47 protein-coding genes and 1 pseudogene (1 of these 48 running past the window's edge) are annotated in these 57,671 nt (G+C 47.6%); 33 read left to right on the top strand and 15 right to left on the bottom strand.

Going from position 1 to position 57,671, the window contains the following annotated elements:
* Window positions 1–372 precede the first annotated feature (372 nt).
* Window positions 373–1,467: a hypothetical protein gene (locus OB236_RS30550; protein WP_262687348.1), complete on the bottom strand. Its 1,095-nt coding sequence runs from the start codon at window positions 1,465–1,467 to the stop codon at window positions 373–375.
* A 91-nt stretch (window positions 1,468–1,558) separates the two neighbouring features.
* Here OB236_RS30550 and OB236_RS30555 point away from each other — a divergent pair, with 91 nt between their 5' ends.
* Window positions 1,559–1,690 carry a hypothetical protein gene (locus tag OB236_RS30555; RefSeq protein ID WP_262687349.1) on the top strand — a complete coding sequence of 44 codons (132 nt, stop codon included), beginning with the start codon at window positions 1,559–1,561 and terminating at the stop codon, window positions 1,688–1,690.
* A 254-nt stretch (window positions 1,691–1,944) separates the two neighbouring features.
* Window positions 1,945–2,757, top strand: a complete 813-nt coding sequence (thiD, locus tag OB236_RS30560; protein ID WP_262687350.1) for a bifunctional hydroxymethylpyrimidine kinase/phosphomethylpyrimidine kinase — start codon at window positions 1,945–1,947, stop codon at window positions 2,755–2,757.
* Between the two features lie 235 nt (window positions 2,758–2,992).
* Here thiD and OB236_RS30565 read toward each other — a convergent pair whose 3' ends face one another.
* Window positions 2,993–3,367, bottom strand: coding sequence for a Gfo/Idh/MocA family protein (locus tag OB236_RS30565; RefSeq protein ID WP_262687351.1), 375 nt, complete (start codon window positions 3,365–3,367; stop codon window positions 2,993–2,995).
* Window positions 3,368–3,957: 590 nt separating this feature from the next.
* On the opposite strand from OB236_RS30565, the gene OB236_RS30570 reads away from it, so the two are divergent.
* From OB236_RS30570 to OB236_RS30590, 5 genes are all read left to right on the top strand, one after another.
* Complete coding sequence (locus OB236_RS30570) at window positions 3,958–5,151, top strand: glycine C-acetyltransferase (RefSeq protein ID WP_262687352.1); 1,194 nt, start codon at window positions 3,958–3,960, stop codon at window positions 5,149–5,151.
* Complete coding sequence (locus tag OB236_RS30575) at window positions 5,148–6,110, top strand: L-threonine 3-dehydrogenase (RefSeq protein ID WP_262687354.1); 963 nt, start codon at window positions 5,148–5,150, stop codon at window positions 6,108–6,110. Before OB236_RS30570 ends, OB236_RS30575 begins: the two co-directional genes overlap by 4 nt.
* Before the next feature lie 92 nt (window positions 6,111–6,202).
* Complete coding sequence (locus tag OB236_RS30580) at window positions 6,203–6,328, top strand: hypothetical protein (RefSeq protein WP_262687416.1); 126 nt, start codon at window positions 6,203–6,205, stop codon at window positions 6,326–6,328.
* 325 nt (window positions 6,329–6,653) lie between these two features.
* Window positions 6,654–6,782, top strand: a complete 129-nt coding sequence (locus OB236_RS30585; RefSeq protein WP_262687355.1) for a response regulator — start codon at window positions 6,654–6,656, stop codon at window positions 6,780–6,782.
* Between the two features lie 15 nt (window positions 6,783–6,797).
* Window positions 6,798–7,172 carry a response regulator gene (locus OB236_RS30590; RefSeq protein ID WP_262687357.1) on the top strand — a complete coding sequence of 125 codons (375 nt, stop codon included), beginning with the start codon at window positions 6,798–6,800 and terminating at the stop codon, window positions 7,170–7,172.
* On the opposite strand, the gene OB236_RS30595 is transcribed toward OB236_RS30590, so the two are convergent.
* Window positions 7,139–7,642, bottom strand: coding sequence for a hypothetical protein (locus tag OB236_RS30595; protein WP_262687358.1), 504 nt, complete (start codon window positions 7,640–7,642; stop codon window positions 7,139–7,141). The genes OB236_RS30590 and OB236_RS30595 overlap by 34 nt on opposite strands.
* A 186-nt stretch (window positions 7,643–7,828) precedes the next feature.
* Between OB236_RS30595 and OB236_RS30600 the strand changes: the two genes are divergently transcribed.
* From OB236_RS30600 to OB236_RS30625, 6 genes are all read left to right on the top strand, one after another.
* On the top strand, window positions 7,829–8,119 hold the full coding sequence (locus OB236_RS30600; RefSeq protein WP_262687360.1) for a hypothetical protein: 291 nt from the start codon (window positions 7,829–7,831) through the stop codon (window positions 8,117–8,119).
* A 170-nt stretch (window positions 8,120–8,289) separates the two neighbouring features.
* Entirely contained in the window at window positions 8,290–8,727 is a 438-nt protein-coding gene (locus OB236_RS30605) for an S-layer homology domain-containing protein (protein ID WP_262687361.1), read from the top strand.
* A gap of 610 nt (window positions 8,728–9,337) precedes the next feature.
* Complete coding sequence (locus OB236_RS30610) at window positions 9,338–10,315, top strand: AraC family transcriptional regulator (protein WP_262687362.1); 978 nt, start codon at window positions 9,338–9,340, stop codon at window positions 10,313–10,315.
* Window positions 10,316–10,505: 190 nt separating this feature from the next.
* Window positions 10,506–11,402, top strand: a complete 897-nt coding sequence (locus OB236_RS30615; protein ID WP_262687364.1) for an SDR family oxidoreductase — start codon at window positions 10,506–10,508, stop codon at window positions 11,400–11,402.
* 392 nt (window positions 11,403–11,794) lie between these two features.
* Window positions 11,795–12,367 carry a TetR/AcrR family transcriptional regulator gene (locus OB236_RS30620; protein WP_262687365.1) on the top strand — a complete coding sequence of 191 codons (573 nt, stop codon included), beginning with the start codon at window positions 11,795–11,797 and terminating at the stop codon, window positions 12,365–12,367.
* 220 nt (window positions 12,368–12,587) lie between these two features.
* Window positions 12,588–13,766, top strand: a complete 1,179-nt coding sequence (locus OB236_RS30625) for an MFS transporter (RefSeq protein WP_262687367.1) — start codon at window positions 12,588–12,590, stop codon at window positions 13,764–13,766.
* 345 nt (window positions 13,767–14,111) lie between these two features.
* On the opposite strand, the gene OB236_RS30630 is transcribed toward OB236_RS30625, so the two are convergent.
* From OB236_RS30630 to OB236_RS39860, 3 genes and pseudogenes are all read right to left on the bottom strand, one after another.
* Entirely contained in the window at window positions 14,112–14,309 is a 198-nt protein-coding gene (locus OB236_RS30630) for a sigma factor (protein ID WP_262687369.1), read from the bottom strand.
* Window positions 14,279–14,821 carry an SDR family oxidoreductase gene (locus OB236_RS30635; RefSeq protein ID WP_262687370.1) on the bottom strand — a complete coding sequence of 181 codons (543 nt, stop codon included), beginning with the start codon at window positions 14,819–14,821 and terminating at the stop codon, window positions 14,279–14,281. Before OB236_RS30635 ends, OB236_RS30630 begins: the two co-directional genes overlap by 31 nt.
* A gap of 35 nt (window positions 14,822–14,856) precedes the next feature.
* Window positions 14,857–15,126, bottom strand: a pseudogene (locus tag OB236_RS39860) (NmrA family NAD(P)-binding protein); the annotation flags it as partial.
* 34 nt (window positions 15,127–15,160) lie between these two features.
* Between OB236_RS39860 and OB236_RS30645 the strand changes: the two are divergent.
* From OB236_RS30645 to OB236_RS30680, 8 genes are all read left to right on the top strand, one after another.
* A complete protein-coding gene (locus OB236_RS30645; RefSeq protein ID WP_262687372.1) occupies window positions 15,161–15,433 on the top strand; it encodes a hypothetical protein in 273 nt (90 codons plus the stop codon).
* 662 nt (window positions 15,434–16,095) lie between these two features.
* Complete coding sequence (locus OB236_RS30650; RefSeq protein ID WP_262687373.1) at window positions 16,096–17,163, top strand: amidohydrolase family protein; 1,068 nt, start codon at window positions 16,096–16,098, stop codon at window positions 17,161–17,163.
* A gap of 13 nt (window positions 17,164–17,176) precedes the next feature.
* The gene (locus OB236_RS30655; RefSeq protein WP_262687375.1) at window positions 17,177–17,620 is read left to right on the top strand and encodes a Rieske (2Fe-2S) protein; all 444 of its coding nucleotides are present in this window, start codon (window positions 17,177–17,179) and stop codon (window positions 17,618–17,620) included.
* A gap of 54 nt (window positions 17,621–17,674) precedes the next feature.
* Window positions 17,675–18,634, top strand: a complete 960-nt coding sequence (locus tag OB236_RS30660) for an ABC transporter permease (RefSeq protein ID WP_262687377.1) — start codon at window positions 17,675–17,677, stop codon at window positions 18,632–18,634.
* Window positions 18,635–18,654: 20 nt separating this feature from the next.
* Window positions 18,655–19,533, top strand: a complete 879-nt coding sequence (locus OB236_RS30665; RefSeq protein WP_262687378.1) for a carbohydrate ABC transporter permease — start codon at window positions 18,655–18,657, stop codon at window positions 19,531–19,533.
* 51 nt (window positions 19,534–19,584) lie between these two features.
* Window positions 19,585–21,696: a beta-galactosidase gene (locus OB236_RS30670; RefSeq protein WP_262687380.1), complete on the top strand. Its 2,112-nt coding sequence runs from the start codon at window positions 19,585–19,587 to the stop codon at window positions 21,694–21,696.
* Window positions 21,697–21,760: 64 nt separating this feature from the next.
* Complete coding sequence (locus OB236_RS30675) at window positions 21,761–23,290, top strand: type 2 periplasmic-binding domain-containing protein (RefSeq protein WP_262687381.1); 1,530 nt, start codon at window positions 21,761–21,763, stop codon at window positions 23,288–23,290.
* 80 nt (window positions 23,291–23,370) lie between these two features.
* Window positions 23,371–25,704: a helix-turn-helix domain-containing protein gene (locus tag OB236_RS30680; protein ID WP_262687382.1), complete on the top strand. Its 2,334-nt coding sequence runs from the start codon at window positions 23,371–23,373 to the stop codon at window positions 25,702–25,704.
* Between the two features lie 121 nt (window positions 25,705–25,825).
* On the opposite strand, the gene OB236_RS30685 is transcribed toward OB236_RS30680, so the two are convergent.
* The 8 genes from OB236_RS30685 to OB236_RS30720 all read right to left on the bottom strand — a co-directional run bounded on the left by OB236_RS30685 (window position 25,826) and on the right by OB236_RS30720 (window position 36,623).
* Window positions 25,826–26,698, bottom strand: coding sequence for a carbohydrate ABC transporter permease (locus tag OB236_RS30685; protein ID WP_262687383.1), 873 nt, complete (start codon window positions 26,696–26,698; stop codon window positions 25,826–25,828).
* A 43-nt stretch (window positions 26,699–26,741) separates the two neighbouring features.
* Window positions 26,742–27,668, bottom strand: a complete 927-nt coding sequence (locus tag OB236_RS30690) for an ABC transporter permease (protein ID WP_262687385.1) — start codon at window positions 27,666–27,668, stop codon at window positions 26,742–26,744.
* 114 nt (window positions 27,669–27,782) lie between these two features.
* Window positions 27,783–29,324, bottom strand: a complete 1,542-nt coding sequence (locus OB236_RS30695) for a type 2 periplasmic-binding domain-containing protein (RefSeq protein WP_262687386.1) — start codon at window positions 29,322–29,324, stop codon at window positions 27,783–27,785.
* 38 nt (window positions 29,325–29,362) lie between these two features.
* The gene (locus tag OB236_RS30700) at window positions 29,363–31,375 is read right to left on the bottom strand and encodes an alpha-amylase family protein (RefSeq protein WP_262687387.1); all 2,013 of its coding nucleotides are present in this window, start codon (window positions 31,373–31,375) and stop codon (window positions 29,363–29,365) included.
* A 64-nt stretch (window positions 31,376–31,439) separates the two neighbouring features.
* A complete protein-coding gene (locus tag OB236_RS30705) occupies window positions 31,440–32,435 on the bottom strand; it encodes a D-2-hydroxyacid dehydrogenase (protein ID WP_262687388.1) in 996 nt (331 codons plus the stop codon).
* A 57-nt stretch (window positions 32,436–32,492) separates the two neighbouring features.
* Window positions 32,493–33,371, bottom strand: a complete 879-nt coding sequence (locus tag OB236_RS30710) for a carbohydrate ABC transporter permease (protein ID WP_262687389.1) — start codon at window positions 33,369–33,371, stop codon at window positions 32,493–32,495.
* Window positions 33,372–33,398: 27 nt separating this feature from the next.
* Window positions 33,399–34,367, bottom strand: a complete 969-nt coding sequence (locus OB236_RS30715) for an ABC transporter permease (RefSeq protein ID WP_262687390.1) — start codon at window positions 34,365–34,367, stop codon at window positions 33,399–33,401.
* Between the two features lie 30 nt (window positions 34,368–34,397).
* Complete coding sequence (locus OB236_RS30720) at window positions 34,398–36,623, bottom strand: helix-turn-helix domain-containing protein (RefSeq protein ID WP_262687391.1); 2,226 nt, start codon at window positions 36,621–36,623, stop codon at window positions 34,398–34,400.
* 196 nt (window positions 36,624–36,819) lie between these two features.
* Here OB236_RS30720 and OB236_RS30725 point away from each other — a divergent pair, with 196 nt between their 5' ends.
* From OB236_RS30725 to OB236_RS30750, 6 genes are all read left to right on the top strand, one after another.
* The gene (locus OB236_RS30725; RefSeq protein WP_262687392.1) at window positions 36,820–38,406 is read left to right on the top strand and encodes an extracellular solute-binding protein; all 1,587 of its coding nucleotides are present in this window, start codon (window positions 36,820–36,822) and stop codon (window positions 38,404–38,406) included.
* Between the two features lie 12 nt (window positions 38,407–38,418).
* Window positions 38,419–40,431, top strand: coding sequence for an alpha-amylase family protein (locus tag OB236_RS30730; protein WP_262687393.1), 2,013 nt, complete (start codon window positions 38,419–38,421; stop codon window positions 40,429–40,431).
* Window positions 40,432–40,725: 294 nt separating this feature from the next.
* On the top strand, window positions 40,726–41,637 hold the full coding sequence (locus OB236_RS30735) for a hypothetical protein (RefSeq protein WP_262687394.1): 912 nt from the start codon (window positions 40,726–40,728) through the stop codon (window positions 41,635–41,637).
* Window positions 41,638–41,692: 55 nt separating this feature from the next.
* A complete protein-coding gene (locus OB236_RS30740; protein ID WP_262687395.1) occupies window positions 41,693–43,063 on the top strand; it encodes an FAD-binding oxidoreductase in 1,371 nt (456 codons plus the stop codon).
* A 1-nt stretch (window position 43,064) separates the two neighbouring features.
* The gene (locus tag OB236_RS30745) at window positions 43,065–44,450 is read left to right on the top strand and encodes a (Fe-S)-binding protein (protein ID WP_262687396.1); all 1,386 of its coding nucleotides are present in this window, start codon (window positions 43,065–43,067) and stop codon (window positions 44,448–44,450) included.
* A 14-nt stretch (window positions 44,451–44,464) separates the two neighbouring features.
* Entirely contained in the window at window positions 44,465–45,904 is a 1,440-nt protein-coding gene (locus OB236_RS30750; RefSeq protein WP_262687397.1) for an FAD-linked oxidase C-terminal domain-containing protein, read from the top strand.
* An 855-nt stretch (window positions 45,905–46,759) separates the two neighbouring features.
* Here OB236_RS30750 and OB236_RS30755 read toward each other — a convergent pair.
* A complete protein-coding gene (locus tag OB236_RS30755) occupies window positions 46,760–46,957 on the bottom strand; it encodes a hypothetical protein (RefSeq protein WP_262687398.1) in 198 nt (65 codons plus the stop codon).
* A 769-nt stretch (window positions 46,958–47,726) separates the two neighbouring features.
* Here OB236_RS30755 and OB236_RS30760 point away from each other — a divergent pair.
* The 6 genes from OB236_RS30760 to OB236_RS30785 all read left to right on the top strand — a co-directional run.
* A complete protein-coding gene (locus OB236_RS30760) occupies window positions 47,727–50,618 on the top strand; it encodes a fibronectin type III domain-containing protein (RefSeq protein ID WP_262687399.1) in 2,892 nt (963 codons plus the stop codon).
* A 237-nt stretch (window positions 50,619–50,855) separates the two neighbouring features.
* Window positions 50,856–53,078, top strand: coding sequence for a helix-turn-helix domain-containing protein (locus OB236_RS30765; protein WP_262687400.1), 2,223 nt, complete (start codon window positions 50,856–50,858; stop codon window positions 53,076–53,078).
* A 217-nt stretch (window positions 53,079–53,295) separates the two neighbouring features.
* Entirely contained in the window at window positions 53,296–54,159 is an 864-nt protein-coding gene (locus tag OB236_RS30770) for an ABC transporter permease (protein WP_262687401.1), read from the top strand.
* Between the two features lie 17 nt (window positions 54,160–54,176).
* Window positions 54,177–55,052 (top strand): carbohydrate ABC transporter permease, encoded by an 876-nt coding sequence (locus OB236_RS30775; protein WP_262687402.1) that lies wholly within the window; start codon window positions 54,177–54,179, stop codon window positions 55,050–55,052.
* A gap of 49 nt (window positions 55,053–55,101) precedes the next feature.
* Window positions 55,102–56,691 carry a type 2 periplasmic-binding domain-containing protein gene (locus tag OB236_RS30780; RefSeq protein ID WP_262687403.1) on the top strand — a complete coding sequence of 530 codons (1,590 nt, stop codon included), beginning with the start codon at window positions 55,102–55,104 and terminating at the stop codon, window positions 56,689–56,691.
* Between the two features lie 12 nt (window positions 56,692–56,703).
* Window positions 56,704–57,671: the 5' portion of a sialidase family protein gene (locus OB236_RS30785; RefSeq protein WP_262687404.1), read on the top strand. It continues 154 nt past the right edge of the window; 968 of the gene's 1,122 nt are visible here — the first part of the coding sequence; it begins with the start codon at window positions 56,704–56,706; the stop codon falls past the right edge of the window.

Here is a 57,671-nt window from a genome sequence, read left to right on the forward strand (position 1 = left end):
CTCGATCCAGAGCTGTATGAAAGATGTATTCTTCACTTTGATGGCGTATTTTCAGCTTTACCATTTGGGGAGTAAACCCGAGAACAAAGCTACCGTACATGGATGGGTATCGAACGATTCGCCCTATGGTGAATCTGGAGACAGTGTTACCATTCTATGATCTTTACGATGCTTTCAGTGCAGTTGTTTGGTGCAAAACAGAGATGTCGAAAAAAATCAGCCTTTTCTTCAGGATAATATTTCCATCTTACGAAAATCAGTGGGGATTGATCAGACACGTTATTAGATGTCCGATAAGATGCAATTAGAAGAGGGTGCCCCTTGCCATTTTCATGGCTTTTGGGACACCCTCTAAAACGATTTCACCAGCTGCTATAGGCTTGGGTTCATTAATTCTGACTGCACCTGAAGTTGCAGTTTCTCAACAATTGAAAAATTCGTCGCAGCCGTATAAAAGGATTTAATCTGTGAATCGATGGCTTCAGCTGCCGCCAAATGTGAGGTGGCTTCCTTCATCTTTACCGAATATCGTTCTTTAATTGCAGCTATTTCAGCTGCATAGGTTTCATCCGTCCCTGGGGTCATGGTGCGTTCATACATATCCAAGATCTCATCCCCGTCCCGATCTGGAAAGTATTCATGAGGGGCGGTGCTGTCGAAAATGGCTGTGCTAAGTTTCGGGAAGATCAGCATATCTAGGCTGTTTGGATCAAAACCACAATGATACACTTGAACATCGATGCCTTTCTTCTCGGCCGCAGCAGCAAGCTTTTTCAGAAGCGTCGATTTACCGGATCCCGGTCTTCCTTTGATAAAAATCCGTCTGTTCAACGGAGCTGTCAAGCTTTGAATAAAATCAAACGCACCCTTCGGAGTAGCTGCCCCGAAAAACAAGTGACGTCCAATGGTTGGTGTCCAGTTTTCATGACCATCGTACAATTCCTGAATAAGTTCCTGCGTAATTTGGTCTGCCTTACCGAAGTCCATGCTTTCGAAATAAAATTTTTCCCATTCATCATGAATCCGTAAAGCGGTTGCAAAGGATTCATAGGCTTTGGAATAAGCATAGATAAGCTTTCCTTTGAGCTCTTCGATCATTCCAAGAGTCTCCGTGGAAATACCTCTGTTATCAAGCGCCACTCCGAAATCGAACTCAATGGTTGCAGCTGCGCCGCCCTCCATGCTCCACTCACTAGCTTGCCCATCGACAATACCAACTTTTAATTTGGTTGCAATAATGCCGTCCAGCTCATCCGGTCGAAGCGGGGAATGGAAGCATTGCACGTGCTGCCCTTTGTCCATCAGACTGTCCGCCAATTTGCGCAAGATTGTGGATTTACCTATACCAGGGGGACCTATTAGGACGAGAATCTTATCAAGCTCTTGGAAAGCCGATTTATACAAAAAATAAACTCCGTGTGCGGTATTACCGCGGGCAAAATAGTGGGATACATTTTCAATCAACATGAACACTCCTTTGCGCGCCCATCCTTTGACCAGCAAAATTCACATTTGTCATGAATCGGTAGGGGCAAAAGCACATATGGGATAGATGCCTATGCTTCAACTTATTCCGGTTGGCGCACAAAGGTGTTTAAAAGCTCTCGTTTTCGTAGGAGGCGTGGACCATTGGCTGGAAGCGAACTATATGTTTCTCTGGCATAAGCCGGATACGGCGTCCGTTATATAACCATATTGTCTGTTTTAAGCTGGAGATATCCAATAATCACTTTTTCGATGACTAAAACTTTTTGCATCTGGGCATCGGTCAATGTAAAAGTCTCCTGTCTCATAGTGACATTTTCACAGAAGAGTTACATGGTGACAATATCACAGCACAAAAACATGCACTTTACTTTTTCGAAGACGTGGATGCTGATTTTTGTTATAATCAATAAAATTCGTTTTTTATAAATTTAGATATAAGAGAAGGGGACATGCTCAATGTCAAGAATCATTAAAACCTTAACCATTGCCGGAAGCGACTCCAGTGGAGGCGCAGGCATTCAGGCGGACCTAAAAACCTTTGAAGAATATGGCACCTATGGATTCAGCGCATTGACAACAATAGTTACGATGGACCCTGACAACGGCTGGCATCACAATGTATATCCTATCGATGCCGCAATTGTTGCAGAGCAATTGAAGACTGTCTTTGCAGGCGGCCCGATGGATGCCATGAAGACCGGCATGCTGGGCAGTGTAGAAATTGTACGTGTAACAGAGCAAGCCATTAAGGGGAATCTCCAGACTAACGTGGTTATTGATCCGGTTATGGTTTGTAAGGGAGAAGACGAGGTGCTGAATCCCGAGAGCGCACAAGCGATTCGCGACCTGCTGTTGCCACTGGCTATAGTGGTCACACCTAATCTGTTCGAAGCTGGCGTACTGTCAGGACTTGGCAAGATTTCTTCAATTGAGGGCATGAAGGAAGCCGCCCGCCTGATTCACGGCCTCGGCGCACGTCATGTTGTCGTGAAAGGCGGCAAGGCGCTGGGCGGCGAACAAGCGGTTGATATCTTCTTCGATGGCACTGAATATACGATCCTCCAGACGGCCAAGATTGAGCCGGCTCACAACCACGGAGCGGGCTGCACCTTTGCCGCAGCAATTACTGGCGGCCTAGCTTGCGGCCTGTCCGTGAACGAAGCCGTGGCGAAGGCCAAGGATTTCGTCTCGGCAGCCATCCGGAATGGCTACACCTTTAACAAATATGTAGGACCTGTCTTCCACGGAGGCTACCGCCTGGAGAAGTAAGCCGCTCAGATAATGGCCCATAATTCATAGCCACCTGTTTGTATCTGACAGATCCTGAAAATGATTTGTACGGATTAAGTGGCTATTGAACAACCTCTCTGCCGGTTTCCGCAGATGTATAGATCGCTGATAAAATTTTAATCATATCAACCGGCAGATTGATAGGTTCTGCTCGCTGCTGGACGACTTCGATAAAATGTCTAAGATGCTCTCCGTGGCCTGGGGGCATCTTTTTTCAGGACAGGGTGACGTTCGTCAATTGGCCTGCTGCTTCGGAGTATAGCTGCAGCACACCAATCCGCAAATTGCTGCCCGCTTTGGTGCCGCGGAGTTTGACGAAGTTCGCATCCTCAAGGATATTGGAGGCCCGGCTGAACTCAATTTGCAGTGAAGCTCCGTTCTCTTTCTTTTCACCGAAACGGCTGTGGACAGAGTTGGATATTTCATTATTAGCGAATTTGGTGTAGGTAGCGCCAGTAACAGCCACCGGCTTGGGATTGCCCATCAGCCATACAGCCAAATCGATGAAATGGACACCTAAGTCAATTAACGAGCCGCCACCCGAAAGCTCCTTCGTTGTTGAATTAATTGAGATCGCTGACGAGACCATTGAAACCTTCAAGCCGAGATGAAACGGTTTGAAGGTTTTTCATTTTATGTCCGGTATGGGCGTCATCTTTAGGGTGGGAGTCTCGAGCAGGTACGAAAAGATCCGATCGGAACCTCTCGCATATCATTTCCTGCGGCAGCCTCATGGTGTGTGTTTTTAAACTCTCGTTCTCCGTTGTATTGATCTTCAGTACCATTTTCAATAATTTTAGTGTATACCCATCTAGTTGTTCATCAACTTCGTTAAGAGCTGATATTATCGTGATAACATTAATTATATGGATATTATATTTCCGGACAAGCGCACCGTTTTCTTTCAGAAAGACGGCGTAACCGTTAATCCTTGTGGAATTATTTGAGATAGAAACGCTGTATAACTGGGCAAAAAAATAATGATTTAGTGTCCTTTCCACATGGACAATTAAATGAAACGGTGTTATAGTAAATAATTATAAACTCTTATTTAAAGCCGCTTTATAGGTTATTTTTTGTATCTGTACAGTGTACATTTGTTTTTGGAGAAATGACCGTATAGGATGCAAGGAACTAGCAGAATGCGAAAATTGAACATCCATAAGGGAGGAAAGTACAGTGACAAGTAAATTGCTAGGGCATTTCTTGCAAGAAAATTTATCCGAGTTAAAAAGCAAGGGATTGTACAACGTCATTCACCCGTTACAAAGCGCAAACGGTCCGATCATTACGATTAAAGGTAAGGAGCTCATTAACTTATCATCCAATAATTATTTGGGTTTGGCTACGGATGCGCGATTGATTGCTGCAGCGGTGGAAGCCACGCATAAATTTGGAGTAGGCGCAGGCGCGGTTAGATCCATTAACGGGACGCTCGACTTGCACGTCAAGCTGGAACAAAAGCTTGCTGAGTTTAAGCACACAGAAGCTGCAATCGCTTACCAATCCGGTTTTAATTGCAATATGGCTGCGATTTCTGGCGTTATGGATAAAGATGATGCCATTCTTTCAGATCAATTGAACCATGCTTCCATCATTGATGGGTGTAGACTCTCAAGAGCCAAAATTATTGCGTTTAACCATTCCGACATCGACGATTTGCGGGCGAAAGCCAAACAAGCCAAAGAATCTAGGTTATATAAGAAAATCATGGTGATTACAGATGGCGTCTTCTCGATGGATGGCGATATTGCAAAGCTCCCCGAAATTGCAGAAGTGGCAGAGGAATTTGAGCTCATCACTTATGTTGACGATGCGCATGGCTCCGGAGTTTTAGGAAAAGGTGCGGGAACTGTCAAACATTTTGGACTGTCGGACAAGATTGATTTTCAAATCGGGACCCTCTCCAAGGCGATCGGGGTCGTCGGCGGCTATGTGGCAGGAAGACAGGATCTAATCGATTGGCTAAAGGTAAGAAGCAGACCTTTTCTGTTCTCGACAGCGTTGCCTCCTGGAGATGTGGCTGCTTCCATCAGAGCCATTGAAATTCTGATGAGCAGTACGGAATTGCACGACAAGCTATGGGATAATGCAAACTATTTCAAGAAAGGCCTGAGGAAGCTGGGTTTCGACATTGGCCATAGTGATACGCCGATCACTCCGTGCATCATCGGTGAAGAGCAGAAGGCCCAGGAATTCAGTAAAAGGCTATTTGAAGAAGGTGTATATGCCAAAGCGATCGTATTGCCAACCGTACCTAAAAACACAGGCCGGGTAAGGAATATGCCGATAGCGGCACATACAACGGAGATGCTCGATCGTGCAGTTGCCATTTATGAAAAAGTTGGGAAAGAGATGGGGATCTTACAATGAAAAAAATATTAATCACCGGTGCTTTAGGTCAAATCGGTTCCGAGCTTACAACGAAACTGCGAGACATTTACGGTGCGGACAATGTCGTCGCAACAGACATCAGGAAAAATGAAGAAACGCAGCTTGCCCAATCAGGTCCCTATGAAGTGCTTGATGTCACGGATGCCAAAAGCATGTTTGACATTGCCGAAACGTATCAGGTCGATACCATTATGCACCTGGCTGCTTTGTTGTCAGCGATTGCGGAAACGAAACCGCTTTTCGCCTGGAATTTGAATATGGGCGGACTGGTCAATGCGCTGGAAGTTGCCAGAGAATTGCAATGCCAGTTCTTTACACCGAGCTCCATCGGGGCATTCGGTCCGACAACACCTAAAAACAATACACCGCAGGACACCGTCCAGCGGCCGACGACGATGTACGGCGTGAATAAAGTCGCCGGCGAGCTGCTATGTGACTATTACTACCACAAATTTGGCGTTGATACCAGAGGGCTGCGTTTTCCCGGATTAATTTCCTATGTCACACCTCCAGGCGGCGGCACAACTGACTATGCAGTGGAAATTTACTATGAAGCGATGAAGAACGTCAAATATACTTCGAATATTGGTAAAGGAACCTATATGGACATGATGTATATGCCAGACGCGTTGAATGCGATCATTGCCTTGATGGAAGCGGATAGTTCTACACTCATCCATAGAAATGCATTTAACATTACGGCCATGAGCGTTGAACCGGAGGATTTTGCAGCAGAAATTAAAAAGCATATCCCTGAATTCAAACTGGAGTACGCCATCGATGCTGCCCGTCAGAGCATAGCAGACAGCTGGCCCAACTCCATCGATGCTACGGCAGCCAAGCAAGAATGGGGCTTTAAAGCGGAATACGATCTTACCAAAATGACGGAAGACATGCTTGCGCAGTTGCGCCCTAAATTTTTACTCAAAGCAAATTAAGAGAGAGGGGGGTTCACTTCTGCCTGATTCAGGCTCAAACCCAATAATCGCCGTCACCCGTAAAATTTCCGGGTGACGATTCTTTAGGTTTGGTGATCGCCAATGCACAAATATTAGCTACGGTATTGCTGGAGGAAAGAGCGCAGCTTGTATCCGGGAGTACGGATAATCATCTCATGCTGTTGGTTGTTCGGACATGGGATTTGACTGGCAAGTAAGCGGAAGCATTGCTTGAGAGCGCTGGCATTACAGTGAGTAAGAACACCAACAAAGTACATTATCTAGATCACAAACTAAAATCCGACTTTGGTTCGCTTCTCGTTTTTAAAGGCGATTGGAGCAGTGTAATAGCGATGGTTACTGCTTCCCGCTCCATGTCTGTATGTTTCCCATCTGCTAACGAACGACAAAAGAGAAGTATTCTGAAGGAGCTCGGTGGAATAATAAACGCTGCTCTATCTGAGATTGATTGTAAGTTTGTTGGAGATTTGATTCTGACGGATTGACTGGCACATTGACAATTGATAGCTGGAGAACATCCCGATGTACAACCATGAACAGATTACTTTATGCATCATCGATGATATTAAGAGTGTGGTGGATGGATTAACCGCGATTGAATGGGCTGATGAGCATGGCATTACGCTCGTTGGTTCTTCAGCTAATGGATAGGATGGACTTGAGCTTGTGAAGCGTGTCAAACCAGACCTGATTATTACGGATATCCGCATGCCCAAGATGGATGGTCTTAACATGCTGCGAGCGATTCTCGAGCTGAACCATTCGTGCAAGGTCATTCTCATCAGCGGCTACACCGATTTTGAGTATGCCAAGCAGGCTGTTCAGCTAGAAGCTTTCGACTTTGTCGTCAAACCCTTTACGGAAGAAGATATTACAGAAGTGATCCTGAAGGCTAAGCTGCAAATCATACAGGAAAGGTCAAGGCTTCTTAAAGTGCAAGATATGGAGATTAAGTTGCGGGAGAGCATGCCTGTGCTCAGGGAGGAATATTTTGCTCTTCTGGTGAATCATCCACCCGATTTACCAAGTGAAAAAGAATAATTAGAAACACTAGTAGATAATGGAGTAATAATAGACGATTTTGAAGAAGGTCCAGCCTTCGAAGATAAAGATTTTTCGTTTCTTGTCGACACACCTTCAATTAGCAATTTCCATTTTCCATTATCTTTTATTAAGTGTATAGAAACAACTTCGGTGGTTTGAGTATCATCTTTTCGATTTAATGCAATGTTCGCGATCCATTTTTCCCCGTCTTGCTTAAAATCAATTAACTTTGAATCAGAAAACGGGTTGTTGTTCAGTACCTGGTTATATAACAATTTTTGTTTGTCAGGCGAGACTCGGATATCTGTAACCCATTGAACCATTTCATTAACATCTTTCTTTTCGACCGCGCTAATATAGTTTTTAACAGATTGTTTTACTGCGGCTTCCTCTGATGATACAGCACTTGCACTTGTAGTACTAAATAGTGATACAGAAGAGATAAGAAAAAGAGCCATAGTTCCCAAAAACGACGTGTAATCTTTTTTTCCTTAAATGGAATAATTTAGGTGATTTGTCACCTTAACATATTTATTATAAAATACCTTTTTTGATATATTATGTATATATAATTTTCGTTTAACTATTATCTATGTTTAAATGAATAGTATGTAAAATGGTAGATTCCAATCTTTTAGATAGGAGTTTTAATTATGGCACCCCTTAGGGAAAGTGAGAGGAAAGAGGAAATAAGAGTCATTTACATGGAGATATGGGACAAAATGCAGAGTTTCGATGAATCATATGCGGAGTCTTATTATAAAATTTGTTTAAAAAATTTAGGGAGAGAGGAGAAAGAGTTTTTTGGCCCGTCCTTGAACATGAATTCGGTAGACACTGATTTTTTTAAATCAAAAGGTTTTTGGATTGCCGCTTTTGCTGGAGTACTAATAATTGTACTTCTTGTTTTTTTTATTCTGTGGTTTTCTTTACTCGTCGAATAAGAGATCTTGATTGTACGTTGCTTATATCAGCTGTGCTGAAACTACCCTTCACGCTCTTCACCTTCTACTCAACAACCGAAGTGTAGTAACTCGCTCCTGCCAAAAGATCAAAAATCAGACCACTGTTATCCACAGCGCCTATAAGGGTAATATCAGCGTCATCCGGATCGGTGAACCATTTTACGAAGTTTGCCGTTCTAGCATTGGATAAAGCGAAAACCGAGCAGCTGCAAACAAATGAAGCGGACTTTGACGATATCAAAGGGCAATGGTACGAATCGAACGTGCGGGAACTGGTGAAACTCGGCGCGATAAACGGTTATCCAGACAACACATTTAAGCCTGATGCGAACATCACAAGAGCGGAATTCGTAACTGTTATCGTCCAAGCGTTCCAGCTTGGGGAGCAAGAAGGCAAAACCTTTGCCGATACGGAAACACACTGGGCAGAATTCCAATACCAGGCGAAAAAATGGAGCTATGAGCGCCATGTCGTGGTAAAGATGGAAAAGACCGCAGGTGAACTACTGTCGCCGGGGATAAACTGGGAGTTTGCCGATGGAAACCATGCCAGCTTTGTACCGGGGGCATCCATTCGATCTGGATGATAAAAATACTGGAATTCAACACAAACGCCAAGGTTTCCAAAATATTCGATCTGTGATGGATACGGAGCCTTTGAAAACAGAAACTGGAATTTTTGGCTAAAATGAAGCCAGCGGATCAGATATCGTTATCGCAGAAGCACAAAAGCAGCTTAATGAATGGAACAGCTCCAAATAATCATCCCGGGTATACAGCAACACTTCGGAATGGGTTTTTGAACAAAGCAGCCATACGATACAACCTAAGTTGATCGAAGGGGCTCTAGTTCCTTATTGTTGATTTACATTGTAACAGGTCTTTGTTTTCAACTATACTGAAATTGAGAAATTCTTGTATATCTTGTGGGGTGTTGATCCAAACCCAGGAAACTTTCAATAAAATTGTGCTGTACCAGATGAAATACAATATTAAGTTAAATGAGATTGGTAAATTTCAAGATGATATCGTCATTCCCAACCCGGCAAAAGGATTAACAGCGCGGTAGTGGTCAATATTAAATCGCATTGGCTTTTTAATAATATTGAGCTCATAAACAGTGATTTTGGCAAGGATAAGCATTTAATTTTTGGTGTATGACCGAAAATAGCGTGGAAAGGAGCTGCTTTCGCAACGATGAAGATAATAGATAAACATGCGGTTTCACTAGCATCAATCAACGCCGAGGAGTCGCTTGATGCAGAAGCAGCCCAACTGGCACGCCTGATCTATAACCTTGCTCCACATGACGGTACCTTCAGCCAGCGCATCCCCGGTTTGAGCATCGGGCGCTATTCGCGAATAGAAACGGACTACGTGAAAACCTTCTATTTGCCCTCTTTGTTAATCGTTGCACAAGGGGCAAAGGCCATAACGTTGGGGCAGGAGGTCTATGGATTCAACAGGTCGAATATGCTTATGCTCCCCGTTGCCCTGCCGGTCGCTCTTCAGACCACACAGGCAAGTCCATCCGAGCCGTTCCTCGGGGTTAGGCTGGATCTCGACCCGCAGAGGATCGCGGAGCTGGTCCTGAAAGTGTACCCCCAGGGCCTGCCTCCAATTCGTCAGCGGAGTGCGGGTTACGTTATGGCCGCTGATTTGGGCATTGTTAATGCGGTGAGAAGGCTGTTGGAGTATCTGCCTAATCCTGGAGATGCTGAATTGCTTGCCCCACTCGTGATGGATGAGATTGTGCTGCGAGTCCTGCGTGGTCCCATCGGCGTTCACTTGGCTGAGATTGGTTTTGCGGATTCAGGTGTGCAGCGAGTTACAAAAGCCATTGCCTGGCTCCGCGACAACTTCGCCCAGCAGATGAAGGTTGCCGATTTGGCCGAGCTGGTACACATGAGTGTGTCTTCATTTCATGAGCATTTTAAGGGAGTCACTTCGATGAGCCCGCTGCAATACCAAAAAGCACTGCGCCTTCATGAAGCAAGACGGCTGATGGTCGTTAGCTCAATGGATGCCACATCTGCATGCCAGCTAGTGGGGTATGTTAGCACCCCCCAATTTAGCCGGGACTACAGCCGCTTTTTCGGAAGCCCGCCAAGCAGAGACATTGCTAGATGGCGTCAACAAACACAGATACTTTCCTCTCTTAACCCGCGGCCATAAGGCTTTGCGGGTTTTTAGTTCTTCTTGGAGGATCAGGCAAAAAGTGACGTGGAACAGGCAAACCTCTGGGCGAAACGAAGACTATAATGAGTTTAGAGTTTAGACTTGAGGCCAACGGTGCAGATCGTTTTTGTGCCCCCGCGGCGATTCAAGCAGCTCTACTACTAAACAGCTTAAGGAGGACTTCACTATGCGTGTTTTTGTTACTGGCGCGACAGGCTTCATCGGCTCTGCCATCGTACGCGAATTGATCGACGCAGGGCACGAGGTGCTTGGACTCGCTCGCTCGGATGAGGCCGCCGCATCGCTTGCCGCGGTTGGAGCCGCAGTACATCGCGGCGGTCTGGATGATCTCGACAGCCTGAGGCGCGGAGCGGATGCAGCGGATGGCGTCATTCACACCGCCTTCATTCACAACTTTTCGGCCATTGCGGCAGCAGGTAAGACGGACAGGCTTGCGATCGAGGCATTCGGCGCAGTGCTCGCCAACTCTGGCCGCCCCTTGGTTGTCACCTCCGCGATCGGGCTTCTTACGCCGGGTCGCCTCGGGACGGAAGAAGATGCGGCCGATTCTAATTCCGCCGGTTCGCACCGCGTAGCTTCGGAAGCGGCAGCGCTTTCGATGGTGTCGCAAGGCGTGCGCGTATCGGTGGTAAGGCTTCCCCCATCGGTACATGGCGATGGGGATCACGGCTTCGTCCCGGCCTTGATCAATGCCGCCCGAAGATCGGGTTTCTCCGCCTATGTGGGCGATGGCGCTAACCGTTGGTCCGCTGTGCATCGACTTGATGCTGCACGTCTCTATCGGTTGGCGCTTGAGACGGCACCTACAGGTACCGTACTGCACGCGATTGGCGAAGAGGGCGTGCCCATTCGTGACATCGCCAGCATAATCGGCCATCGTCTGAATGTGCCAGTTATCGGCCAATCTCCAGAGGAAGCAGCCGACCATTTTGGTTGGCTGGCGCACTTTGTTTCGATGGACGCTCCGGCGTCAAGTGTCCTGACACAGAAGCGGTTCGGGTGGTTTCCCGTACAGCCAGCACTCATTCCAGACCTCGACCGGGAGCAGTACTTTACAACTTGACTGCTGGAGAAGAAAAACAAAAAAACTTCAATCGAATGATTTACAGCGTCAGTCTAGGACTTTCTTTTCTCGTCTATAACTGGCGCTGTTTCGATTTCGTGGGCAGTCTAATACTTAATTTATAGAGTCTATCGGTTTAGGAGCACCTAAGATTTTGGCTGCAAGGGCTGTGAGCTGTGAACGTTCCGTTCAACGATTTGTCAAGGTTGAGTTGAAAGCGATTGTTAATAGTTACCAATTGGTGTCGAGCAAACTGATGTACATATATTGGAGAACCGAAGTGAACGTCATGCAATATGTATTCAAGGTCAAACTTTATATCAGTGACAATGCGAATGCAAAAGTCAAATAGTCTATTGACAATGATCGATCGTTCGATTATATTTTTGAGTATGAAAACTAAATCCGAAAGCAAAGTGAACCTTATTTATCAGGCTACGATCGAACTTCTCAATGAAAGTGGCCTTTCTGAAATATCCATCTCAAAAATTGCTAAAAGGGCGAATATCTCTTCTTCGATCATTTATTTTTATTTTGAAAGCAAAGAGGATATGCTGATCAAATTGTATTTTCTGCTCAAGGATCAAATGCACCAGCTCATGTTTCATGGTGTAACAGAGAGTACACCCGTAAAAGTGGGGTTTGAGAATATTTTGCGAAATTATTCAAATTATATATTAAATAATAAGGACAGCTTTTTGTTAATGGAACAGTTTATCGGCTCACCCTTTATACGTAAAAACTGTAAGGATCAAAATGGTGGTGTGTTTAAGCCGATGTACCCTTTGTTTGAAAGGGGAATTAAAGAAGGTTTTTTCAAGGATTTGGAAACGAATCTATTGGTTACATACTCCTGTTTACCTTTTGCTGAAATGGGAAAAGAGTATTTAAATGGGGCGTATGAGTTTAATTCAATAAACATTGAGAAAATGATTCAAATGAGCTGGGATGCTATTAAAGTATAATCAGCTCTTTTTTTAAATTAAATTGATCGATCGTTCGATATATTTTTTTAGATCATTCTGATCGATCGTTCGATAAATTTAAGGGGGTGATTTTCATTTTTGCAATCGAATGTTCAAGGCATGGATTCCCATAGGGTGAGAAGTAATCCAAAAGAAGAAACTGTATGATTTCAAACAATAAAAACAATAGATTTGACAAACAAAGGGGATCAATTATTTCATGAAGAACTACAAATGGATTATTTACTTGCTTGCATTAGGCGCAACTGTGGTCGGTACGGCCGAATCAATTATTACAGGTATTCTGGACATGATTGCCACTGATATAAATGTCTCTATTGGCTTAGCTGGACAATTGGTTGCCATGTATTCGATAGCCTACGCGATAGGAACGCCAATTGTAATCGCACTCACTTCAAAAACAGATCGAAAAAAGCTGCTGTTCATAGCACTTCTTACCTTCCTTATCGGTAATGTCATCGCTGTCCTGAGCCCTAACTTTACTATATTGATGATATCCCGTGCTATTTTGGGTGTGAGTGCGGGGGTATTCGCGGTAGTGGCTTTGGGGATTGCCGCACAAATTGCTCCTCCAGAGAAAAGAGGAGGTGCGATTGGCACGATCTTGATGGGTACGAGTCTTGCGCTCGTTGTCGGCCTTCCTTTAGGAACCTTAATTGGTGAATATATGGGGTGGCGCTGGATCTTCGCAATTCTTGGAATTATCACCATCATTCCTATTATTGCGATTGTAAAAGCAATACCTAAAATGTCTGGACAAGAAACGATTCCTTTATCCAAGCAATTGTCTGTTCTCAAAGATTTCAAAGTAATCAGCGGTTTATTAACTTCCCTGTTCTTTATTACCGGTTACTCTGTTGTTTCCACATACCTTGCGCCGTTACTACGCGAAAATGCTGGCCTCAATACCAATACGATTAGTCTCGTCTTGCTTGGCATGGGTTTAATGGCTGTTGTAGGAGCACGTGTTGGAGGCTACGGCGCTGATAAATGGGGAATTGCCCCTACACTGATTGTCAGTCTGTTGATTCATGTTATTGCCTTGTTCTTCCTCCCGTTCGCTGCGGTTACTTTTGTAGGTGCCCTGTTTATTCTTGCAATCTGGATGTTTGGAGCTTGGACAACTGCTCCTGCACAACAGTTCTATCTGGTAACTACGGCCCCTAAATCAACCGAAATTATACTGAGCTTGAACTCATCCGCCTTCCACCTTGGTGTTGCCTTGGGTGCAGCTTTGGGCGGAGTGGTTGTAGAGCGGTTAACCTTGTCGTCGATCGGCTGGGTCGGTGGTTTAGTCGTCATACTTGCAACTGTATTTGCAATGATTTCTATATTAATGGGAAAGAAAAAAGCATCAGATGTACTTGAGAGCGAGTAAGAAAAGATTAATTTAATACCAAAAAGCAAAGTCGAAGTCTTTAATACGGAAAGGGGATTCACCATGGAAAAAAGAGCATTAGGATCAAGAGGGTTGGAAGTACCCGCCCTTGGATTAGGGTGAATGAGCATGCCCGATTTTTATAGCGGCTGGGATGATCAGGAATCCATACATACGGTTCATCGCGCATTGTATCATTTAAGATTTGAATCTCTGTTGTAGTCTTATTCATTTGACGTAATGCTACCGCCGGGCACGGGCACTTCCCAACGCATCAAGCGCCAGCCGGCCGACGGTCGTCGTCAGATACGCCGCGAGGTCACCGATGTCAGCCGGATGATCCATTCACTGCACCCGCAGCCATGCTTCCTGAACGCAATCCTCGGCTTCGGCGATGGAGCCGACAATCACATAAGCCACCCTCAGCAGACGGGGGCGATGGGCTTCAAACGCCCGCGAAAGCGCGTCGCTGTTAATCGGGTTTAGAAAGCTCGCTTTTCCGTATTGCTCACTCATCGATAACGCTCCTTCTCTTTTGCACATTCGGAGAATCTCAGTTTTCCACGAATATCCGGCCGGTTCGCCGTTAGCGCTCCGGCACGCAGCTTCCTTTTGATATTTCCGAACAACGGGATCGGAAGAAGCAGCCCCCGCGTACCGGTGGTAACCGTACGCCAAATGCGAGCCAGCTCAAGAGCGTCTATGATCTCGGGTCCCGCGATTTCTATACGCCCTTTCCGTGGCGTAGCCTCTGCCGCGTTGGCGACCGTTTGAGCTACCTCGGAGACAGCGACAGTTTGCAACGGCATATGTGGCAGCGGCAGCATCTTCAAACGCCCGGCTTGCACAAGCATTGCTGCGATATATTCGTGAAACTGCGTCGCGCGCACAATCGTATAAGGCACTTTTCCATGTTCGATAACGCGCTCCTGCTCCATTTTGACGCGGTAATATTTGAACGGTACTTTTTCGCAGCCAATAATAGAAACGCATATATGGTGGCCGACTCCGACCTCTTCTTCAGCGGCGAGCAGCCGACGTGAGCCGTTGACCAAAATTTCTTCGGCTTGCTTCTGTGCGTGCTGGCATCGACGACAACGTCGCAGCATTTCAAAGCGGAAGTCAGTCCTTCCCCTGTGATCAGATCGATCCGATGTTCGCGCGCATTCCGGCTTAGCAGGCGAACTTCATGGCCCCTTAGGCGCAATTCCTTGACGACGTGGCGACCCAACATCCCGGTCTCTCCAACGACAGCGATTTTCATCTCCATTCCTCCTTCGCCAGTGTTCCTGTTACACTCTAAAGACGACGCAGCAATCCGGAATGTGACATGGCTGAACCCACGAAGTCCCATAAGCATAAAAACTAGTGTCGATCCGGGGGACTTCTTTGTTTTGGGCGGTCAACTTGTCTACGTGGCTGAGAAGGAGGATGAGTTTCAAGCACGAATGGCCATCCTGATCCCAGACTCAGAGTCATATATTCCAACGGTACTGAAAAGCAATCTCCTGCTCAGGTCTTTGCAGTGTGCGCTGTACAAAGACGAGGCTGGACGCCGCTTGACTGTGCCGCTTACCGGGCCATTGTTCAGCGAAACGTGGGATTGGGGATGTCGAAAATGGTACGATCTATGTCTTGCGGAGCTTGTCCAATCATCCCTTCGTTGAGGAGCATCGCAAATTGATTCACAAAATTGGCGTTACGGGCGGTAAAGTTGAAACCCGTATCGCGGGTGCGGCGCACGATGCCACATTATCAACATAGGAGCGTGCCAAATAGCATAAATTTAAAAACTATTAAATAAACACGCAGAATGAATTACAACTTCCTCTATGATCACCCGCACAAACAATGATATTACACATATTCCTTCTATGAGGATTATCGAACTATACTTTAAATAGACACACTAAAATCATTAAATGGATTAGGATTGAAATAAGACGTTAAAAGATTTTTTTAGTAGCATAGGAATCTAACAAAAAAAGCCCTCAAGATAAAATATCTTTACAGGCTCATAAAATTTTAATGGAAATATTGGAGACAGCAATTTAAAGAGTATACGGAAGAATTAAAGTTAGTTGAGATAAAAGCGAATTGTGCTTAATTAAAAGAATGGTTGAAAATTAAATGATAAAAGAAGGCTTCTGAGGTTGTACTTTTAATCAGGACATATTATGTCACAGGTGCAAATTATTTCGTTTTCTTTTCAAATACCCTTATTTCTTCGCCTTACTTTCAAGTGCAAAAAGTATCTATAGAATGCCGCTTCAGATGATGCTAACTTAAAGTTTGCAAGCAGAGATTATAAAGAAGGAGGAACAAATTGATGAGCCACACTGATGGAGGGCAACGTAAACAAGGGATTGTCGATTGCGATGTTCATGTATATCCCAAACATGCAGATGAACTGAAGCAATATATGCCGCAGCCTTGGAGAGACCGTTATAAGCCGGGTGGTAGAGGCTTTTACGAAAACCCGGGTCATGGATCCCGTTTGGACGCAATACCACCTGGAGGGGGTGGTACAGGAACAGATCCTGCCTTTTTGCGGAAACAACTTATAGATGAGTATGGGGTCGATCATGCGATCCTGCTGCCTCGAGCCTTCTGTAATATGCATCCTGATCCCGATTACGCTTCAGCTATAGCGTCGGCCTATAATGACTGGCTGGCTGATACATGGCTTGGCAAATACAACATGGATGGCGTATTCAAGGGTTCCATCACCATTGCCCATCAAGATCCTGCGGTCGCTGCCAAAGAAATCGACCGTTGGGCAGGACATCCCCACTTCGTGCAGGTTATGACCGATTCCGGAGCCCGTGCACCGTTCGGACAGCGTCAATATTATCCCATCTACGAAGCGTGCGAACGTAACGGGTTTCCTTTTGCCATTCATCCTGGGACGGACGGTATGGGTATCAATGAACAGCCATCACCCGGCTATCCGACCCATTACATCGAATGGCATACTTGTCTGTCATTAAGCTTTCAAGCGCATCTAGTCAGCTTCCTTACTGAAGGTGTGTTCGAGAAATTCCCCAAGTTCAAGGTTGTGCTTGTAGAAGGTGGCGTATCTTGGGTGCCAACACTTTTATGGCGCTTGGATGCGGAATATAAAGGATTACGATTCGAAGTACCATGGCTAACCAAAAGACCATCTGAATATTTACGGGACCACCTTCGAGTGACATCGCAGCCGATCGAACGTCCGGATAATGACCAGTACTTGCTGCAAATTTTGGAGATGATGGATGCCAAAAATATCCTGATGTTTTCCAGCGATTATCCGCATTGGGACTTCGATTCACCGACAAGGGCGTTTCCAAAACTACCAGCAGAACTTTACAACCGAATTTTTTCAGACAACGCCAGAGAGCTTTATGGACTGTGAGGAGGCGAAACGAATGACAAATCATATCGTGGGTACAACGAGCGAGATTCCTCCTGGCGCAAGAAAAATTGTTCAAGTGGAGAGTCGATCAATCGGTGTGTTCAATGTTAAAGGTACTTACTATGCAATCCGGAACAACTGCCCGCATCAAGGGGCTCCGCTTTGCCAAGGCCGATTAACAGGGTTGGCCATGAATTCCATGCCGGGAGAATACAACTATGGTCGCGAAGGTGAAATCATAACTTGTCCCTGGCATGGATGGGAGTTCGATCTTACAAATGGCAAGTCCATATACGACCCTCAAAAATGTTTGGTGAAAACCTATGAAGTCATTGTTGAGCATCAAGCAGCATCGCAACCCTGGACGAATGCTGCTACCATGCAGATCGAACAGGAAACGATGATCGAGACTTTTCCGGTAACTGTGGAGGATAACTGGGTCATTATTCACCTGTAAGACCTTAATGTCGTATTAAGAATGAAATTAGGAAGGTAAGGATGTGAGACGGGTATGCAAAAAGCATTGTCCCCTCAAGAAACAATAGCTCATAGCCGTTCGCCGGGGGGCTTCGGACTGTGGCAGCAATTAATGAAATACCGGTACATTTATTTGCTGACGCTGCCCGGTATGCTGTACTTTATCCTGTTCAAATTCGGCCCTATGTGGGGGCTGCTCATATCGTTTCAAGATTATAATCCGTTTCAAGGGTTTTGGGGCAGTGACTGGGTGGGCTTCAAGCATTTCCACGAGCTGTTTGCAAGCGAATATTTTTATATTATGGCTCGTAATACGTTTCTAATCAACATTTTCGGGCTGGTGTTTTCCTTTCCGCTGCCGGTCTTGCTCGCGCTCATGCTGAATGAAATCCGACACGAGACATTTAAACGAATCAATCAGACGATTATTTATTTGCCTCATTTTTTGTCTTGGGTGGTAGTAGCCAGTATGACCTTCTTTATGCTTTCGACCGATGTGGGCATTATCAATAAGATCATGATCGGTTTCGGATTGAAGCCGATTTCCTTCTTATCGAATCCAAGCTATTTCTGGGGATTAATTACCGCGCAGGGCATTTGGAAAGACGCGGGCTGGGGAACGATCATTTTTCTCGCGGCCATGGCGGGCGTCGATCCCCAACGTTATGAAGCGGCGGTTGTGGACGGCGCATCGCGAATGAGGCAGATCTGGCATATTACGTTGCCGGCGATCCGGCCGACCATTATCATCCTACTCATATTGCGGCTGGGCCATATAGCGGATGTTGGGTTTGAGCAGCTGCTGCTTATGCAAAACTCACTTGTTTTACCAGTAGCCGAAGTGTTCGACACCTACGCCTTTAATCAAGGCATCGTCCGCGGTCAAATCAGCGTCGGGGTAGCCGTAGGGATGTTTAAAGGTCTGGTTGGCTTGATTCTGGTGATGAGCTCCAATTATATCATTAAGAAAATGGGCCATGAAGGTATTTATTAGACAAGTGAGGGGGATAGAGCGTGAGTTTTGTTCAAAAGAAAGGATTAACGGTCGGCGATTATGTGAATTATTCCCTGCTGCTGTTGGTTTCGTTGATTTGCATCTTTCCCTTTTTCTATGTGTTCAGCGTGTCCTTTACCGATCCGAAGGTATATATTCCGCTTCAATTTTATGTATTTCCGGAAAAATGGTCGCTCGCGTCTTATAAATATATTTTATCTACAAACAGCTTTATTAACGCTATGAACAGCACGATATTCGTTACGGTAGTGGGAACGGCCCTGAATTTGGTCTTTACCTTTACCATGGCTTACGGATTGACCAAAACAGGGCTTCCTGGACGTTCTCTCATGTTGGGAGCGGTTGTGTTTACGCTTGTATTCAGCGCAGGTCTGGTTCCAAGCTATTTGCTAGTCAAGCAATTGGGATTGCTGAATTCATATTGGTCGCTCATTTGGCCGGGCTTAACGAATGCATGGAGCTTGATTGTAGTCAAAAGTTTTATGGATTCACTACCCAAGGAGCTGGAGGATGCAGCACGAATAGATGGCTGTACAGATTTGGGGGTGTTTCTGCGGATCGTCATTCCCCTGTCAATGCCCGCAATTGCCGCTTTTACATTATTTTTCGCAGTAGCTCATTGGAATACTTATTTTAACGCGTTGATTTATTTGTCCGATGCCAAAAAATGGACGCTGCAGGTTCTTGTAAAAACGCTTGTCATTGACTCCGACTCCAACGGCGTAGGGGCATCGGGAGCAAGCGAGCAGGGGATTGTACCGCAGGAAACGATCCGTATGGCGGCTATTATGCTGTCGATGGCACCGATTTTGATCGTGTATCCGTTTTTACAAAAATATTTCGCGCAGGGTGTTTTATTAGGCTCTGTAAAAGGATGAGAAGTGAAGTTGACAAGCACAGCAAACCGATAAAATGGAGGTTATACGACTATGGCTGGACAATCAAAACCGCAAGTGGCTTACGGAGCGGTATATTTCCGCAAATCAAATCCTCCCGGGCAGGACTGGGAACGCGATTACGCGCAAGCAGCCAAGGACGGGATGAACATCTTCCGTCATTGGTTCATGTGGGGTAATATTGAAGTTGCACCAGGCGTCTACGATTGGGAGGATTACGACCGGCACATGGATCTGGCCTCACAATACGGGATACGGACGATCATTGCAGAGATGATCTCGTTCATTCCTCAATGGATGTACCGTACGCACAGCCATCTGCTGGAGATTAATGCCGACGGCAGCAAGGTGCACGGAGAGATGAATGGCAGCAGTGCGACAGGCGGATCGTCGGGAGGCTCTGGTGGGGCCTTGTGTCTTGATTTTGCAGAGGCGAAGGAGCATGCCGGACGGTTTTTAAGAGAGCTGGTAACGCGGTATAAGGATCACCCCGGCATGTACGGGTATGATGTATGGAACGAATGCAATTACAGCCCCAACATCGGCTACTCTTCGGCGACGCAAGCCAAATTCAGAGAATGGCTGGAGCTGAAATACGGAAGCTTGAAGAAGCTGAATAAGGCATGGAATAGATATACCTACGCATCTTGGGAGGATGTTCAGGCGCCGAAGCAAATCGCACAATTTCCCGAATGCATGGATTGGCTGCAGTTCAAAAAAGAGAATTTTCATAACCATATGCAGTGGCGTATCGATTTGATCCGCAGTCTGGACAATGACAATCTGATCACCGCCCACGGAATTGCCGCGAGTCTCGAATCGATGGCTTCAGGCGGTTCGGACGATTGGCTCGCCGCCTCCAAGGTCGAGAGTTACGGCATGACCTGGGTAACGGCACGCAAAGGCAGCGAGCCGTGGAAGCAGGCACACGCTATCGATTTGCTGAGGGCATCGTCGAGACGCAAGCCCTTCTGGCATGCCGAGATGCAGGGAGGGCCGCTATGGCTGCAGCCTCAAGTAATTGGCCGTGCTAAGGAGGACGGACGGGTAGCGGCGCCGGAAGATGTTCGCCTGTGGAACTTGACATCATTGGCCGGAGGAGCGCGCGGTGTTTTATATTTGCGCTGGAGATCGCTGCTGGACGGACCGCTGTTCGGCGCTTTCGGCCTGTATGACATGAACGGGTTGCCGAATCCGCGCTCAGAGATGGCACGCACGATTGCTCAATGGTCCAATGCGCCGGAACAAGCAAGTCTGATGAGCACACAACCAATTCAAGCCGACATCGGCATCGTGGTCGTGCCTGAAACGCAGGTATTTAATCATTTGCTTCAACAGGCAGGAGAAGGTAAGTATTATACAAAATGTATGTATGGAGCTTACCGCGGATTTTTTGATAACCATATCCAGGCGGATTGGGTGCATATCGACCATATTGATGAATATTCGGCCTTATATCTGCCGTATCCGATTATGCTGACGGCTGAGCAAGCAGGGCAACTGGCCGATTGGGTGAAACGTGGCGGTACCTTGATCTCGGAGGGCTGCCCCGCCTACTTCGGGGACCGTGGAACTGTCGGTGTTATCCAGCCGAATCATGGCTTGGACCAGGTATTCGGCGCCGTTCAGCACGAAGTGGAATTTATGCCGGATATCACCCATACTTTGAGATTTAACTGGGGAGGAGGGGAGATAGGCGGCGGTTTATTCCGTCAATCATACAAACCGCTAACCGGAAAAGTGTGCGGTACCTATACGGACGGAAGTGCGGCGGTAATTGAGCATAGATATGGGGACGGCAAAGTTTTACTGATCGGCACCTTTCCTTCTGAAGCATATCAGCGTACCGAAGATCCAGGTACCCGCAGCTTTTTCAGGAATGTGCTGGCTTGGGCCGGAATAAAGCCGCAGGTTACGGTCTCCTCCGGACACCTTCAAGTAAGACTGCAAAGCGGTGATGCAGGTAAATATGCATGGATTATTAATCCGCATCATGAGCCGGTGAGTTCCTTTATTCAAATATCAGAAGCATTCGGTCCTGTAGCAGTTAAGAGCGTAATGTGGGGTGAATTTAGCGGCAGCGTGACAAACGGTCAGTTTGAGATTACGGTGCCAGCCAAGGATGCGGTTATTTTAGAGCTTTAGGTGAAAGGAAGGGGATTTAGCAGTGCGAAAAATATTTTTATACCGGAGAAGGGGAGAATTCCCAATGAAAAAACAATGGAAAACAAAAAAAACAATCGCTGTATGGGCAGTAGTGTCATTAATGGCTAGTACAACGGCCGGGTGCAGTGGAGGGGAACCGAAGACGGCAGAGCCTGCTGCTGGCGAAACCAAAGCGCCTCTCAGTATCAAAATGCTGGCCCCGCTCTATGAAGAAGTGCCCGATATGAAAAACCAATATTGGACCGAGCTGCAAAAAATGACCAATTCCAAACTCGATATTCAATGGGCGCCTTCCGGTGATTATGATACCAAATTTGATTTGGTGCTCGCCTCAGGTGACATCCCTGAGGTCATTGTCGGTAATAGCATTAGCCGTCCAACGCTTGCAACCGCTATCAAACAAGGGGCCTTCTGGGATTTGACTCCACTGTTGGGCGATTTCAAGGATTATCCGAATCTTAAAAAAAATGCGGATATTGGAGTATTTAAACTAGCGAGGATTGATGGGAAAGTATGGGGTATTCCCCGCATGCGTTCCGAGATTGATTTGAGTCTGAAATTTCGCAAGGATTGGGCTGATAAATTGGGTCTACCGCTCCCGAAAACATTGGATGAATATGCGGCCGTGATGAAGAAAATTATTGAAAGTGACCCTGATGGCAACGGTAAAAAAGATACACTTGGCCTCATCGGTCACGGCGGGATTGTGGATGACGCTACAGGTCCCTTTGAAGCTGCCTTTGGGGGGTTCACTCCCACATACGATGAGGATAAGGGCCTAATTTTCCACACGCTTACTCCCCAATACGCGGACATGATCGAGTGGTTCAGCAAGCTGTATAAGGACGGTGTTTTGGCCCAGGAATTTTCGGTTATGAAAAAGACGCAGGCTGAGGAATTATACAATACGGGTCGTGCAGTTTCTTATGGACGCAATACATGGCGCGACTGGAGTATGGAGCAGGAAATAAAAAAAACACAAAAGAATGCGGAAGTCGTCAGTCTGCAGCTGCAGGGACCTAAAGGCCCGAATATTCTATTGGGCGTACCCATTAACGCAGCATTCTATATTTCAAAAAAAGTACCTGAAGAGAAGGTCAAGCAGTTATTGAAGTATTTTGAAACTACGGCCTCAACCGAGGTTATGGCGTTCGCTTATCAGGGAATTAAGGACGTACACTATAAGATGGTTGACGGACAACCGATGCTGACTGAGCAGGGAACCAAAGAGGTCAATGTTACCAGCTTGCAGCCGTTGGCGTTAGCCTTTGATAAGTGGGTGAAGGTTAATAATCCGTCCGCTCCGAAAGCATATAACGATGCCAAGAAAAAGGAGGTTGAAGTCTACGAGAAAATTGGAGCAAAAAATCCATTCAACTGGCTTACTTCGGCTACATGGACATCCGTATGGCCTAAATATGACAGTGAGTTCAAAACGATGCAAACAAAAGCCATAGTAGGTCAAATTTCTGTGGACGAATTTAAAGCCTATGCAGAGAAGCTGCGTAAGACACCTGAGTTGAAGAAAGCGTTTCAAGAATTTGCCGAAGCCGAGAAGGAATTTAATAAGTAGGAATCGAACATGTTAGGCTAAGGGTGAGGCTTTGGGCCTCACCTGTTCACGTTGATCAAACTATGAACTGGAGGGCTTTCATGGTTAACGGGTGGCAACGTGTGTGGAAATCGATATTTACTCCGTCTAATGATTATAAAGGCGTGTTTCTACACCGAATGATCTGGCTCGGCTGTATTTCGGCATGTATTCCGGTGATTATAGGAGGAACTATTTACTACCAGACCTCCATGAGTCAAATGTACAAGCAAATTAGAGATGAAAGCCAGGTCTCGTTAACTTTGGTTAACGACCGGATGGAGCGCATCTTAGAGCGGGTCGAGCAAGAGTCGCTTAACCTGTCCATGGAGCCTATTGTGACAGAAACTTTTTTTGCTGCGGATGTTAAAAAGCAATACATTTACCAAAAACTAATATTGGACAGCATGCTGCGCAAAAAAAATGCCTCAGAGGCAGTCGGCGAAATCATTCTGTATAATGTCGGCTCCGAATTGATTTTGTCCAATGAATACGGTCATATTTCGTATCAGGATTATAAATTCCGCTCCGATCTCGATGCTGCTGTCGCATCCGCCAGACAATCGGAGTGGGTTATTTTGCCCGAATCTGGAAAAAACGGTTTTGTATCCTTTATCAGGCAGCTCCCTATCATTTCACTGGACAAAGTAAAAGGGGCTGTTATTTTTCAAGTAAAAGAAAATGAACTCAGCAGCAATTTGTTGGATTCCATATCGTTTATACCGGGCCAAGGAGTAATTGTGCTGGATACGCAAAACAAGATTATGCTCCATTCGAAAAAAAAGGAGCTGATGGGGTCAAAGATAAGCAATGACCAGGCGGTTCAAAGCATTTTTGCCTCGGGTGATAAATCAGGAAATTTCTTCTCCGGTAATCCTGCAGGAGAGCAAACTTTGTATACCTTTGTGAAGTCTTCAATGGGCCGGACATATATTTCGACCGTTCCTAAAAAAGAAATAGACAGCCGTATGAGCTGGGTGCGTTGGATCACTGTCTTCACAGTGCTGCTGCTGCTCGCAATCGGCGTATTAATCAGTTATGTGAATTCACGGAGAGTGTACAATCCGATCGAACATCTGATCAAACACGGAAAAAGCCTAAGCAGGGGCCGTATTGCAAGCAGCGACCATAATGAGCTCAATTATATTAAGGAGTGCCTTAACTTTTTAAGCAAGGAGTCGGAGCAATTGGTCGGCTATTTAAACAGCTTGGAGCCCGGACTGCGGGAACGTTTCTTTCAAAAGCTACTGGATAACGAATATAGGCAACTTAGCACGCTCAATGAGGATTGTCACCGCTTTGGCATTGCCTTGACGGGCAGCTACATTGTGATTGTTGCCGATGTAGAGCATTATTACCGCGAGACACGATTTATGCCGGAGGATAAGCCAATTGTCAGCTTTGCCATAGCTAATGTTATGGAGGAGCTATTGAACGAGTACAAGTCTTTGAACGGGTATGTCGTTAATTTCAATCAGAGCCGAGGCATCGCGATATTAAACGATTGCAGTAAAATGAACTATGATCAATTTGTTCAGGAAACCAAGCAATACGCGGCTACCGTGTGCGAGGCTTTGCAGCAATATTTGAAGCTTAAAGTATCGGTAGGTATTGGAAAAGTGTATTCCCATGCTGCGGATATTCCGGTGTCTTACAGGGAAGCGTTGACGGCGCTGCAATACCGGATGCACCGTGATACAAATCCTGTCCTTTATATTGAAGAATTGGAAGTACCAAGAACAAAAACAGCCGTCTACTACCCCCGTGCGGAAGAAAAGGCTATTTTGGCGTCATTATCCATGGGGGATTTTGAAGAAGCACAGCGGGCGCTTAAAAATTTTGCCGACGCGCTGAGCGATTCCGAGACATACAATTTTATTTATCAAGCCTACCACGTTCTGCTTTCATCTATTATTGAATCTATCGAGCAGCGTGGAGTCAGTATTCTTGACATTTTGGAAAACAACTTGTTCGATCAGCTGAAGGGAAGACAAACGCAATTGGAAATGTATGATTGGTTTGTCGACGGTTGCTTTCCTTTATATAGAAGACTCATTGATCAACATCCTGAGGATTCCGCGAAAATGGAAATAAGCCGCGTCTGCCTATATATCCAGGATCATATTCAAACGGATATTTCACTGACCTTATGCTCCGAGCTTATTGGACTGAGCCCTTCTTATGTAAGCCGGCTGTTTAAAAAGGAGATGGAAATGTCATTCGTCGAGTACGTTATGATCTGCAAGATGGAAGAAGCGAAGCGGCTGCTGCTGAACACCGAAAAAAATGTGAATGACATCGCCCTGTCAATCGGCTATTCAGAGCGCAATTTAAATCGTATTTTTCAGCGCTATCTGAAGCAGTCCCCCGGCCAATTCCGAACAAACAATCGTTAAATAAAAGATCTCAGATTATTCGTAAACAGATAAAGCCGCTAAAACCACAGTGATTTTGGTTTAACGGCTTTTTTTGTCTGCAATTATACTAGTACAGTTAGTTAAATTAGGTTTAAAGTGGCTATCCCTTTATTGAGCCCAGCATAACGCCTTTAGCAAAATACTTTTGCAGAAAGGGATATACAATAAGTATAGGCGCCATCGCAAATGTTACTGCGGCCATACGGACTGTTTCTAAGGGTGGAATTCCGTCTGCAGCCGTCCCGGAAGTACCGAGGGGCGTGGAATCTAGGACAAGCGCTTTGATCAGCACCTGTAATGTCCACTTGTTGGCATCGGATATATAGATCAAGGCATTAAAATAAATATTCCATTGCGAAACTGCAAAAAATAAAGTGAAGGCGGCAATGGCAGGCATCGAAAGGGGAATAACAATTTTAAAAAATATGCCAACGTCATTGCTTCCGTCAATTTGTGCAGATTCCTCCAGCTCAGGAGGCAGTGAATCCAGAAAGCTTTTTACAACAATTAGCGTCCACGCATTGGTCAAATTAGGCCAGATCAGTGACCAATACGAGTTAAGCAGTCCGAGACTTTTGACAACCAGATAGTTCGGAACGATGCCTGCATGAAACACCAGCGTAAAGATGACGAAGCCCAGGACGAGCTTTCTCCCATCCAGATCTTTTCTTGTAAGGCCGTAGGCCAAAGTAAACGTGACGATTACCTGTAGAATAGTACCCACTACTGTAATAAAAAAAGTGCTCTTAATGGAATTCAAAAAACTTTGTGTCGACAAAATATATTTATAAGCATCTAGGGACCATTTGGGTGGGAACAGATAAAATTGTAAAGGAACGTAAACCGCAGGGTCCGTGAATGAAACGCTGAAAATATAAATAAACGGGAAGATACAAATCAAGGATAACGAAATCAGGGCACTGTAGTTAATCCAATCCGCTGCCGTCAGTCTTTTTCTGTAAACGAAACTCATTCATTTCACCTTCTTCGTTATGAATAATCAATCAATGAAAAAGCTAGTAGATGCCCTCATATCCCAATTTTTTTACGATTTGATTAGCGGTAACTACCAGAATGAGTCCAACAATCCCTTTGAACATCCCTACAGCTACACCAACGCTGATTTTGCCGCCTACAATACCCTGAGTATACGAGTAGGTGTCAAATACATCCGCAACGGAAGTGACTAGGGGGTTCATCATTAATAACACCTGCTCGAACCCGACATCCGCCATATTTCCAAACCGGAGAATCAATAAAATGATAATGGTGGGACGAATAGCGGGCAGTGTAATATGGTAGATTTGGCGCCACCGGCTTGCTCCGTCAATTGTGGCAGCTTCGTAGCGGGCAGGATCGACTCCAGCGATTGCAGCCAGAAAAATAATCGTGCCCCAACCGGCATCCTTCCATATATTTTGCAATGTCAGCAATATCCAGAAAAACTTAGGCTCGGAGAGGAATAGAATGGGCTGATTCCCGGAAGCAACGACTAGTTTATTGATGACGCCGATATCCGAGGAGAATACGAAAAAAGTAAGACTGACCAGGATAACCCAAGATAAAAAATGGGGGAGATAGACGATCGACTGATTTATTTTTTTAAACCATTCATGTCTAACTTCATTAAGCATCAATGCCAGAACAATAGGCACAGGAAAATAAAAAACGAGGTTAAATATGCTGATAAGGAAGGTATTTCTGCCCATAATATAAAATTGTTCGCTTTGAAATAAATTAGAAAAGTGCTTGAATCCGACCCAGTTGCTCCCAAAGAAGCCTTTGAAGGGGCTGTAGTCTTGAAACGATAGCAGTAAACCCCATATAGGCATAAATTTAAAGAGAAAAAAATAGACGACTCCCGCCGACATCATCAGGTATATATATCGATTTCTTTTTATTCTGGCCCAGCGTTTGTTAGTTGGCATTATTATTCGCGCCATAGTACGTCTCCCTTCCAAACCATAAGAAGAAGGGTTGGGCAGCCAGGATAGCCTGAGGTTCCCAAATGCCCAGCCTTTACGTAGATTCAATTGATACTGCCTAAAATTCCGTGATTATTTATTCGTACGTGATTTATAATCCTTGGCGAATTCCTGATACGCTTTCTTTATTTTCGGATCGGCATTTACCTTATCCACAAATTGCTTGTATTGATCCATCGTAATCTGACCGACAACCGCTTTAATTCTCATACTTTTCAATTCAGCTTCATAGGTAGGCCATACATCAACCCATGCAGGGGAATATAAATACCCAAATACGTCGGTTTTGCCTATTTGCCCGTAAATTTCCATCTCTTTCTGTTTCGCTTCGTTAGCAGCCTTTGAGGCTCCGGCATAAGCTACTTTTCCCCATTTGGAAAAAGCGGGCGTCATGGCAGCGATACTGTCAACTGTAATTTCTTGTTTACCCAGATCGGTCAAAACCTTCTCGCCATTCACATTGTTGTAATGAACACCTTCCTTGCCATAATAGCCAAGATCGGTAATTTCCTGTGTGGCGGTTTTTTCAAAGAAATCCAATATTTTGGACACCTTATCCTGAGGTACCTTCTTGCTAATATACATGCCGCCACGGGTCCCAATGTCGAGCATGGCTCCATCGCCTCCAGGTCCTTTTAACGGCTGAAACGACACTACGTTACCATCAGGCTGGGTTTTCTTCACATTATCCGTATAAACGAAGCTGTAGTAAGCGCTGGCATCATAGGCGAATGCCCGACCCGAGCTGAACAAATCTTTTTGTTGCGTAACGGTCAGAGCGGAAAATTCTTTAGCTATCAACCCTTCTGCATAAAGTCCACGGAACCATTCGACCAGCTTAGTAAACTGCGGATTTAAATAGGAGTACATCAGACCACCATCCGCATCGTAAGTTGGATTAGGCACGCCAAAGGCAGCGTTCAGGGAAGGGGAGCCGGTGGCATCAGCGATGTCATAACCAATTGTACCGTTGCCGCCAGCTGGGTTGTTTTTCACAATAGCTTTCAGCGCATCTTTAAACTCATCTACAGTTTTAGGCACAGGAATATTTGCTTTTTCCAGCCAATCCCTTCGGAACATAATCGTATTATCGATCTGAGCTCTGCTTCGCGGAATACCCATAGTTTTTCCGTCATATTTAACGTAACTCCAAGAGCCAGGTATCATTTTATCTCGTAAATTCGGATATTTGGAGAAATCACCGAGAAAAGGAGTCAGGTCCCAAAAGGCTCCGTCTTTAATTGCATTGACCAATGTGGGGCGGGTGTAATCAGCCTTCAGAACTTCCGGAAGGTCTCCAGATGCAAGCACCAGGTCCAACTTGGCATTATAATCGTTTCCATCTAAGACGAAAGTAATATTCAGCTTAGTATTCGTAAGCCTTTGTAATTCGGTATAAAAAGCGTTATCCAACTTGGGTATGGTATTTGTAAAACTCGTCATCACATCAATAGATAAGGGACCTACTGCTTTATTGTCCGCTGCAACTGTTCCTTTCGTATCTACGGTTCCCGTGACAGGACCTGCGCTGTCGTTTGCTCCGCTGCTACAGCCGTTGAATACCAGAAGGCTAAGAAATAACGGCAGGCTGATTTTGCCCCATTTTTTGGTCATCGCCAACACCTCGATTGAGTTAATGTGGATGGTTTAGTTTAATATTCGATCACAATCGTTTCGAACAATTGCAGCTCTGGCAGCTTGAAAATGACAGATTGCTCGGATGATACCGCGAAATCTAACAACTGTTTTGATTTCAATGTATAAATGCTGCTTGGCTTCCGTTCAACAGCAAGTTCAATCTCTATAGATTGAATAGGCATCGGAGGGTGGAAGGCAGTGCCCAATTGTCCGCTTAAATTTACCAGATGAATCAGCGTGCTGCCGTCCTCTTTCTTAAGGTGAGAGGTTACCTCGACCGTTGGATAAGTATTTATAAGTAGTCTTCGTTCTACCTGAAGCAGATCAATCAAGGCGCTGAGCACCAGTTTGGAGTGAGCATGATTGCTCAGCTTTTCATAATGCTTGCCAATCGTCCAAGGGATGAGGGCGGTGCTGCCTTTACCATAGGAATGATGGATAAGCCCCGGTGTATCGGTAATGACGGTATAGTAGCATTTTTCCGGAGGACCGAACATGCAGGGAGGGATGTACCCCAGAAAACTTGTGCTTTGCGCCTTACAGTGAGCTTGAAAAAATTCATCATACAAGTACATAATGTCCAAATCTTCAAACCCTTGCAGCCGCTCTTTATCTTCCGGTTTAACGCGGAAGTAGGCACCCTGCTGACGCGGGTAGGTTTGCTCTATACGGTCCACGCCCAGCGATGCCAAACGGTATTCATGGAAAGGTGTTCCTTTCTCGTCGCAGATTGAGGAACCGCCGGTTGCCAGCAGCTTGCCTCCCGATTGCACATAGCTGTCCAGTACGCTGCATGCGGTCCCGCTCAAATTGCGGGCATCCGGCAGCAGTACGGCTTGATATGCGCTGAGCTTATCCAAGGTCGATGGATCTTCCAGAATGCTGTCGTGAATGACGTCAAATAAAATATGCTGCTCCGAAAGGATGCGGAATAGTCCCTGAAACTCTTTAATACTTCCGTAATAGCTGCTGTTTTGCGGGAAGATAAGGCATACATCGGAGAGTGATGCGATGTTGGTATAATGACGCTCGTTATCCCGGTGAAAGCCATACAATTCCTTAACGGATTCCATGCACAAACGGTCATCCTGATTATTTAATGTTCCAATTACATAAAAGTCCAACCATCCGCCATGGATTAAATCTTGTGCTAATCTGGCGCATGTATGATGTGCAGAGACGGCGGAATGGCGCATGGCAAAATCGACAAAATGAACTGCAGAATTACTGACCGCCATGTGCTCCCAGGAGTTCATCACCATATTGACATGATGAGAGGCAGAGTAATTAAATTCAGGAAGCTGACGGTCGATGCCGGTGTTGGATTCCATCCTGAAAATATCCGTACCCTCGGGAGTATAATTGCAAATAGCAACGTTGGGATTTACGGCTTTCACCGCTTGGGCGCGTCTCCTGAATAATTCGGCTACCGTTTGCTGCTTGAACTTTTCATAATCTCGATAAACGGGATCAAGGCTATCCGCTGTCAGAGGCAGTTGAGGATGACCAAATAATTGTTGAAAACGGGCCTGATCGCTGTCGGATTGACAAATCCCGTAATGATTGTAGCTGTAATCATGAGTAACATAACCATGCATATTGATGAATACACCATCAATCGGATATTTCTTGACGGCCTCCGTCATGATCTGGATCGAACCTTCCTGCTGGTACCATCCGTTAAATGCAGTATGTACCTGACCGTTATAATTGATGGTTTCGCCTTTGACGCTTTTATACAACCATTCGGGATGCTTCAAAGCAATGGCTTCGTTCAATCTGCTGAAGTCAAACCGGGCAATCAACCTCATGCCATTGGCATGAACACGTTCGAGGATTTCCCCGACAAAGTCGTTGACGAGAAGGGGATTGCGGTATTGGAAATCGAGCTCCGTAGGATAATTGGCCACAATACCGCCAACATTTAATAAAAGCACATTGGCCGAAAATGGCTTCAGGCTGCTGACAAACTCATCGGGATCCGACAGCACATCAATTTCCCGAAGATTGGTTTGAATTAAACGCATCGGTTATTCAAGCCACCACTTGTTTATTTTCATTTCATCCTGTCTCCTTTCTATTATTTAAAGACTAGCCCTTCGTGTAAATATCTCTTTCCGACAATTGATTAACCATAACTCCTCCCGTACGATAGGCGTGTATATTGTGACGGATGAATTCAAGCGAGCGCCCGTTTCTGTCAGGAACTGCAGGCGTACAGTGCGGAGTAATCAGCGTATTGGGAGCATCCCATAATGGGCTGTCTGCTGAAAGCGGTTCCGATGAAAACGTATCAAGCCCCGCTCCGGCAATAGTTCCCTCACGAAGAGCCAATAGCAATGCATTCTCATCTACAACAGCACCTCGGGCAAGATTAACCAAGAAAGCGGAGGGTTTCATTAATTCCAGCTCTCTTTTACCAATCAAATGGTGAGTTTCGTTCGAAAGAGGCAGCACTAGAGCAACGATATCGCTTTCACGCAAAAGCTCATCCAGTGTATCACCGCGGTCCGCGCAGAAGAGCTTGTCAACATGTTCCGGGATTTCGCTTAAGCTGCGACGGTAGCCCAGAACCCGCATATTGAACGCTTTCGCCCGCAAAGCGAGCTCTTTACCTGTATTTCCCAATCCGAGAATTCCCATCGTCTTTCCATACAATCCGCGCAGATTGTTTTGGCCGGGAATTCCCCACTGATGGGCTTGCTGGGCAGCATAGAAAGAAGTGAATCTATAAGTAAGTGCCAGCGAAAAATACATGACGTGTTCTGCGAGCACAGGTCCCGAGCGACCGGCGGAGCTGGTTACGATAATACCCTTCTCGAATACCTCTGGACGAGCTGACTTGTTAAGACCGGCATGGTCGCAATGAATCCAACGAAGGTTGGGGGCATTCAGAAAGCGATCATCCAAATCTCCATGAAGCAGTGCAACATCGGCTATCTTGAGGGCCTCTTCGATGCCGGAAGCATCCTTTGTGCTGAGATGAATGATATTGGCCGGAGATAAAGCTTCCTTAAGCCGGGCCATGTGATTCTCTGCGTATTCGACTGTTACCAGAACGTTCTTAATTTCTCTTGTACTTGTCATATTCCCACTCCTTAATTGGTTTATTAGCTATCCATATGATAAAGCCCGGCTGCATGACTAGCCTTTAACAGATCCGAGCATGACGCCTTTGGCAAAATATTTTTGCAGGAATGGATACACGACCAGAATAGGTAGCATCGCTAGTACAATTGAAGCCATACGGATTGTTTCCTGTGGGACGAGAACCTCATCAGAGCTCCCTTGCTGACCTACTCCAGAAGCATCAGCTTCAATAACCAACTGTTTGATTAATACCTGAAGCGTCCATTTCTTAGTATCCGATATATAAATGAGAGCATTGAAGTACGTATTCCAATGCTGGACTGCGAAAAATAGTGTAAATGCGGCGATTGCGGGAAGGGAAAGGGGGATGATAATTCTTAGGAATACATCTATATCTGTACAGCCATCAATTTTGGCCGAATCCTCCAATTCCGGGTGAATCGACTCCATAAAGCTCTTAACAACAATTAGACTCCAAGCGCTGGTAAGGCTGGGCCAAATTAATGACCAATAGGAGTTCAGCAGGCCCATTTCTTTAACCAAAATATAATTAGGAATGATCCCGGCGTTGAAAAAGAGTGTAAAGATCACGGCGCCCAGGAAAAAATTACGGCCCATCACCCATTTTTTGGTTAAACCGTATGCCATCGTGAACGTAATGATAATGTTGAGTACGGTACCTGCAACCGTAATAAATGCAGTGCTTTTTAATGAGTTGCCAAAGCTGTCGGTTGTTAAAATATACGCATAGGAAGCGAGAGACCACTTATCAGGAAGCAGATAAAATTTTAATGGTGTATAGGTTGAAGGGTCCGTTAACGAAAGGCTGAGTACATACAAAAAAGGAAACAAACTAACAATAGCAATCAGTCCAAGTAGACTATAGTTGAGCCAATCGCCAACCGTCATTGATTTTTGGTGAATAAAACTCATGGGTTCTTCCTCCCTATACGGATGCTGCTAATAAATACCCTCATGCCCGAGTTTCTTGACCACGTAATTGGCGATGACTACGAGAATGAGTCCCACAACTCCCTTGAACATGCCTACTGCAGTACCAATACTGATATCACCCTGCTGAATCCCCCGATAATATACGTAGGTATCAAATACGTCTGCGACATCATTCACAAGGGGGTTCATCATAAGCAAGACCTGCTCAAAGCCAACGTCAGCCATATGCCCCAACCGCAAAATAAGCAGAATCACGATTGTCGGCCGGATAGCGGGCAGTGTAATATTCCAGATTTGCCTCAATCTCCCGGCTCCATCAACGACTGCCGCCTCATACCGCTGCGGGTCCACACCAGCTACGGCTGCAAGAAAAATGATCGTGCCCCAGCCGGTTTCCTTCCAGATGTTTTGCAAAGTCAGGATGCCCCAGAAAAATTTAGGCTCCGATAAAAACGAAATCGAATCCATTCCAAGCGAAATCAATAGCTTGTTAATAAAACCAACATCGACGGATAGCGTGAAAAAGGTCATACTTGCTACGACAACCCAAGACAGGAAATGCGGCATATATACGATGGATTGATTTAGCTTCATAAACCACTCATGCCTGACCTCGTTTAGCATCACTGATAAAAGAATCGGTAACGGAAAGAAGAAGATCAAGCTCATCAAGTTAATGAGCAGCGTATTGCGCAATAAAATATAAAAGTGCTTATCAAGAAATAAATTCGAAAAATGCTCAAAGCCAACCCATTCACTTCCACTTATCCCGGCAAACGGGTTGTAATTCTGAAAAGCGATGAGCACACCCCACATCGGTAAAAATTTGAAAATAGCGAAATAAATAAAACCGGGTAGGATCAGCATGTACACATACCGTCCGGTGACCAGACGCTGCCAAACCTTTCTGTTATGGGTTGACGAAGTACGAGGGAGGGATAGTCCCGATGATTTGGTCGATTGTTCCAGGTTCATGGCGGTTCTCCTTTCTACATGCAGTCCAAATTACCGGTAGTTGGTTCTGTAATTACTGGGTGATGTTTTTAACAGACGCTGAAATACACGATTAAAGTTCCGATGCGAATAACCGACAGCCTCGGCTATTTGGCTAATATTTTGATCAGTGGCTGTTAACAATCTCCGGGCTTCGTTCATTTTACACTCTGTTACATAGTCAATAAACGATTCTCCGAACTCTTTTTTGAACAGACGGCTTAAGTAAGCAGGTGTAATATGAAACAAATCGGCGCATTCCGCCAATGAAATTTCCCGAGATACATTGTCGATAATATACCTGCGTACTTTTTGAGCGATTATTTTGCCAGAAGTATTGTAGTTATCGTTGGCAATTTTTTCATATAGGGGAAATAGATACTCGCTAAACCAATCACGCATTTCTGCCCGGGTTTCCCGAACTCTGAGCTGGTCGAAAAGGTCGTATTCGAGCATATCGGGTATACCGCCGCCCTTGTGCTCAATGGAAGCGATTATTACAGCCAACAGCATATGATAGCTTTGAGAGCTGATTGCGTAAGATTCAGACGGCTGCAGCGCATGAGTAAATTCCTCCATGGATGACTTCGCCTGTTTCAAATCACCCAATGCGAGCGACTCGACAATAGAGCTTTCAATTGCGCGTGGATAGCTGAATGGAAGTAGTTTCTGTGTACTTTCCAAGTCAGCAATATATAAGACAGACTCATCCTCTTTATATAAGCGATACTGCAATGAGAGCTTGGATTCCCGGTATGACACCCGAATATCCGCAATGTGAGGATAAAACCGCCCAATTCCAACAGATACCTGTAGCTTTAAATACTTAAGTAGTGCAGCACGGACCGATTCAGCAAACTGTTTCGTTTCATTGATGTTCGAATTCAGAGAAGCGTCCTTGTCAAAATATAGAATCGCGGTTCCTTGACCCTGATGGTCATGAAGAACGTTACCCCGAAGTGTCGGGTGGCTAGAAAGCAGTTCTCCCATTACATTGGTTACGGCGAAAGTAATCATGGGCTTATCTTCTGGACGAAAGCGCTCTTCATTAAACAGCTTTTCTACCTTGACCACCAAAACGACTACATAGGTATGATCTACAGGAATTCCGTATTTGCGGCATTCATCATACAGCGTCGGACTGTGGATGTAATTGCCTGCAAGCCACTGCTGCAGCAGCCTTTCCAGAAGCGGTGGAATCGAGCGGTCAAGCTGCTCGCCCAGCGTCTTTTTCTCTATATGGAGATGCTCCACCAATTGCCCGATCGGATTATAGGCACGCTTTAAGGTAATGACAGTAAGCAATATACCGACCGACAACAGTACAAGCACAGCAGCAATAGTCATCCAGCGGATCCATCCCAGTTCTTTTGCAATAGCCTGATTGGGATATACCGATATGTAAATATTGCCGGATGTGGATTTTATGTACGAATAATAGAGTGGTTCTCCGTGGGAGTCTTCAGCTTTGAAGCTGTCTTTCTTGCGTTGATCGGATAGGATCGTCTGTATGACTTCTCCATTATAATAGGAATGAGTGTCACTACCTTTCTGAATTTGAAAAAGTACTCTGTGCTGCTCGTCAATAGCAATAATAGACTCGGTTTTGGCCAGCATGGATACATCAGCAACATATTTTTTAATCTGGCTGACATCGACTTGTATAACCAGCAAGCCTTGCGATTCCCCCGAGGCAAGCGTTGGGAGCTTCATAGCAAAGGAAATATATCCATTAAGCTTGCTTTCGGGCAAATAAATCCATTGACCCTGCTGATTGCTTTTTTCCAACTGTTCGATATCTTTTTTATACTTGAAATCTGCTTTTTGCTGGTGACCTGCCTCGGTAGACAATACGAACTGAGCGTTATTGTTATAATAATAAATATTGCCAATCAGATTGTTCTGATATTTTTCTAGTGAAATTTTATTCAACAGCTCCATTTGAGCCACGTAATTGGTTTGATAATCCGGAAGATTGAAGGAATCCGTGATCATGGAATCAAATGCTAAATGAAATGACCGGTCAACAACGTCGCGCATCACCTTTTCTGTAAACTGCTCGACCATCGTTAATGATGTCTGGTTATCGGATTGAATGCTTTCAATTCCTCCTTTCATTGAGAACTGGTAATACACAAAACCCGCCAACATAATGGGGACGCATACTGAGAGGCAACCAAACCAAATAAATCGGTAGAAATAAGTAGCTTTCATTCCATGAACATCCCGAATATTCATTAGCTATCATCTCCCGTACGATCAATATAACAAGAAATGGAGTGGGCAGATATAGACAATATTTGATATTGATGAAAATGCTTACATGGATAAGAATATCCTTTCAACAATGTAAAAAATGTCTATTGAGTGCCTGCCCCCTCCGGTTTACTATGAGGTTATGCTTGACATATTTAATTAATGAGGGGATGAACGAATGGGGCTAAATTATCCAAAACGTATGCGGGGACCGACAATAAAGGTAGCCATTAGTTCCGTGCTGGCTCTACTTCTATTAGCAGGCTGCAGCGGCAGTCCAAATGCGGCTATACCGACAAATCCAGTAGAACCGCCAAGCAGTAAGCCGCCTGAAACGAAGTCAGTCAGCCCACTGGAGATTCAAATGACAGCGCGTTTGTTCGAGGAAGCGCCTAATATGGAAAACTCCTATTGGAAAGAGTTTATGAAACGAACCCATACCAAATTAAACATTGAATGGATCCCTGACGGCGACTATACGACCAAATTAAACCTGATTCTTGCCTCAGGAAATATTCCCGAAGTCCTTGTAATTAATAACCTCAAACACCCGCCTGTAGTCAATGCAGTCAGGAATGGGGCGTTTTGGGATCTCACGCCGATTCTGGGTGATTTCAGCAAATACCCGAATTTGAAAAATTATTCAGCTCCTGATTCCTGGGTTACCAGCCGTATTATCGGTAAAAATTATGCAATTCCCAAAAATCGTCCACAGCTGTCCGGTGGTCCAAAAATCCGAAAGGATTGGTTGGATAAGTTGGGTATCCCGATGCCGCAGACTATGGACGAATACCGCATCGCTCTGAAAAAGATTGTGGATGCCGATATTGACGGCAATGGCAAGAAGGATACGATAGGGCTTGTATCCAAGGCCAGTCTGTTTTCTGGAAGCGCCGGAGGATTTGGTGATGCCTTCGGTATGGGAAAACCTACCTTTGATGCGGATGGCGGACTTATTTATGAGCAATTGACTCCGCAGTATGCCGATATGATCGCCTGGCTGAGGGACCTTTATTCAGATGGGGTGCTGGCCAAGGAATTCGCAGTTATGAAGCCTACTCAGGCGGTTGAGCTCTTTGAAGCCGGTAAAGCTGCGTCATTGATTAATGAAAGCTTTCGTTGGGATTATTCGTTTATGAGCACTATTAAGAAAGTACAGCCTGAAGCTATTGTAGATACCGTTCCTCCTCTTCAAGGACTAAATGGATATGCGGTTCGCTATTCGACTGGAGTAGACGGAGCTTTTCTTATTTCAAAAAAGGTTCCCGAAGAAAAAGTCAGACGAATCTTGGATTTCTTCGAACTGACGAACAGCAAAGAATATTATGATTTTTCGGTCAACGGTCTTGAAGGTATTCATTATAACAAGGTAAATGGTGAAATCGTCTTAACGGACCTGCATAAGAAAGAAGTGGGTTCTACCTCACCTTGGCAGCCTATTACCTTATTCTTTGATAAGTATGGAAAAATCGTGACACCGGTCGCTCCAAAGGAATATAACGATGCGAAAATCAAGCAGACTGAATCGCAGGGTTACTTGACGAAGGGCGTTATTAGTCCATTCAGCGTTATTGACTCAAGCACATGGGTTGCCACCTGGCCTAAATTCCAGCAGGAATGGACCTCAATGTCGGTAAAAGCCATAGTTGGCCAAATCTCCATGGATGAATATAAGGCTTACGTGAAAAAGCTCAATGATGATCCGAACATTAAGAAGTCTTACCAAGAATTTGCTAAGGACTATAAAGAAACCTTTGGGAAATGAGGCGAAGCTTATATGGGTGAGCAAAAAAAATGGTGGATCAATCGGCCATGGCGCGAAATTCAAACGAATTTACGTGAGATTGATATGCTAGACATTAACGCCGAGCAATTTGTTGCGGATCTACAGGAATTCAAGGCTAATGTTGTAATGATCAACGCAGCCGGTATTATTGCAAGCTATCCGACGAGTCTGCCGTTTCATTTTCAAAGTCCATATTTAACAGGCGACAGCTTGAAGGATATTATTGCCGCTTGCCATAAAGCAGATATTAAAGTCTTTGCCAGAACCGACTTTTCCAAGGTCCGTCGGCCGATCTATGAAACTCATCCCGAATGGGCCTATGTCAGCCAGAAGGGTGAGATTATTGATTACAACGGCGATGTACACGTTTGTTTGAACGGAGAGTACCAACAGCATTATGCTCCACAAATAATTAAAGAAGCGATAACGACACACGATTTTGACGGTATCTTCTTTAACATGGGTGGCTACCAAGTAAAGGATTACAGCTACCGGTATTATGGCATATGCCATTGCGACAGCTGCAAACGGGGATTTGCCGAGATGTTCGACGCTCCGCTACCAAAGGTTGAGGATGCAAGCGATCCGCTGTTTCAAAAATATATGATCTTTAAACAACAAACGCTGAAGAATTACGCGGTCACCATGCATCAGGTGATTCTAGGGGTACGCCCCGATATATGCATCGCCAATAATTTTGAATTAAAGGAGGGCATGATACGGCAGGAGTCCAACACGGCCTTGGATCGTCCGCTGCCTCATTGGCAGTACAGCGCATCCGAAAATACCAAATGGGCGGTGAGCTCTTATCCTGAGATGGTATCTAGTAACACAACGGTCGATTTCCCCGACTATTATCATAGGCATGTTTCGGTTTCACCGTTCCAGCAGAAGCTGCGTTTGGCTCAAAATCTTGCGAATGGAGGAGGTCTGGATTACTACATAATGGGACGTCTTGATAATAAAGAGGATAAATCCGGGTACGAAGGGATCAAGGAAATCTTTCATTATCATGCGGAGCATGGCGAGGAGTACCTGAATATCAGCTCACATGCAACGATTGCTTTATTGAACGGGCCTTCAGCCAATCAAGCCGAATACCGTGGCTGGTTCCGCTTCCTGACAGAAAATCATTATGTTTTTGATACCTTAGTCGTTCAGAATGCATTGAATCTTTCTTGGGATAAATATAAGGCGATTATTGTTCCCGATTACCAGCCGCTTAGTAATGAATTTACCGCTAGATTGGATGCTTTCACACACGCAGGGGGAGTAGTTATTTCGGTATGTCGCAGCGGTTTCACCAATGAAGCTTATATCGCCAGACATACTCCGCCTTTAAAAAGCTTAGGTATTGATAAAATTAGCTCCGTGCGTGAGGACAATCGTTCGGTATATTTCAAATTGGATCATAAAGACCAATTTACACGCTTCCCGGTCAGCGATCTGATTTATTTGGACAGTCATTATGTATTCGCTGAGTACAACGATCAGACGGAAGCCTTTTTTAAACTGATTCCGCCTCATATGTTTGGACCACCGGAGCGCTGCTACTATACCCAGGTTACCGAGCATCCCGGGTTTACTGTAAGTGCATACGGGAAGGGGTGCGGCATATTCATTCCGTGGAAACCGGGTGAGCTGTTTCATAGACAAGGCTATACGAATACGATTGAATTCGTAGCTGATCTACTTGAGCATGTGGCTGGATTAAAGCCAATTCAAGGAAACCTGCCACCTATGGTCGAGGCTACGTTGTTCGAACAGAAGGGCCGTAATTCCACACTACTTCATCTGGTGAATGGAACCGGGCATTTCGGGGCTACCTTTTATGAACCGGTTACACTTTCTGATCTAGAAGTGATCTTCCCGGCTGCCGAAGCCCCACAATCCGTTATAAGCTTAATTAGCGGAAGCGATTGTGAGCATGAATACAGCGATGGCCAGCTTACAATTAAGCTAAGCAAGCTGGGATTGTTCGAAGCGATTAAGATTTCGTTCTAACCCATAAGGTAAGGTGTATCCGACCGCATGATGTTATTGAATTTCAATAATAAGCAGTCGGGTACACTTTTTTACATTGACATAATCTTATCGTTATGGGAATATATTCTTAATACATAAATTGAACAATGTTCATAATAATGAACAAAAGCGGACGATACTATAGTAATAAAAAGAGGGACAATGAAAATCTAATTAGTTATCATGTTGGAATTGTAAGTAATCCATTGGAAATTTTAAGCTTGCTCCCGCAGCGAAAAAAATACCGGTATTACTTTCAGGAGTTGTTGCCAATTGAAAGAGGACATTCATCTTTATATGAAAATTGGAATTGTTCATCATACGGCATTTCCTTTAGCAGGTTCGAAATCCGGAGGCACTTTGGAATCGATAACGGACATCGTGAGTGATCCTTTCTTTGATGCAATAGAAATTACATCCATCCATGATTCAAACGAACGGACAGAAGTCAAGCAAACTTTGTTGAGTAGCGGAATACTGGTTTGTTTTAATGCTATACCGCAACGATTAACACAACCGCCCAATCTAGGCAGTGTTATTGAATACGAAAGGCATTCAGCCTTACAAATGATAAAAGAAGCAGTTGACGAGGCTTATGAGATGAATGCTGAAATATTTACTATTTCGGATGATTTTATTTCTGAAGCCTTTTTTCAAGAACACACTGTCCGAGCTTTGAATGAATCTTTTAAAGAAATCTATCGTCATGCAGCTTTGAAAGGAACGATGAAGGTAGCTTATCGGCCTCCTTTTTCAACAGTGTCTCATAGTGTTACCGGAAAATTTCCTAGAATAGAGCAAGATCAATTTGGTTTTTTGATCGATTTAGATCATTTACCAGTCAATTACGAGATGAATGATAAGAATATGAAATATATAAAAAAACATTTGCTCTACTCCCGAATGGGGAACTGCTGCAAGGTAGGCCGATACAATCAAATAATGGGTAAGACGCCACATAAAAGAAATCAGTTCACTGCTGTTAATACAGATCAGCTGTTACATTTTTTGCGGAATCTTTATAAATTCGATTACATAGGGGAAGGCAATCAAGGTGTGCTTTCTTTAAATGTAACAACGATGGACTACGAATCCCCGCATTTTGTAATTGCAAACGGAAAACGTACCCTCCTCGAAGCTTGGAGGAATTTGCAGCTCAATCAGACGATTTGGCCCAATTGCTGACGAATGCTCATTATTAAGGGAATACTTATCTGAAAAGCACTTGGAGGGTTATCAAATGGATGGCACCAAAGCTAAGTTGGAAAACGGACAAATCAGTTCATCCTTGGAACGGATAGTCAGTGAAAATAATATCTTACCAGGTGACACTAACCGTTCGGAATACCGTATAGACGCTTATCTGAAAGCGCTACCAGAAAATGAGAAGCAGGTTGCAGAAATACTTTGCTTTGCTGATGAGCATCGGCTATCGGTTGCTCCTCAAGGAGGAGGCACGAAAGATGCGTATGGTCAATCTACTAAATCGATTGATTTGGTGCTCTCCCTGAAAGCCATGTCCGGTGTGCTGGAGCATTCAGCTGGCGACTTAATGGTTACTGTCCTTGCCGGCACCACTCTGCGGGAACTACAGGCGGCGTTAAAAACAGCCGGACAGTTTTTACCGTTGGATGTTGCATGGGATGATCAATCGACGATTGGAGGCATCGTTAATTCGGGCGCTTCGGGACCCCGCCGGGCCGGTTATGGCTCAGTTCGTGATTTTCTCATCGCTTCCCGGATTGTTTATCCGAATGGCCAAGTCATCCGTACAGGAGCTAAGGTAGTGAAAAATGTCGCAGGCTACGATATGAATAAGCTCTTTATCGGTTCAATGGGTACATTGGGTGTACATACCGAATTTACTTTTAAAATCAGGCCTATTCCGGCGGGACAGTGTCTGATGGTTATAGGGAATGCCCATGTCGAGACGCTCCGAACCTTCCAGAATATACTGTTGGATTCTCATCTTGAGCCGTGTGTATTTGAATGGGTGAACAAAGAGACCGTCAAATGTATCGGAATCGAAACGCAGGGACCTGCAGTTCTTCTTGGATTTGCTGATGTATGGCCTTCGGTTGATGAGCAATTTCGCCATGTTCAGCAACTATGTCAGGAGTTAGGGGCCACGGTAATGTCAGAGCTTCGCGTAGCCGAGGAATTTGAGTCAGCACTTTCTGTGTTACGGAACATCCTGCCTAATTCTAACCTTTTAGAAGACGGAGAATCTGTAGTTTCAATGAAGATGATGGGCAAGCTTACCGATGTGCAGGCAATGTATGAGGCCGCCGAAGCGAGGGCCGCACAGTACGGTTTTTCCTTGAAATTCAGTGGTGGAGCTTTAAGTGGAATCGCCAGGGTGACGGTAGAAACGGCAGGAGAGGATAAAGCAGACATTAACAGGAGCCTCACCACTTGGATCCGTAATTTGCAAAGCGATATGAGAAATATTGGTGTGAGAACTGTTGTGGACTTCGCCCCCAGTTCGATTCGCAATCAGATTTCAATTTGGGACGAGACTACCACAGATCAAAAAATCATGCGAGGGATCAAGATGACAATCGATCCGAATGAAATACTAAATCCTGGCCGAATTATGGGAGGATTATGACATGTCAAACGACTCGAAAACAATAACCCCGGAAAAAATAATTTTTCCGAAATCGAATTATCTTTGGGAAGACTCACCGGATCCCGCCAAATTTTCCGAATGCGTACATTGCGGAATGTGCTTGGAAGCTTGTCCGACCTACCAGCAGACGGGGCTCGAAGCCCACTCCCCGCGCGGAAGGGTATATTTGATCAAGTCGGTCGCGGAGGGGAAGCTGGAATTGAATGATTTTTTCGCAGACCCTGTCAATACTTGCCTGGATTGCCGCGCTTGTGAAACGGCATGCCCATCGGGTGTACAAGTCGGCGCATTGGTAGAGGAAGCACGCGGACAGCTTTACAAAGCGGACCCACCCTCCGGCTTATCGGGATTCATAAACAAGCTCTTCTTACGCGGACTTTTTCCTTATGCCTCTAGAATGAGAAAGCTATCATTCCTTACGAGGTCCTATCAACGGTCAGGTCTAAGGTATTTGGCCAGAAGGACTGGTCTGCTCCGAATGCTGCCTAAGCATCTGCAGGAAATGGAACGCGCTCTTCCTGATTTAAAAGCCAAGCCTGTTTTGGGAAGAGTCGAAGAGCTGCTGGCTCCATTCGGAACTAAGAGGGCGAGAGTCGCAGTGCTTACCGGTTGTGTGATGGACGCAGTATTCGCGGATATCAATGATGCGACCATCAATGTGCTTCGGCATAACGGCTGCGAGGTCTGGATTCCCCAGAACCAGTCCTGCTGCGGTGCTTTGCACGTACATGCCGGTGACAGAGATATGGCCAAGCAGTTGGCCAAGCAAAACATTGATACTTTCCTATCCGAGGAAATCGACGCGGTTATTATTAACGCCGCAGGATGCGGGTCCACCTTGAAGGAATATGGAGAATTGTTAAAATCGGACCCGGAATACTTGGAAAAGGCACACCTTTTTGCTGAAAAGACTATTGACGTATCCAGTTTTTTAGACAAAATTGGATTAATTCAGCCAAAGGGTGAGCTTGATATGACCGTCACTTATCACGACGCTTGTCATCTGGCCCATGCTCAGGGTATTCGCGTAGAGCCTCGGAGACTGCTTGAATCCGTTTCGGGCATCAAGCTCGTTCCGTTGCCTGATTCTGACCGCTGCTGTGGAAGTGCCGGAATCTACAATCTAACGCATCCGGAGATGGCCGGAGAGCTGCTTGACCGTAAAATGGCCGACCTTCCAAGTGGTTGCGATGCTGTGGTTATGGGAAATCCGGGCTGCATGATGCAATTTATGGTCGGCGTTGTGCGTCATGACCGATCCGAACAAATCCTCCACACGGTGCAGCTTTTGGACTGGGCCTATCGGGAGCAGGGAGTTATGTTATCGAAGCAACCAGGCAAAGCTGGAGGTTCCGAAGTTTCTTAAGGAGGAGTTGCCCAATGGATTCGCAGACAAAAGCTTCTATAATCAATCGATTCGAGCAAATTGTTGGTCCGCGTGCTGTCCTGCACCGTTACGAGGATCTTCTTGCATATGAATGCGATGGATACACCGTTCATAAAGGAGTACCTTCTCTTGTGGTTTTTCCAAAATCCACTCAGGAAGTGTCCGAAGTGGTCCGTATTTTGCACCAAAACCGGATTCCTTATCTTCCAAGAGGCGCTGGAACCGGATTAAGCGGCGGTGCAACGGCTTTGAACGGTGAGGTCATTATTAGTTTAGTCCGTATGAACAAGCTTATTGATGTGGATTACCTTAACAAGAGGGCCGTGGTACAGCCGGGCTTCATTAATCTCAAGCTATCCAACTCCATTTCCTCCAAAGGCTATTACTACGCTCCTGATCCGTCCAGTCAAGCGGCTTGCACGATTGGAGGCAATGTGGGCGAGAATGCAGGAGGCGCGCACTGCCTGAAATACGGCGTCACCACTAACCATGTTATCGGTTTAGAATTAGTTTTGCCCGACGGAGAAATTGTACAGATTGGGGGCGTTCCGGATGCTCCTGGTTATGATCTGCTAGGATTTATAACTGGGTCCGAAGGCACGATGGGTATCGTAACCGAAATTACGGTGCGTATTCTTAAGAAACCCCAAGGTATCCTTACCGTGCTTGCCTTGTATGATGAAGTCGATGACGCAAGTCAAGCCGTTTCTGATATCATTGCCGCCGGAATCGTTCCGGCCGCTTTGGAGATGATGGATCGGACTGCCATTGAAGGGGTGGAATCGGGAAACTACCCGGTTGGGTATCCTCGTGATCTGGGGGCAGTATTGATTGTTGAAGTGGATGGTATCGCCGCAGGCTTGCAGGAACAAATTGACCATGTCATTGAAGTGTGCCGTAGATACAGGGTACGTGAAGTGCGTCAAGCGAGAAATCCGGAGGAGCGGGCACGTTGGTGGGCGAACCGCAAAACGGCATTCGGCGCTATGGGCACCATTTCCCCTGACTATCTAGTGCAGGATGGTGTTATACCCCGCAGTACACTGCCTGAAGTGCTTAGCAGAATCGGGGAGGTCAGCCGAAAATACAACCTTCGTATTGCAAACGTGTTTCATGCAGGCGACGGAAATCTGCATCCGTTAATTCTCTACAATTCCAAAATGGACGGAGAGACGCAGCGTGCGATCCAAGCAGGCTCGGAGGTTTTAAAGGTCTGTGCCGATGTAGGCGGGTCCATCACCGGTGAGCATGGAGTCGGCGTAGAAAAAATGGAGGATATGCGGTTCATTTTCACAGAAGATGAAATGGATGCGCAGATCCGAATACGGGACGTCTTCAATCCTGATAATCTGTGCAATCCCGGAAAGATATTTCCTAAACCGGCTCGATGCGTCGAATTGAAACAGCCTAATGTCTCGTATGCAAATTCCTAACCCGAATAGATCCTTCCTTAACCGGTTGCCGGAGCAACCGGTTATTTCAATATTGGATAGTAATTGTAACTTCTTCAACAACCATGAAAGAACGGATTAACTTTCATGCTCTGTGGTGCAGTGCAAGTATAAATATTTAGCGGATGGTTCAACTGCACTTTTAGCAGGAAATATAGTTGGATTGGGTCTTCCTATTTTAATTGTCATCTTAATTGTAGCCAGGGTATTTGGCAAAAAATATGTTTTAAAATATGGTGAAGGTAACATTGCAGTCTTTTTTTGCCTCATTGTAAATTTAGCAATAATATTATCGAAAATATTCAATTTTTAATCAACGATATCCTCTTAAGGGACGAACTAAACATATTCCCCAATTAAGCTCCGCCCGGTAACCCACAATTGTTTAATATTAGGCGTATTTCCATTTCACTAAACTGAGTATGAATGATCGATTGAGAGATGGGTACCTATTAGTAAACGCTCTTTTTAACAGATGAATAATGAACAGACGAGTCTAATCAATAATAATCGACGAATTATGACAAATTTCGCAATTCATTTCTAGTACAATAGTCGTCAAATGACTAATTTAATAGAAGGAAGTGCGCAATTGTCAATTCATACACAATGGAAACGTCGGTTTGCTTTTTTAAGTTTAAGTGCTTTACTTTTTTCTTTGTGATTCCCAATAGGCGAAGAAGTAGCAGCCGCTGTTCAGAATGAAAGCGTGGAAGCAACATTTTTTAACTATTCTAAGACTTTGAATGGCCTGGATTCACCTCAAGTAAACATGAGATCTACACAGACAAGCGTTACTAAGCCGGAATAGCCGACTGTGACTAATGGGGTTTATGGTCATGGAATTAATGAAGAAAGAACAATAGAGATACCAGCCAATGAATTAGGCGTAACGGGAACCGTAACTGGCAAAGTGGCAAAGGTTACTTTGATCATGATTTTTACATCCAAAAAAAACCGTATTTTATGTTGGATTATCTGCCGCGCGAGCAGATGATATTTGTGAACAGTGCCCGGCAGGACTTGATCTTTCATTTAAATATTCCTACCCCACAAAATGAAATGTAGGATCCTTTCTTATATCAATATATTCAAAAATCTGCTGAGTTAATCAGCTTAGATAAGAGACACGAATCAAGAAGGACAAACGTACAGGGGAAACCATATTAGAGAAAGATAAGTTAGAGTTCACCCGAACAGAATGGGATCAAGCTACCCAGAAGCAGGTTGTCCGTAGAGCTTATTATCAAGTTCAAGATCAGTTGTTGTCATCGACATTAATTGTAGGAAGACAAGAACATGATTACATTAGCCGCCAGCGCAGACAGTGATGATCGGCTATCGCAAATACGATCTGATTGAGGCTCGCAATAAAGGTATCACTTCGATTGGTGTAGGCTATGGCTACGGCTTAGTGGAAGAACTGACGGGGGAGAAGTCGGCCTATTATTGCGCAACGTTCCAGGACGTAGCCCCTGGCCGCCACCGATAGACACACGATAGGGATTGTATCGGAGCGGACGCACGACTGCGCCCGTTACGGCTGTGACTCAAGGTTTGTCGCCTTCATGACGAGTCGCCCGATCATGGAGTCGCAGACGAGAAAAAAACGGCTGCAGATTTGCTTTTGCGCCTTCCTTCTATATCGTTCCTCTATTTTCGAACTGTTCTCCTTCTTTTCCTTCCAGGTTACCCGCCTCATGCGAATCGTTCTCTTTAGCGCAGTTGGCTTCTCGTGCCACAATTAACACGAAAAAACATGCAGACAATCCGCCGGATTGTCGCCAAAGGAGAGTGTTTTCGTATGAAGCCGATTGCCCGCTCAATGCACCAAACGATGCTGCTTTTGCTTGTGTTATGCCTAAGCGCACTGGGTCTACCGCCTGTAATGGCGTTCGCGGACCCGCCAGTCGTCGCCGCACCGACGAATGTGACGCTGGTCGCCAAATCGGATACGGCCGTCAGCTTGTCGTGGACAGCTTCGACGAGCAGCGACATTATGTCGTATGAAATTGTAAGCGGAACCACGGTCGCTGCCGTGGTGTACAAGCTCAGCGCGACCAGCTCGCTGCCAACTGTGTACGCGTTCTCCGGGCTGTCGCCGGCGACGACATATTCGTTCGCTGTCGTCGCCCGCAGCGCCGGGGGCAACGCCTCCGCGCCAAGCGCCACGCTGACGGTGACGACGGAGAGCGGCAGCGTCTCCGTCAATATCGCGCTCGGTGGCGTCGCGACCGCCGACTACCAGGACTTCGACCGTCCAGCGTGGAAGGCGGTCGACGGCACGACCGCGGTCGTCAGCGGCGTCCGCAATTTGTGGCATTCGGCCAATGTGGCCGGAGCGCATTGGCTGCAGGTAGATATCGGCAAGCCGCGGTACACGAAGCGGTTTGTCGTACGGCACATGGGCGCGACGGGCGGTCTCGTTTCGGACAATACGAGGGATTTTAAAATTCAGGGCAGTAATTCGACGATGGCGTGGGACGATTTGCTGACCGTCACCGGCAACACGTATAATGTTACCGATCATACGGTGACGCCAGCGGCAGCTTATCGCTTTTACCGGATTTATATTACCGATCCGGGCAATACGGACGACCGTGCGCGCATATCGGAGCTGGAGATTTATTCCGATCCGTCGCTCACCGATCCGCCGTATACGCCGATCGACGAGGTGAACTTGTCGCAGGATTTGGTTTCGCTGGGCATTTACAGCGCCAATCTGACTCCGAATCAGCCGACCGTAGACGCAAGGCCCTACATTGAAGCGGCGCTCCAATACGCCAAGGGGGTTGGGATTCATAAGCTGACGGTTGACCAGGGGGATTATTATTTTCTGTCCCAGGCGGCCGCCGACCGCCATTTGGAAATTGTCGGCTCGAAGGATTTGACGATCGATTTTGCCGATTCCAACCTGTATTTCGCGAACGGGCATTTGATAGCCATTTTGTTGACGAACTGCGAACGGATGACACTTACGCGGCTTAAGGTGGATTACCTTCAGCTTCCGTCCACGCAGCTTGTCGTGAGCAGCGTGAACGCGTCCGCACGCACGATCCAGTACACGACGATGAGCGGTTTTCAGTCGCCTGTGGCGTTTAATGCGTCAAGCACGCCGTATGGCGATGCAGGCGCGCTGCGTGTCTTCGTATTCCGTGGTGGCGAGCGCGTTCAGGAGGTTGGCCGGCTGCAGGCGTCCCGCAATGCGACGAGCGACACGATAAATATTATCAACGACGACAAGCCGTGGACGCAGGAAGCGAACCTGGCTGCGATCCAGCCGGGCGATACGCTCGTCTACACCGACCGCAGCGGCGGGCATACGATCAAGATGAACGGTGGACAGGGTAACACGATCAGCTATGCGGAGGTGTACGCCGCGCCGGTGTTCGCCTTCCTGTTCCACAAGCAGTTCAACACCACCGTCGATCACGTATCGGTGAAGCCGCGCCCCGGAAGTGGGCGGCTGATGAGCTCGAACGCGGACGGTATTCATTTTGGCAATGCCCGCCAGAACAACGTCGTCCAAAACAGCTTCGTGCAAGGCACCGGCGACGACGGCATCGCCTTCAACTCGACCTGGCTGGCGACGGTGACAGGCCAAACCGCGGCCCGGACGCTGACCGTGCAGCGCTTTATTAACGAAAAGTTCCCGGTCGGCACCGAAGTCGAGTTTATGGACGGAGCGACCGGCGAACTTAAAGGAACGGCCGTTGTTACGGAGATGTCTCCGCCGTACGGCAGCCAGACGTTTCTTGCGAACGAAAATGTCACCGTCACCTTCGACCGCGACATGCCGACGCTTTCGGCGGGCTCGGGTATGTATCCGACGAATCCGAACGAACGCGGCTATGGCTCAAGGGTGCTGAACAACCATATCGAGAAGACGAATTTGGCGCGCGGCATCCTGTTTGCGGGCATTATGAACGGCGAGATTCGCGGCAACACGATCAAGAAAACGAACATGTCGGGCATTAACGTAAACCAGGAATATTTGTTGTCCACATTCAAGGCCGCGCCGGCCAACGGCATCACGATTGAAGACAATACGATCGAGCAGGCGTTTCTGTGGGGCGCACCCGCCTCGGAAATCGTCAATTCGGGCGCTGCGCTGCTCGTCAACTCCTATACGCCGTCCGGTTGGTCGCCGGGCATGCCGCACCAGAATATCGCGATTCGCGGCAATACGATCACCGATTCCGGCCGCACCGGCATTCGCATGGAAAATACCGATGGCGGCGAGGTGTCGGGCAATACGGTGCTCCGGCATACCCTGCTGCCCGAGCAGGTGTACGGCGTGCGTGGCACGGCGGATGAGATCGCGACGCAGTGGGAGGAAATTCGCTCCGGCATCGTGATCAAGACGAGCGATGCCGAAGCGTTCGGCAACACCGTGACGCCCGCCTATCCGCTGACGACGCTGCTCGCCTCTCCAGCGGCGCCAGATGGCCCGGGCGGCTCGTACAAGTCGCCCGTGACGCTGCAGCTTACGACCGGCAGCCAGCGCCCGACGGTGACGTCCACCGTCTATAGTTTCGACGGCGGCACCACGTGGTCCGCCTACAGCGGGCCGATCGTGCTGGCGTTGGACGGAGACTACAGCTTCAGCTACCGCTCGACAAATATCGCGGGCGTGACGGAAACGGTGCACACCGCCGCGTTCCGTCTGGAGTTGGACCCGCCCGTGGGGCAGTAGCGTGTGATTCGCTCTGGCTTCGCGGCATTGCGTTCCGACCGCAAATCCGATGATGCGGCCGCATTCGTCTTACGGTGCAAAGCGAGTCCGCAGCCCATTCTGACTTTCCCCCTTTGTACGTGCAGGGCCGCACCGATAGAGAACGTCGGCGCGGGCCTGCCTCGTTTTTTTACCGACGCCGCGACCGGTTCTGGTATAATAGCGCTATATCCCGATTACCCGTAAAGGTGGACAACTATGCCGAAGCCCGTTGTTGGAAAGCTGCAAATGCGCATCGTTCTGCTCTTATGCTGCGCCGTGCTGCTGCCGATCTGCCTGCTCTCCGCCATCAACTACCGGATGACGCTGAGCGCCGCACAAAACCAGACGGAAAAATATAGCCGTCAGCTGCTGGAGCAGGCAGTGCGTGAGCATTCGATCGTACACGAGCAGATGAAGAATGTCATGTACGACATTCTCGGTAGCATGGACAAATATTTTTCCGTGCTCGGGGACTATTACACGAATGCGCAAACGCTTTACTTTATAAAAGAAATGGAACAGCGCGTCGCGATTCACAGCAAATATATCGCCTCGATCGAGCTGCTCGACCTGGAGCGGCGGGTCGCCTATTCGACGACAGATAACCGGCTGACGCCCTTCGACCGGTTCGCCGATCAGGAGCTGCTGAGCGGCATCGCGCGCAAGGACGATTATACCGGCATCCGGTATTTGCCGCGTCCCGGGCTCATCACCTATTACATGTACGTCGGCGTGTCCGAGCCGCAATCGGGCGTGATCGCGATCAATGTGAAGGACGACGACATGCGGCAGTGGGCCTCGGTGCTGCTCGCGGAAACGGGCGGCTCCTTCTATGTCTCCGACGCGAAGGGCCATCTGCTGCTGGGTGGCGGCGAGGAGGAGACGTCTGCCGCACTGCGCGAGCTGGCAGGGGGCAACACGGAGCCGCGCGAAGGAAACAGACGTTATCTGCTGCTGCGCGAGCAGGCGACCACAAGCAAATTCGAATACGCGCTCATCATTCCGTACGCCTCGTTCGCGCAGGCGGCGGAGCGTCAGAGCCTTGCGTTCGCGGTCATCGGTCTGGTGGCGGCGCTGCTGAGCCTCGCGATCGTCATCCTTGCCTCGCGGTATTTGTACCATCCGATCGTGCGTATCATGAGTGCCATTGGCAGCCGCGCGCCTGCGGCGTCGGAACCGAAGGCGGCGCTGCTCGACGAATCCGGCTACATCGTCGGCGCCTTCAGCCGCCTGACGGACGAAAGCGAGCGGCTGAGCGACGCGGTGCGGCATCACCGCGAGACGATCCGGCACAACCTGCTGACGCGCCTGCTGCAAGGGCGGCCTCCGGAGCTCGCCGCCGCCTCTCCGCTGCTGGAGCTGCCGTGGCCGCATCCGGTATTTACGGTCCTGTCCCTGCATGTGCATTGGGGCGAGCTACGCGAGGATTACAGCGAGCTGGACATGGAGCTGACGAATTATGCGATCCGCAACGTGGCCGCGGAGACGCTGCATCCGCTTGGCGTGGCCGAGACGCTGGCGCGGGACGCGGATACGATCGTCGTCATCTGCAACACGGCGCAGCAGGAGACGGCCGGGCGCTGGCTGGCCGCCGCCGCCGAGGTGCGCCACAACGTGAAGCGGTACATTCGGCTTTCCGTAGATATCGGTATAGGCAGCGCGGGCGAAGGGCTGGCGCACGCCGCCGTTTCGTACCAGGAAAGCCTGCAATGTCTGAGCTACAACCGGCTGTTCGATCCTACGAAGTTGACGCATTACTGCGAAATTGCGGAGACGACGGCGCGGCCGCGGAGCCGCTCGTTCGTCTGGTCCAATTATGAAGCGGATTATGTGAAGCATATCCGCCACGGCCGCGTGGACGGTGCGCGGGCGCTATGCGAGCGGCTGCGCGAGGACGCCAAGGACGCACAGGCGAGCGTGGCGGAGACGCAGATTATGACGCTGCAGTTGTCCGCCAGCCTCCTTCTTCTACTGGAGGAATACGGCTTCGACAAGGAGGAGGGCGGGCTACGCGACGAGGTGACGACGCTGTTAGCGACTAGCCGCTTCGCCGAGACGACGGAGCTGCTAGCAAGCTTAAGCGAGCGGCTGATCGCCTCCGTGGAGCGGAAGCGGGCCGGCGTCAACCAGGAGATCATGGAGAAGGCGGCCGCCTGGATCGAGCAGGACATGACGCTGACCGCGGAGCGCATCGCCGCCCAATTGTCGCTTAGCCCGCCATCGCTGAACAAGCTGTTCCGCGAGCGAAAGGGCATCACCGCCGGAGAATATATTCTTCGCACCAAGGTAGAGCGGGCGAAGCGGCTGCTGCTCGAAACCGACGACAAAATCGAGGACATCGCAGCCAAGACCGGCTATGCCAGCACACGCGGGTTCTACAAGGTGTTTAAGGAACTAACCGGAACGACGCCGACGGAATTTCGGAAAATGCATGGGTAACGCGCGGCAGAAGGGACAGAAATCCCCGATGCGGCGCGTTTTTTTCATCATTTGCTGGGCCTGGCGGCCGCGTTTCGGATGGTGCTGCATTTTTCGGATCGTTCTGTTTACGCGCTTCTTTTCCCCGTGACATAATCGGAGCGAAGCCGGGGCTGCCGAGGGAAAGGAGGAGGACAACATCATTGCAACCGTAAACAAGCACAAGGCGCTGCTGCTTATGTTTTTGCCCGGCCTGCTTTATTTTATCGTATTCAAATATGTGCCGATGGCGGGGATCGTCGTCGCGTTCCAGGATTACAACTTTGTTCAGGGCATTCTGGGCAGCGACTGGGTCGGCTTCCGTCATTTCGAGCGGCTGCTGGCGGACCCGATGTTTGCCCGCGTGCTGCGCAATACGGTGCTGATCAGCTTGTACCGGCTGGCGTTAGAATTTCCTGCGCCGATCGTGTTCGCGCTGCTGCTGAACGAGCTGCGGAAAAGTGTGTTCAAGCGCTGGGTGCAGACGATAAGCTATTTGCCTCATTTTATTTCGTGGGTTGTCATCGCCGGGCTGCTGAACGTCTTTTTTTCGCCGAGCTACGGCATCGTCAACTGGGCGCTGCAGCTTGCCGGAGTCAAGCCGATCTTTTTTATGGCGTCGCAGGAATGGTTCGTGCCGATCCTGATCATGAGTAACATCTGGAAGGAGCTCGGCTGGGAGGCCGTCGTCTATTTGGCGGCGCTGTCCGGCATCGACGCGAGTCTGTACGAGGCGGCGGAGATGGACGGCGCAAGCAAATGGCGGCAGACGGTCGCGATTACGCTGCCGTCGATCGCGCCGGTGATCGCGGTCATGCTCATTTTGCGCGTCGGGCACATTTTGGATGCGGGTTTTGATCAAGTGTTCAACCTGTACAGCCCTACCGTGTATGAGGTCGGCGACATTCTCGACACATTCGTGTACCGACTGACGATGGTCGATATGGACTACAGCTTCGGGGCCGCCGTAGGGCTGTTCAAGTCGGGCGTCGGCCTGCTCATGATCGTGATCGTCAACGGCGTCATACGCAGACTGACCCGGGGCGAACAGGGCGTCTGGTAGAAAGGAGGAGCCTCTAAATGATGCAAAACCGAACCTTCGGTGTGCGAATGTTTCAAGCGGTCAACGGACTGTTTCTGACCGCGCTCATGGCGCTGACGCTGTATCCGTTCGTGCACCTGCTGTCGGTGTCGCTGAGCGAAGGCGCGGAGGCGTCGCGCATCGGCCTGCACTTGTGGCCAAGATCATTCGACTGGGTGGCGTACCGCGAGGTATTGATCTCGGAGCTGACGTGGATCGGCTACCGCAATACGGTGCTACGCACCGTCATCGGCACGGCCCTGACGGCCGCGCTGACAGCGATGACCGCCTATCCGCTCGCTAAGGCGTATTTTCCGCTGCGCCGCACCTGGATCGTGTTGATCGTGTTTACGATGATTTTCAGCGGCGGGCTCGTGCCGAACTATTTGCTCATCAAGGAGCTGGGGCTGCTGAACTCGCTGTGGGCGCTTATTTTGCCGGGGCTTATCAGTCCGTTCAGCCTGCTTATCGTGCGCAATTTTTTTCAGTCGATTCCCGTCAGTCTGGAGGAGTCGGCGCGCATCGACGGCGCTTCCGAGCTGACCGTGATGTGGCGGATTGTACTGCCGCTGTCGATGCCGGTCATGGCGACGATTGCGCTATGGACGGCGGTGGGACACTGGAACGCTTTTTTCGATGCGATCTTGTACATGACGGACAAAAACAAGCTTGTGCTTCAGGTCATCCTGCGCAAAATCATCCTGGAGCACCAGATGATCGGGCAATACGACGGTGCAGGCCTGAACATGCGGACAGCGCAGGAAGCCGTCGAGGCGGCGACAATCATCATTTCGACGCTGCCGATATTGATCGTTTATCCATTTTTGCAAAAGCATTTTGTCAAGGGCGTGATGCTCGGCTCGATCAAGGGCTAACGCACGTCATTCCACGGATTGAAAACAATCGAAAAAGGGGTGTGTCACGATGAAAAGATACGGATACCGCATAGCATCGGCGCTACTGGTCTGCTCGCTTGCGGCAGGCTGCAGCGCCTCGGGCGGCACAGAGAAGGGAGATAGTGGCAAGGAAGGGGGCAAGGACGGCGCAGCGCCGATGACGATTTCCTGGCTCGGGCGCAATCAGCTCCCCGGCACGGTGATGGATAAGGATACGGAGGCGCAGAAGTTGCTGGAAAGCAAATTCGGGGTGAAGCTCGATCCGATCTTTATCGACCCGACGAGCTGGCAGCAGCAAATTACGGCCCGCTTCGCCTCGGGAGACATTCCCGACGTCATCTGGGTCAACAATGTTGCCGAGCTGGTCACCTATGCGAATCAGGGTGTGCTGGCCGAGGCGCCGCTTGACTTGCTTAAGCAATACGCGCCGAACTATTACAAGGATGCGCTGGACATCGATCAGCGTGTGCTGAACCTGTCCCAATACAAGGGCAAAAACTACGCAATGGTCAAAATCGACCCGATCGCCACCGTCAAACGGATGTCCGGCGTGCGCCAGAGCTGGTACGACAAGGTCGGCATCGCGAAAGAGCCGGAGACGATTCAGGAGTTCGAGGACATGTTCAAAAAATTCCGCGACAACGATCCCGACGGTAACGGCAAAAAGGATACGTACGCGTTCAGCATCGCCTGGAAGGACGGCAGCGGCAACTTCGGCGGCGCTGCCAACGATATCGTCAGCCAGTTTTTTTACACCTACGGCACGATGCCGAGCATGCGCTTCGTCAAGGACAGCAAAATCGTCGACGGCTCGGCGCAGCCGGAGCTGAAGGACGGGCTGAAGCTGCTACGGCGCTGGTACGACATGGGCATCGTCGATCCCGAGTTTGTCGTGGACGACAGCAAAATTTGGCATAACAAATTTATCGATGGCCGCGTCGGCTTCTACGGACGCACCGTCTGGTGGGTTAATCCGAACGGTCTTGCGACGAACGCGCTGCGCGAGAAGGCGCCAAACGACGGTATCAAGCTACTGAAGCCGCCGGTCGGACCGAACGGCTCCAGGGGCATCGTGCAGGACAACCCGGCGGGCTCGGGTCTCGTCGCCTTCGGCAAGCAATTGGAGAAGGACCCGGACAAGCTGAAAAAAATCATTCAAATGCTCGACAGCGCGGGCAGCGACGCGTCGCTAACCTACTCGATCGGCCGCGTCGGCGTCGAGAACAAGCACTGGAAATTCGACGATAAGGGTGCGCTTCAGCCGATTGCGCCGTACGACAAGGCGGAAAATCTCGCGAAGGAAGGCAAAACGGAGTTTTTTGCGCCGTGGCTGAGCAAGGCATACCAGTTTGGCGTACTGCCCAAAGGGGTGGACGGCATGCTGAAGACGTACGGCATCGGGCCGTTCGATCCGATTTACAAATACCCGCTGCCGAGCGCCAAGCAGTACCAGAACAACGTCAACGCCGTCGTGGACGAATGGCTCGCCAACTTTATCGTCGGCAAGAAGGATATCGATAAGGACTGGGACGCTTACCTGGACGCGTGGAAGAAGGCTGGGGGCGACATGCTGGAGAAGGAAGCGAACGACATTTATCAATCGATGTTCAAAAAATAGGAGGGACATTCCATGTCTAACACAACACAACAAATCTCGTCGCGTTCGGTTTACGTCGGCCGCGATCCGTATTATTTGGTCTGCGAGCCATTCCTGCGCAAAGCCCCGAACGGGGAGCTGTTTATCTTTTTCCAATCAGGCGGCCATACAGAGCCGGCCAACAACAATACGCTGTTCATCACCCATTCGCGGGACAAAGGCGAGACGTGGACCGAGCCGCGTGAAATTATCACGACCGAAGGCAAAGGCACCTGGAGCTCGGAGGTGTTCGTCGACGACGACAAAATCACCTCCTTCGTGTACGAGGTGGAACAGGACAACCATTTTGCCACGCTGCGGGCATTCCGTTCGTACAGCTACAACAGTGGAGTCACCTGGACGCCGCGGGAGAAATTCGAGGGCTTCCATGAATGCCACAACATGCGTCAGCGCATCATTCGCTCCGACGGTGCTTGGGTCATCCCGTTCTGCTATACGGAGCCGGTCGACCTTCCTGAGGAGAAGCCGCAGCCGGCGTACGAATCGAGCATCGCGCCTTGGCGGGCGTTCTACCAGAATCATCTGTACCGCAGCGGCGTGCTGATCAGCACTGACGGCGGCCTGACGTTCTCGCGCCACGTCGCGCCGGGCCCGCGCAGCGAGCAATTTTTGTGGGAGCCGAACGTGATCGAGCTGTCGACCGGCGAACTGGTCATGCTGATGCGCAACGAATACAACGGCTGGCTGTGGCGGTCCGTGTCGCGCGACGGTGGCGTCACTTGGAGCGAGGCCGAGCAGACCGATATTCCCGACGCGGCGGTGAAGATGCGGCTGCTGAAGCTGGCGGATGGCCGGATCGCGCTGTTCTGCCACCCGAACCCGGATATCGCAACCGATCCCGACTGGCTGAAGCACAGCTCTCGTACACATCGTTACCCGTTCGAGCTGTGGGTATCGTCCGACGATATGAACACCTGGTCGGTCAAAATCGACCTGCAGCA

It is taken from the genome of Paenibacillus baimaensis, assembly GCF_025567575.1.

Coding starts and splice junctions, on each gene's coding strand:
- OB236_RS30765 (WP_262687400.1), top strand. CDS start 50,856: ATGCCGAAGCCCGTTGTTGGAAAGCTGCAAATGCGCATCGTTCTGCTC.
- OB236_RS30705 (WP_262687388.1), bottom strand. CDS start 32,435: ATGACAAGTACAAGAGAAATTAAGAACGTTCTGGTAACAGTCGAATAC.
- OB236_RS30750 (WP_262687397.1), top strand. CDS start 44,465: ATGGATTCGCAGACAAAAGCTTCTATAATCAATCGATTCGAGCAAATT.
- OB236_RS30760 (WP_262687399.1), top strand. CDS start 47,727: ATGAAGCCGATTGCCCGCTCAATGCACCAAACGATGCTGCTTTTGCTT.
- OB236_RS30730 (WP_262687393.1), top strand. CDS start 38,419: ATGGGTGAGCAAAAAAAATGGTGGATCAATCGGCCATGGCGCGAAATT.
- OB236_RS30725 (WP_262687392.1), top strand. CDS start 36,820: ATGGGGCTAAATTATCCAAAACGTATGCGGGGACCGACAATAAAGGTA.
- OB236_RS30620 (WP_262687365.1), top strand. CDS start 11,795: ATGAAAACTAAATCCGAAAGCAAAGTGAACCTTATTTATCAGGCTACG.
- OB236_RS30650 (WP_262687373.1), top strand. CDS start 16,096: ATGAGCCACACTGATGGAGGGCAACGTAAACAAGGGATTGTCGATTGC.
- OB236_RS30775 (WP_262687402.1), top strand. CDS start 54,177: ATGATGCAAAACCGAACCTTCGGTGTGCGAATGTTTCAAGCGGTCAAC.
- OB236_RS30615 (WP_262687364.1), top strand. CDS start 10,506: ATGCGTGTTTTTGTTACTGGCGCGACAGGCTTCATCGGCTCTGCCATC.
- OB236_RS30600 (WP_262687360.1), top strand. CDS start 7,829: ATGGCACCCCTTAGGGAAAGTGAGAGGAAAGAGGAAATAAGAGTCATT.
- OB236_RS30555 (WP_262687349.1), top strand. CDS start 1,559: ATGCTTCAACTTATTCCGGTTGGCGCACAAAGGTGTTTAAAAGCTCTC.
- OB236_RS30685 (WP_262687383.1), bottom strand. CDS start 26,698: ATGAGTTTCGTTTACAGAAAAAGACTGACGGCAGCGGATTGGATTAAC.
- OB236_RS30700 (WP_262687387.1), bottom strand. CDS start 31,375: ATGCGTTTAATTCAAACCAATCTTCGGGAAATTGATGTGCTGTCGGAT.
- OB236_RS30770 (WP_262687401.1), top strand. CDS start 53,296: ATGTTTTTGCCCGGCCTGCTTTATTTTATCGTATTCAAATATGTGCCG.
- OB236_RS30630 (WP_262687369.1), bottom strand. CDS start 14,309: ATGTGCAAAAGAGAAGGAGCGTTATCGATGAGTGAGCAATACGGAAAA.
- OB236_RS30680 (WP_262687382.1), top strand. CDS start 23,371: ATGGTTAACGGGTGGCAACGTGTGTGGAAATCGATATTTACTCCGTCT.
- OB236_RS30565 (WP_262687351.1), bottom strand. CDS start 3,367: ATGGTCTCGTCAGCGATCTCAATTAATTCAACAACGAAGGAGCTTTCG.
- OB236_RS30660 (WP_262687377.1), top strand. CDS start 17,675: ATGCAAAAAGCATTGTCCCCTCAAGAAACAATAGCTCATAGCCGTTCG.
- OB236_RS30655 (WP_262687375.1), top strand. CDS start 17,177: ATGACAAATCATATCGTGGGTACAACGAGCGAGATTCCTCCTGGCGCA.
- OB236_RS30625 (WP_262687367.1), top strand. CDS start 12,588: ATGAAGAACTACAAATGGATTATTTACTTGCTTGCATTAGGCGCAACT.
- OB236_RS30585 (WP_262687355.1), top strand. CDS start 6,654: ATGTACAACCATGAACAGATTACTTTATGCATCATCGATGATATTAAG.
- OB236_RS30550 (WP_262687348.1), bottom strand. CDS start 1,467: ATGTTGATTGAAAATGTATCCCACTATTTTGCCCGCGGTAATACCGCA.
- OB236_RS30715 (WP_262687390.1), bottom strand. CDS start 34,367: ATGAACCTGGAACAATCGACCAAATCATCGGGACTATCCCTCCCTCGT.
- OB236_RS30710 (WP_262687389.1), bottom strand. CDS start 33,371: ATGAGTTTTATTCACCAAAAATCAATGACGGTTGGCGATTGGCTCAAC.
- thiD (WP_262687350.1), top strand. CDS start 1,945: ATGTCAAGAATCATTAAAACCTTAACCATTGCCGGAAGCGACTCCAGT.
- OB236_RS30675 (WP_262687381.1), top strand. CDS start 21,761: ATGAAAAAACAATGGAAAACAAAAAAAACAATCGCTGTATGGGCAGTA.
- OB236_RS30780 (WP_262687403.1), top strand. CDS start 55,102: ATGAAAAGATACGGATACCGCATAGCATCGGCGCTACTGGTCTGCTCG.
- OB236_RS30720 (WP_262687391.1), bottom strand. CDS start 36,623: ATGAATATTCGGGATGTTCATGGAATGAAAGCTACTTATTTCTACCGA.
- OB236_RS30575 (WP_262687354.1), top strand. CDS start 5,148: ATGAAAAAAATATTAATCACCGGTGCTTTAGGTCAAATCGGTTCCGAG.
- OB236_RS30670 (WP_262687380.1), top strand. CDS start 19,585: ATGGCTGGACAATCAAAACCGCAAGTGGCTTACGGAGCGGTATATTTC.
- OB236_RS30690 (WP_262687385.1), bottom strand. CDS start 27,668: ATGGCGCGAATAATAATGCCAACTAACAAACGCTGGGCCAGAATAAAA.
- OB236_RS30695 (WP_262687386.1), bottom strand. CDS start 29,324: ATGACCAAAAAATGGGGCAAAATCAGCCTGCCGTTATTTCTTAGCCTT.
- OB236_RS30745 (WP_262687396.1), top strand. CDS start 43,065: ATGTCAAACGACTCGAAAACAATAACCCCGGAAAAAATAATTTTTCCG.
- OB236_RS30610 (WP_262687362.1), top strand. CDS start 9,338: ATGAAGATAATAGATAAACATGCGGTTTCACTAGCATCAATCAACGCC.
- OB236_RS30755 (WP_262687398.1), bottom strand. CDS start 46,957: ATGAAAGATCAAGTCCTGCCGGGCACTGTTCACAAATATCATCTGCTC.
- OB236_RS30740 (WP_262687395.1), top strand. CDS start 41,693: ATGGATGGCACCAAAGCTAAGTTGGAAAACGGACAAATCAGTTCATCC.